Source organism: Curvibacter sp. GW821-FHT01G03, assembly GCF_059422285.1.
The window spans coordinates 223,534-279,570 of sequence record NZ_JBWKWP010000008.1 but is presented as its reverse complement, the minus strand read 5'-3'; the positions used below and the strand labels follow the sequence as shown (position 1 = coordinate 279,570).

Below are 56,037 nucleotides of genomic sequence, written 5' to 3'. Positions count from 1 at the left end.
GCCCGCCTTGGCCTGGTTCTCGATGAAGAATTGGGCTGCAGCACCCTGCGCCGCCATCAACTGGCCGGGCTGCAAGTCCGACTGCAGCCGAAAGGGTTCAAGCGACCGCGCATAGGCCGCAGCCATGGGCGCTGCGTCCTGGGGCGTACCCAGTTCCAGGCCCAGGGGGGCACTCATCATGATGGCGCGCTGTATCGGCAACTGGGGGTAGGCACACAACAGCAGGGCGATGGATAGCCCGCCAGCCGATTGACCCATCAGCGTCAGATGTTCGGGGTCTCCGCCAAAGGCCGCGATGTTGTCCTTCACCCACGACACCGCCAGGGCCTGGTCCATCAAGCCCAGGTTGCCGGGTGAGACGCCGGGGCCGCACAGAAAGCCCAGGGCGCCCAGGCGGTAGTTCACACCCACCACCACGATGTCGCCTTCGCGGGCCAGACGGGCCCCGTCGTACCAGGGCAGGTCGCCTGCCCCCGTCATGAAGGCGCCGCCATGCAGCCAGATCATCACTGGGCGCCGTTTGCCATCGGCCGCCGGGGTCCACACGCTCAGGCGCAGGCAGTCTTCGGAGGCCGGGCTCTGAAAGTCACCCATGACCCGGCTGAGGCGGGAGGGCGCTTGCAGCGAGATGGCGCCCGCGGCGCAGGCCTGTGCGGGCAGGGTGCCTGCAGGCCGCGGTGCCGGCGGCTGAAAGCGCAGTGCGCCCACAGGGGCTTGGGCGTAGGGCAGGCCGCGGAAGGCCTGAACGCCCTCCAGGGCCAAGCCTTCAAAGGTACCGCAAGGGGCGTGGGCAAGGGGATGGTCAACAGTAGACATGGGTGCAGGGCGGTGATGTGTGATGGAGAAACCGGCCGGCCCGCAAGGGCCGGACGCAGGGAGATCAGAAGGTGTGCCGCATGCCGATCAGCACCGAGGTGCCGGGGTTGATGCCTGTGACCCGGTCACGCAGCAGCGCCACATAGACGTCGGTGCGTTTCGACAGCCACTGGTCGTAGCCCAACGACACCGTGGTGCGGTCTTGGCTGGCTTTGGCGCTTTGTGTCTGGGCGGTGCGTGCCACGGAGAACAGCAGCCGCCCGGGGCCTGCGAGCACGGAGGTTCCGAGCTGCGAGGTGTTCAAACGGGCCTCGGCCCCACTGGCGGCGTCGATGCGTGATTTCAGGTTCTGGGCATACAGCTTGGCCGGCCCCAGGTCGTAGCTGGCCCCGGTCTGGAGGTTCTGCACGCTGCTGGCTGTGATCAACGGACGGGCCGCTGTGGCCAGCGGTGCCACAGGGGCACCCCAGTTCATGCTCATCTGGTCCATCTTCTCGTAGACCACCCCACCATAGAACGCACCGTGGGTGTAGCTCAGGCCCGCCGTGTTGCGCTTTCCTGTGGTGCCACCCTGGGCCAGGGCGCTTTGAACGGTGAAGCGCCAGCCGCGCATGTCACTGCTGGTGAAGGCCACGCTGTTGGACCAGGCCGAATCGCTGGCGCCTTCACTGGTCATGAAGGGCTGGGTCACGCTCGGCAGGTAGGTGTGCATGATGAAAGGACCCAGACCCGACGCCGAACCAAAGGGGTTCAGTCGGATGGCCATCAGAAAGCCCGGCGTCACGGCACGCCCCAACTGGAGCACACCCCAAGGGTTGGAGAGCCCCACCCAGGCGGTGCGGGCCCAGTAAGGGTCTGCGCTGCTGCGACCCGCCGAGCCGTTGTTCACCTGCATGAACGACTCCATCTGCGAGAGGGCGCCCCAGCCGCCGCCCAGATCCTCCTGGGTCTTGATGCCCCAGAACGAGGTGGTCATCGATCCATTGAACACACCGGCCGTCTTGGCGGCCCCCGCCAATTGCGTGCTGCCTGCGCTGACATCCAGCAAGCCATATATTTGAGCCTGCGATTGCGCCTGGGCGGGGCTGAATAATCCACCAAGAGCCGTGCCAGTAATGATTCCCAGAGTCAGTTTCTTCAGAGGGTATTGCATGGTTTGTTTTGTGATTGGGGGTGACGGCTGAATATAGTTTCAGTATTTGTCGAGCGTCGATGGGGTTTCGTGGAACGCTCCGTCCCAAAGCAAACTTGTCATTTTCTTGTGATGTCGGGCCGTTTATCTGGCATGAAAGCGCCGCACTGGGTTGGGGCTTTGTATTGGGGTTTTCACGGACTGAGCTGCCCTTGAAGTCTTTTTCTGGTCAGTCTGGTGTACGCTCACCAACGGCTCCAAAAGCCGCGCCAGCTTTGAGGATGGCCGTGGTCGGCCTGTAAATCAGGCCTTTGCCGGGTTCCCAATCCGGGTAATCCCCAGCTTTTTGGGGCCGCAGTGTTTCAATTCCCTGATGGGGCAGTGGTTAACCGGCTTCTGATCATTGCGAGTGAGCCGGGTCTGTCCGCTGGTGAATGCCACACCTTGGGGCGTGAGATGCACGATTTTGGAGTCCGCTGCCATTCAAATATAAATACTGCGCTGAATTGGTGCGGTAATCGAGTGCTTTTTGGCGATTTTCGAATGCTTGGGTTGATTTTCAGATGGCACGAATTTGGCTCGGTGTCTTTGAATAGGGCGGGATAGGCCTGTTGACATCAGAAACCCGATTTTGAAAATGCTCTTACTGGAATTGAACGTACATGAATGAGCAAAATTCCGTGTTGCACCACCGCCTGTGTGGCGCATTCACCGATGTGTCCGGCGCTCAGGATTGGATGCGGCGGGTCTGTGGCCCGCATGATCTGATGGTGCAGCCAGGGCGTTCCCTGCGTTTTGTCCATGCGGGCGACCGCCTGGGCGCCCTGTCCACGGCCATTGGCTGCATCGAATACGGGGCCGATGTGCGCATCGGCATCAATGACAGCCGCCCCCTGGACAGCTACAGCATCAGCCTGCCTCTGATGGGCGACCAGGAGCTGCGCATTGGCAGCGCGGTGTTCGGCTCCGACCCCGAACGCGGCCTGATCATCGACCCCTCCGCCTACCAGGAGCTTTCGATCAGCGGCGATTGCCGCAAGCTGCTGGTGGCCATCGATCGCGGCGCCATGCGCACGGCCCTGGAGCAGATGCTGGGCCGGCCGGTGCAGTCACCGATCACCTTTGAGCCCAGCATGGCGCTCGACCAGGGGGCGGCGCTGACCTGGTGGCGCTGGGTGCGATTGCTGTGGGAGGACATGGGCCACAACGGGAACCTCCTGCACTACAACGGTCTGGCCCAAGGGGTTGAGACCTCTTTGATCCGCGGTCTGCTGAGCTTTCAGCCGCACAACTACTCGGCCGAACTGGCCCATCAGGGCTCGCCAGTGCTGCCCCGGCATGTCGACAACCTGAAGAACGCTCTGATGGAGCGCGCCCGCGAGGCGGTGGACGTCGACGCCCTGGTATCTGCCCAGGGCCTCAGCCCACGGCGCATGGTGGCCGACTTCCGCACCCACCTGGGCCTGACGCCAATGCAGTTCCTGCGCCAACACCGTCTGCAGCAAGCCCGCCTCGACATTGTCCGCAACGCTTCCACGCGTTACATCTCTGAAATTGCATTGGCCTGGGGCTTCAGCCACCTGGGCCGCTTCGCCGAGGCTTACCGCGAGACGTTTGGAGAGTCACCATCGGCCACGGCGGAACGGCACCGGGCCAAAACCTGAGGCCTGACCCAGCTCAACTCTGGGATTCCGTGCGGCCGTCCACCAGCGCCTGCAAGGCCGGTTTGGCCCACTTCAGGAACTCCTGTCCTGCCAGGCTGAGCCGACGTCGCGAAGGGTACAGCGCATAGATGGTCATGGGCGCCAGTGACCACCGCGGCAGCACCTGGCGCAGGCTGCCTTCTGCCACGCTGACCGCCGCGAGTGCCGTCGGCAGCCGGGTGATGCCCAGGCCCGCGACAGCTGCCTCCTTGACGGCCAGCAGGTTGTCGGTCACGAAGCGCACGGACAGGCGCAGTTCCTCGGTGCGGCCTTGCGGGTCTTGCACGGTCCAGCAAGTCTGGGATTCGCCCGAGTTCCAGCCGATCGACTCCAGCCCGGCCAAGGCCGAGGGTTCGTCACTTGTTTCCCGGCCCTGCAGCAGCTGAGGCGATGCATACAGGCCATAGGGCGCCTGGATCAATTGCTGGGCTACCACGTCCGAGTCGGGTAGCCCCTGGGCGCTGGGGTGGATCACGATGTCGAAGTTCTGCGCCAAGGCCTCAGGCGTGCCCCGGGTGGTGCTCAGGAACAGGCGCACGCGTGGGTACTGGCACCCGAACTTGACGGCCACCGAGCACACCAGCAGCGTCGACAGCGCCATGGGGCAGGCAATGCGCAGATCCCCGGCCGGCTCCTTGGCGTTGTCCTGCGCCACCGAGACCGCCGCATGGGCCGCCTCGCGGATCTTGAGGCCCTGCTCAAACAGCTGGCGACCGATGTCGGTCACTTCGAAGCGCCGCGAATTGCGCATGATCACGCACACGCCCAGGCGATCTTCGAGTGCCGCCACGCGCCGGCTCATGCTGGACAGCGGGATGCCGGTGCGCTCGCTGGCGGCCCGGTAACCCCCGGACTCCACCACTTCGACCAGCAGCAGCAACTCCTCGACCGTGGCCATCAGGCCGGGCGCGTTCTTGGCCAGGTCGGTGCCGCCGGATTTTTCTTTTGCAGCCATGGGGTTCATGCAGAACATACCGGTTGACGGACCGTCCGCGCCCAGCGTTGCCAGGCGCTTTCACTATAGGGGGCAAACAGGCCTTGGTGCAATGCAGGGCAGCAGGGCTTCTGGGGGTCAGGCACCCGGCGTGAAGCGCTCGATGTGAAAACCGGCTGGTTGGCACGGTGCGGTGGCCAGCCAGTCGTTCAGGGCCTGCACCATTGGTGGCGGACCGCAGACATACATGTCCACATCGCCCTGGTTCAGCAGGGTCGGCTGCAGATGCGTGACCAGATGCCCGCGCAAGCCCTGCGTGGATTGCGGATCCGACACGCACACAGTGAGCGTCAGTTGCGGCAATCGCGCTTTCAAGGGGGTCAGCAGGTCCAGCACGGGCAGGTCCTTGTCGTCGGCCAGGCCCAGCACCAGGTGGCAGGGCGGCACCTTGTCCGGCGCCTGGGCCAGCAGCTCCAGCATGGCCAGCATCGGGCCCAGGCCCGTGCCACCGGCCAGCATCAGCAAGGGCCGCTGCGGGGGGCGCAGGTAGAAGCTGCCATAGGGGGCCGTCAGCTTCAGGGGGTCGCCCACCTGCGCCGTATCGCTCAACCACTGGCTCATGCGCCCGTCCGGCAACAGGCGCACCAGCAAGTCGACCTGGCCGGGTTCGCGCACCAGCGAGCTGAAGGAGTATGCGCGGCTGGCGCTGCCGTCGGGCAGCCACAGGCGCAGGTACTGGCCGGGCAGAAAGCGCAAGGCCATCAGATCCGGGTGCTCCAGCGTCAACGAGACCATGCGCGGGCCCAGGCGCCTCAGTGCGCCGATTCGCACGGTCTGCTCAAGCGGCTTGTGCAGGCAGGCCGATGCGTCGACGGGCACGTGCACGACACCGCTGGAACGGGGGCGCATCTGGCAACCCAGGGCCCAGCCGAGTCGGGCGTCTGCGGTGGTCAACGCATCTTCGGCGCAGTCCCCCGGGTCGTAGCTGCCAGATTCCACCTTGCAACGGCAGGTGCCGCAGGCACCCTCGCGGCAATCCACCGGGAAGCGCACCCCCTGGCGGATGGAGGCGTCCGCCAAGGTCTCGCCCGAGCGCACCTGGATGAAGCGTGTGGCACCGTCGTCAAAGCGAAGGCCAATCTGATGTTCCATGGTCTCGCCCTTGATCACAGGTGGTAGAAGTCCAGCACCGCATTGATCCGATCATTGAGCAGCAGCACATGCTTGCGCAGGATGCTGAAGCCGGCGTCAAGCTGGCGCAGCTCGTAGCTCACTTCGCCGAAGTAGCAGTCGGCCTGGCCGTGGCGGGTGTAATGCGTGTTCCATTTGGCACCGACCTGAAGCAGCCCCTGACCGCGGTCCTGGATGCGCACATTGCTGATCTGGTGAAGCGTGCGCGGCATGGGTTGGCTGGCGGCCGATTTGCCGGTGCGCAGACGGAAGATGCGGTCTTCCAGGCCGCCCCGGGTGGCGTAGTAGATCATCGACATCTCGCGCTTCGGATCGGTGGTCGCCACGTGCTCCGAGTCCCATTGCGGCACATGGAATTCGGCTGTCGGGTCGAAGCAGGCCAGGTACTCATCCCACTGCTGGCGATCGCACAGCTCAGCCTGGGCATACAGGAATTGTTCGACAGCGTGTTGCAGCTCGAGGGTGTTCATGCTTGCACCTCCTTCTGGGCGGATGCCTGCTGGGACAGTCCATCCAGCATCAGCTGGCGCCAGGCGCTGTGCTGGTTCACGAACAGGCCCTCGTGGGTGATCTCGGTGCCGGTGAGCACAGGCTGGATGCCCAGGCTCCTGGCATTGCCGGTCTGTTCGCGCGTCCAGGCCTGGCAGCCCCGTGAAATGTCGTTCCAGGGCTCGGCACGGCCCTGGAAGCCGCGTTGCGCTTCGCGGAACTCGACCAGGTCGTCAGGCGTGCCCATGCCGCTGACATTGAAGAAGTCTTCGAACTGGCGGATGCGGTTTTCGCGATCCGCGGCCGACTCGCCCTTCACGCCAATGCACTGGCTGATGATTTCGGTCTTGTTCCAGGCCACCGGGCGGATGATGCGCAGTTGCGAACTGATCTGGTCCATGAAGAACAGGCTGGGGTACAGGTTGAGGTTGCGCAGGCGGTGCATCATCCAGTGCGCTCTTTCGGTGCCGTATTCGGCCTGCGCCCGGGGCATCACGCTGGCATAGCCGGGGCGCACTTCGGGGTTGGGCATTTCGCTGAAGAGCACCGAGTGCCCGTGCTTGAACGAGAACCAGCCGTCGTCGGTGGTGGCGTCGCCGGCACCGAGCTTGCGGTAGTCCAGGGTCTTGAAGTCGGTGTTGCCCTGAGCGCTGTCAAGCTCGTGCCGGTGCACCACCGTGGCCACGTAGTTGTAATGCACGGTGCTGACGTGGTAGCCGTCCAGGCCGTTCTCGGTCTGCAGCTTCCAGTTACCGTCAAAGGTGTAGGTGGAGCGCCCGGGCAGCACTTCGAGCTCGCCGGTCGGAGACTGCTCCACCATCAGGTCCAGAAACACCTTGGCGTCGCCCAGGTAGTCTTCCAGGCTCAGGCGAGTGTTCAGATCGAGGTTGACGAACACAAAGCCCTTGTAGCTCGCGACCTGGGCCTTCTTCAAGCCATGCTGATGCAGGTCGAAGCCCGGGCCGTATTCGCCGGGGGCCTTTACCTTGATCAGGCGCCCGTCGGGCTTGTAGGTCCAGGCGTGGAAGGGGCAGGTGAAGGCGGCCTGCCGCCCCTTGCAAACCCGTGTCAGCGTGGTGCCCCGATGGGCGCAGGCGTTGACCAGGGCGTGCAGCTCGCCCTGCGCATCGCGGGTCACGATCAGGGGTTGGCGACCCGCGTTCAGGGTGATGAAGTCGTTGGGCTGACGGATCTCGCTTTCGTGGCAGGCATAGATCCAGGTCTTCTCGAAGATCAACTCCATTTCGAGATCGAACAGCTCGGGCTCGGTGAACATCGAGCGACGGACTCGGTAGACCTCGTCTTCGGGTCTGAAGTCCAGACAGCCGTCGATGAAGTCGCGCCATTGCTGGGGGCTGCGTGAGGTATTCATGGGCAATTCCTGTGGGGTGGATCGATGAACTCGATTAGGCCCAGCCCGCCCGGAATCAGCTATCCACATTTCGCGCGTTCTTTATCCAGTTGCCGCGCGCAGGCGACCGGCCCGGCGATCAGATGGACGCGCGCAACAGCCCATCAGCGTGTCAGCGCCTCAGCTTGCCCGCAGCTGCGGCAGGCCGCCGATCAGGCGTTCAAGCTCGGCGTGCCCCAGGCACGGCACCGCATCGATCAGCCACCGGCACTGGGGCGTGCCAAATGGAAAAGGGCGGCCCGCAGTCATTGCGTGGCCGCCCTGGTGTGGGGGTGTTTGATGGGTTCTGCCCCGGAAGGGCCCGAGATCAGGCCCCCGAGTTCAGGCCCCGACGGCGCGCGCGATCCGGGTGCGCGGATCGGTGTCGCGTTCCGTGACGGCTTGCTGCATCACGAAGTCGAATCGGGCGCGCTCAAACGGAGCCCCCACGCCCAGGGATTCGTAGCCGGCCGGGGCAACGTCGTGTTCGATCTTCAGCACCAGGCCGTCGCGGGTGGCAAAGGCAAAGTCGTCATCGATGTAGGTGTCGCCCGGGATGTTGATCTGGGTCGTCAGGGTGCGATGCCCTTCCTTGACGATGTGGAAGTGGATGTGGGCCGGGCGGTGGCCATGGCGGCCCAGCACTTCGAACAGCTCGGAGGTCGGGCTGTTCGGTGGGATCGCATAGCCCGGCGGCAGCGTGGTGCGGAAGCGGTAGTTGCCTTGGGCATCGGTTTCGATCTTGCGACGCAGTTCGAACTCTTTGAGGCCCGGGAAGAAGTGCGAGTAGCCGCCGCTCTTGTTGGCATGCCAGGCATCCATGATGGCGTGGGCCACAGGCTGACCGGCGTGGTCCAGCACCCGGCCCTCCATGACCAGCACCTTGCCGGTGCCACGGGTGTCGCTGTCGTCGTCGAGCACGGCCTCGCCTTGGAACAGCGGGGCGCCTGCGACGTACAGCGGCCCTTCGATGGCGCGCGGCGTGCCGGCCGCGATGCCGGCTTTGGCATCGGCCTCATCCATGCGGATGTCCAGCAGGCGATCAAAGCCCAGGCCGGCGGTGATCAGACCGATCTGGCCCGAGGCCCCCAGGCGGCTCAGCCAATCGGCGGCGGCCCAGAACTCGTCAGGCGACACGTCCAGCTCGTCAATCGTCTTGAACAGGTCGCTCACGATGCGGGCCACGATGGCGCGGGCGCGCGGGTTGCCCTCGGCCATCTTCACGCTGTTGACGCGCTCCAGCAGACTTTGCTGGGTGAATTCATTTTTTGAGGTGCTCATTTTTGTCTCCGTAGGTTGGGGGAAGGGGTAGAGGCCAGGGCTCAGGCGATGGCCGAAGGGTGTTGCGCCAGCGGGGTGACCGAGATCTTCATGTACGGGAACAGCGGCAGTTGCGACAGCAGGGTGTGCAGCTCGTCGTTGGACGCCACGTCAAAGACGCTGTAGTTCGCATACTCGCCCACCACGCGCCAGAGATGACGCCAGCGCCCATCGCGCTGCAGCTCTTGCGAGTAGGCCTTCTCTCGGGTCTTGATGGCGTCGGCCTGCGCAGGGGGCAGGTCGGCGGGCAGGTTCACGTCCATGCGGACCAGGTACAGCATGTTTTGTCTCCTCAGGGGTGGGGGCGTTGGCCCAGGTCGATGTGCACGGCATTCAGGCCCGTGCGTGCACGGTCGAATCGTTCAAGTTGGCCCAGGTCGACTTCGACACCGAAGCCGGGCCCATCGGGCAGTTGCAGTTCAAAGTCGATGATGGGCATGCGTTCAGTCACGATGTCGTCCACCAGCAATTGAGGGCCGAAGAGCTCGCAGCCATGGTGCTGGTCGCCGAGGGTGGCAAAGACATGGGCGGAGGCGGCGCTGCCGATCGAGGTCTCCAGCATGGTGCCGCCATACCAGCCGATGTCGGCGGCTTCTGCGACCGCGGCCACCTGAAGCGTGCGCAACAGGCCGCCATGCTTGGCCACCTTCAGAGAAAACACCTGGCTGGCCTGATCGCGTGCCAGTGCCATCGCATCCTGGGGGGTGCACACCGACTCGTCGGCCATGATGCAGGCCCGCGAACCCAGCGAAGCGCTCAGCACCTTGAGGGCTTCCCGATTCCACTTGGCCACCGGCTGCTCGATCAGGGTCACACCGGCGTCGATCAGTTGCGGCAGGAAGCGCCTGGCCGTGCTGCCGTCCCAGGCCTGATTGACGTCCACCGTCAGCGTGGCCTGGCCTTCCAGGCCGCGGGCGATCTGGCTGACGTGGGCCACATCTTCCGCCGGGCTGCGTGCCCCGATCTTCATCTTGAAGATGCGGTGACGCCGTTGTTCCAGGCGCCGTTGGGCCTCTTCGAGGTCCTTGCGCACATCCCCGCTGGCCAGGGTCCAGGCCAGCGGCAGGCTGGCGTGGCGTTTGCCTCCCAGCAATTGGTAGGCCGGCAGGGCCAGGGTGCGACTGACGGCGTCGATCAACGCCATCTCGATCGCGCTCTTGGCAAAAGCATTGCCACGGCAGAAGGTGTCCATGCGGGCCAGCGCCTGGCCGAAGGCGGCGCCGTCCTGCCCCAGCAGGCAGGGCGCCAGGTAGGCTTCGATGGCGTGTCGGATGCTTTCCGGAGATTCTTCGTTCCACGACGGCCCGCCAATGGTGGCGGCCTCGCCGAACCCGCAGGCGCCGTTGCGCAGCCACAGTTGCACCACCACCGGACTCTGGCGGTTGATGGCACCGAATGCCAGCTTGTGTGGCCGGATGGTGGGGATGTCCAGAATCCTCGCCTCAATGCGCTCAACCACGAAACGACTCGACATGAATGACCTTTGATCTGTGCTTTTGTGCGATAGGTGGGCCAAGGTTACGAGGAGGCTTCAAAGCATTCCAATGAAGTATTTATGTTCAAATGTTCGATTTCATCGAATGATTGACCTGGGGCACGCGCATGGAAATCCGGCAGCTTCGCTACTTTCTCGACATCGCTCAGACCGAACACCTGACGCAGTCGGCGCAGAACCTGTTTGTCACCCAGTCCACGCTGTCGCACGGCTTGAGGCAGCTTGAGGAAGAGCTGGATACCGCCTTGTTCGACCGGCTTGGGCGGGGCCTGAAGCTGTCGCAGGCGGGGGCGGAATTCAGGGCTTATGCCACGCGAGCCCTCAAGGAGATCGAGGCCGGCCGCATGGCCCTGGCCGACCTGAGCGGCCTGCAGTCGGGCCGCCTGACCATTGGCGCCATCCCCACCTTCCTCAATACCGTGCTGCCTGCCACCGTGGCCGCCTTCTGCGAGAGCTACCCCAAGGTGCAGCTCGAGGTCCGGGATTTGCGCGCCGGCCCGATCGAGGACCAGTTGATGAGCGGTGCGCTGGATCTGGGCATCGCTTTTCACCCCACCCGCCATGGTGAGATCGAAACCGAGCCGCTGTTCGAGGAACGCATGATGGTGGTGCTGCGCAAGAACGCCCCGCAAGCCCATGGCCAGCAGATCACCCTGCAGCGGGCGGCCCAATTGCCCATGGCCCTGCTGCCGCGCAGTTTTGCCACGCGGCGCATGCTCGACGAGAAATTCAGGCAGGCCGGTGCCGAACCCCTGGTGCGGGTCGAGATGGAGTCGGTCGAGGCCTTGCTCGGCGTGTGCCGGCACGGCCCCCTGGCCACGATCGTGCCCGAGCGGGCCGCCCTGCAGATGCCTGATCTGCATGCGATGGCACTCACCGCGCCAGAGGTGGTGCGCCATGCCGGCCTGCTGTGGCGGCGCTCCGCCTCGCGAAGCGTGGCCGCGCGCGAGTTTGCCGCCCGGTTGCGCGCCACCCTGGTCACCTGAGTTGGCGGCCCGCGCCGTGCCGGCGGGGGTGGCCCACCTTGGCGGCGGGCTGCGACACCTTCAAGGGGGGGCGGCATCAAGCGACCGTTTCGAACAGTGGATCAAAGATATTTCATTGGTGTCAGCGCCCCGGGGGCGCTATGGTCGTCTTCGTTCACTGATGCCTTTCCCGATTTTTCTTCAGTCACTCCTTGATGCCATCCATTCACTTTGTCCGCCAGGGCCGCGGCCCCGAAATTGTGCTGAGCCATGCGCTGGGTTGCGACCTGACGATGTGGGACGAACTCGCCCAATGCCTGCAACAACGCTTCACCGTGCTGCGCTATGACCACCGCGGGCACGGTCGGTCGCCCGCCCTGGCGGGGCCCTTCAGCATGGACGACCTGGCCGACGATGCGGCGCAGTTCATCGCGCAGAACGCCAGTGGGCCGGTGCATTTTGTCGGCCTTTCGATGGGCGGTATGACGGCCCAGGCCCTGGCGGCGCGGCACCCTGGCGCGGTGCGCTCGGTCTGCATTGCGAACTCGGCCAGCCACTACGGCGAGGCGGCCAGAGCCCTGTGGCAGACCCGGGTCGACACCGTGCGGGCCTGCGGCATGGAAGCGATTGCCGACGGCGCTCTGCAGCGCTGGTTCACGTCCGAGTTCCGTGCCGACAGCCTGGGGCGCGAAAGGGTGGCGGCCCTGCGTCAGGTCTTGGTCGGCACCGAGCCTGGCCCGTATGCCGAAGCCTGTCTGGCCGTCGCCGACATCGCCTTGGATGAAGGCAATCGCACCATCACCTGCCCCACCCTCGTCATCGCGGGCGAGCGCGATGAGGCCACGCCTCCGGCCTTGTCCGAGGCGATCGCGCAAGCCATTCCGGGTGCGCAGCTGAAAAGCCTGAATGCCGCCCATTTGAGTGCGGTGGAGCAGCCACAGGCCTTTGCCGCGCTGTTGGAGGGCTTTGTGCCGGGTTGATCAGAGCGGGGGCTTCAGAGCGGCGGGGCGGTGGCCGCGCCCTGTTGCTGCCCAATCACTGCCCCGGTGCGGCCTCAGTGCAGCCTCAGTGCGGCCCCAGTGCCGCGCCATGGCGGCCGCCGTGCTGCACGCCGGGCAAGCCTGTACGGCAGGCCCGCCACCCCGTGGTCCACTGGTGCGTCAGCGGTATGTGGCGCGGGATTTGGCGCTGGACGCGTTGGTACCCGTCTACGCACCTCGCTGCCAGCGCGCCATCCAGCGTGCCAGGCGCCCCCAAGGGGGCCCCAGGGTTTCGAAGGGGTTGATGGGCCCCACCCGGTGCACACCGCGGGCATGGCTGAAGCGCAAAAAGCCGGCATGGCCGTGGTACGCACCGGTGCCGCTGGGGCCGATGCCGCCAAATGGCAGGCTGTGCTGGGCAATGTGCAACAAGGTGCCATTGAGGGTGACACCGCCCGAGGGGGCTGCCGCCAGCACCTGTTGACGGGTGCTGCGCTGGTGGCTGAACAGGTACAGGGCCAGCGGGCGTTCATGGCGGGCCACCAGGGCCAGCGCCTCGTCCAGGTTCTGGTAGGGCACGATGGGCAGGATGGGGCCGAAGATCTCCTCTTGCATCAGCCTGAGGTGGCGCCCGGGGGCCAGCACCACGGTGGGGGCCACATGGGGGTCGTCGCGCGGCAACTCGGCGCTGCTCAGCACGCGGGCCCCGCTGGCCCGGGCTTCGTCCAGCAGGGCGTGCAGACGGGCCCGGTGGGCGGGGCTGACGATGGCGCTGTAGTCGGGGTTGCGGCCCGGGTCGGGCAGGGTGCGTCGGGCCTGCTGCAGCACGGCCTCGGCAAAGGCCTCCAGTTGCTGGGCGGGGACGAGCGCGTAGTCGGGTGCGATGCAGGTCTGCCCGGCGTTGACGAACTTGCCGAAGGCGATCGAGCGGGCTGCGGCCGCCGCGGGGTAGTCCGGGGCGACGATGGCCGGCGATTTTCCACCCAGCTCCAGGGTCACGGGTGTCAGGTTGGCGGCGGCGGCCAGCATCACCTTGCGTCCCACGGCGGTCGAGCCGGTGAACACCAGGTGGTCGAATGGCAGGCTGGCAAAAGCCTGGCCCACGTCGACCCCGCCGGTCACCACCGCCACCTGCGCCGGGTCAAAGGCCTCGGCGATCAGGCGCTGCAGCAGATCTGAAAACGCCGGCGTCAGCTCAGAGGGCTTGAGCAAGGCCCGGTTGCCCGCGGCCAGGGCGTCGCACAGCGGCCCCAGCGTCAGCAGCAGGGGGTAGTTCCAGGGCGCCATGATGCCAATCACGCCCAGCGGCTCGTGGCGCAACTGGTTGTGGCCGGGGCGGAACAACCACTCCACCGGCTGGCGCCGAGGGCGCATCCAGCGGCCCACATGGGCCCGTGCATGCCGCAGTGCGCGCAGGGTGGGCAGCATCTCCAGCAGCTCGGTCTCGGTGCGCGAGCGGCCGCCAAAATCGGCATCGATGGCGCTGATCAGCGCCTCGGCATGGCGGCTCACCAACTGCTCCAGGCGCAGCAAGGCGGCTTGCCGTGTCGGGGCATCGGGGGGCGCCTCGCGCCGCGAGGCCTCGTGCTGGCGCATGAACAAGGCGTCGAGGGTCATGCACGGTCTTTCAGGATCAGGTCGGCCGCGCGCTCGCCGATCATGGCGCTCGGGGCCTGGGTGTTGCCGCTGACCAGCGTAGGCATGATGGACGCGTCGGCCACGCGCAGGCCGCTCACGCCGCGCACCCGCAAGGCCGGGTCCAGCACCGAGCCGGAGTCGGATCCCATGCGGCAGGTGCCTACCGGGTGGTAGATGGTGTCTGACTGGGCCCGGATCAGCGCGGCCAGCCGGTCGTCGCTTTCGTCCTCCAGCGTGCCGTAGAGGGGCCGCCCGCCCAGCTTGGCAAAGGGCTCGCTGCGCAGAATGCGCCGCGCCAGGCGCACGCCCTGCACCAGCAGCGGCAGGTCGTCGGGGTGCGACAAAAAGGCCGGGTCGATCCGCGGCATGCGGGCGGGGTCGGTGCTGGCCAGGCGCACCGAGCCACGGCTGTGCGGGCGCAGCGCACACACATGCAGCGCCACCCCGGTGGCCAGGTGTTTGCGGCGGCCGTGGTCATCCACGTTGCTCACGCAGAAATGCAGTTGCAGGTCCGGTCGGTCCAACCCGGGTGCGCTGCGCACAAAGCCGCCGGCTTCGGCCCCGTTGGTGGTCAGAAACCCATGCCCCTGGCGGTAGGCCGGCAGGGCCGCCAGCGAGCGCAGCGTGCCGCGTGGCCCCCAGCCAAACAGGCCCGGGCCGTTGAGCCGCAGGTTCAGCGAGTAGTCGAGGTGGTCTTGCAGGTTCTGCCCCACCTGCGGTGCGTCGGCCACCAGGGGGATGCCCAGGCGGGCCAGCTCATCGGCCGGCCCGATGCCCGACAGGCACAGCAACTGGGGCGAGGCAATCGCCCCGGCACACAGGATCACCTCACGCCGAGCGGCCAGCGTGCGCACACCCTCGCGGTCAGCCACCTCCACCCCGGTGGCCCGGCGCCCCTCGAAGCACACGCGGTTCACGCGCACCCCGGCCAGCACCTGCAGGTTGGCGCAGGGCGCCTGCCCCCGGTAGGCCCGCGAAGCGTCCAGCCGGCGGCCGTTCTTCTGGAACACCTGGTAAAGCCCCACCCCCTCTTGTTGGGGCCCATTGAAGTCGGCATTGGCCGGCAGGCCGCAGGCCTGGGCCGCGGCCACAAAGGCCTGGCTCACGGGGCTGGGCGAGGCCAGGTCGCTCACCGCCAGCGGGCCCTGGCGGCCGTGCAAGGTCTCGTCCAGGGCGCCTTGGCGCTGGTTGCCCTCGCTGCGGCGAAAGTACGGCAGCACATCGGACCAGGCCCAGCCCGGGCAGCCCAGGGCGGCCCAGCCGTCGTAGTCTTCGCGTTGGCCGCGCACGTAGATCATGGCGTTGATCAGGCTGGAGCCGCCCAGGCCGCGCCCGCGCGGCACATAGCCCGTGCGCCCGCCCAGGCCCGGCTGCGGCACGGTCTGAAGCGCGTAGTTGTGCTGGTTGCGGCTGGGCACCAGCAGGGCCAGGCCGGCGGGCATCACCGACAGAAACGAGGGCTTGGCCGGCCCGGCCTCGATCAGCAGCACCAGGGCGCCGGGGTCGCCTTCGGCCAGTCGGGTGGCCAGCGCGCTGCCGGCGGGGCCTGCGCCCACCACGATGTAGTCAGCCTGAAGCGATGTTGTTGGGGGGGTGGTCTGCGCCATGTTTGTCTCCGTGTCGGAGTGCGCAGTTTAGGATATTTGACGAATTCGTCAAATATTTGTTCGGCAGCCCGGCCACTGGCTGGCACCGTGGGCAATCAAGGTGGCCACGCCTTGGCACAGCCCCTCCAGGTCGACCGAATCGCCCCGGCTCATCAGCATCAGCGCCTCCAGGCCAATGGCCACCACCACCGAGGCCAGCAGGGCCAGCTCGCCATCGCTCAGGCCCTTGCCCGGCAGGGCGCGGCGCAGGTCGGTGCGCAGATCGTCCAGCAGGCCGCTGGTGTCGGCAAAGCCGTGCAGGTAGGCGCGGATGTGGTGCTGGTTGCGCAGGCAGAAATCGGTGGCCCCAGGGCGCTGCAGCACCAGCTCAAAAAAGGCCCGGAACGACTGCACCATCATCCCCACCAGCTCGGGTTCGCGCTGCCGTGCGTCGCGCGTGGCGCCGCGGATCTCGCCCAGCAGTTCGCCCAGCAATTCAGCAAACACGGCCTGCTGGGTGCCAAAGTAGTTGTAGAAGGTGCCGTTCGAGGCCCCACTGCCGGCCACGATGGCCGCCACCGTGGCGCCATCCAGCCCCACTTCGGCGAACACCTGCCAGGCATTGGCCTTGAGTTTGTCGCGCAGCTCGGCGCGCAAGGCGTCGCGCTTGGCCGAGGGCTTGTATTTGCGGGTATCCGGGAGGGCGGGGGAGGGCGTTCGGGGCACGGCGCGCAGCAGGCTGAAAACAGAGTGAGCCCCAGCGGGTCAGGGTGGGGCGGGGGCTTTGAGGGTACCTGAAATCGATGCGTTCGCACCGCTTCAACCAACCCGGGCCACTGCTGGCTGCGCGCTATATTCGCAGCCGTGCCGGCGGCCTGACCGGCAGGCCAGAACGAAAGACACAACATGGAATTGAGACAGCTGCGCTACTTTGTCCGCGTGGTGGAGCTGGGCTCGATGGGGCGCGCTGCGCTCGATCTGAACCTGGTGCAGTCGGCCCTCAGCCAGCAGATCAGCCGGCTGGAGGGCGAGCTCAGCACCCGCCTGCTGCAGCGCAGCCCGCGCGGTGTGCAGGCAACCGAGGCGGGCCTGGCCTTCTTTCGCGAGGCCCAACTGACCCTGCGCCATGCCGACCAGGCCGTGCGCGTGGCCCAGCAGGCAAGGCTGTCGGGCACGGTCAGCGTGGGCCTGGCACCCACCACGGCGGCCTTGCTGGGCCTGCCATTGATGCGCGCCATGCGCGAGCGCTACCCCGATGTGCGCCTGCACATGGTCGAGAGCCTGTCGGGCCATCTGGCCGGCATGCTCAATGCCCGCCAGCTCGACCTGGCCGTGCTGTTCGATTCGCGCCTGGTCGCCCATGGAGATGGCTCTGGCGCGCGCCGCTGGCAGATCCAGCCCCTGATCGAAGAGGCCCTGTTCTTGATCCGTGGCGGCCCCCGCGCCGGCCGCCCACCCCTGCCCGCCGAGATGAGCCTGGCCGAGCTGGGCGACCTGGGCCTGATCCTGCCCACCGGCCCGCACGGCCTGCGCAGCACGCTGGACACCGCTTTTGCCCAGGCCCGCGTCACCCCGAACGTGGTGCTGGAGGTGGATTCGCTCTCGATGCTGATGGCCGCGGTAGACGCCGGCCTGGGCGCCACCCTGCAGCCCTGGGCCGCGGTGGGGCGCTTTGCCGACGCGGCCGAGCGCTTTGAGCTGGCGCGCATCACGGGCCCGGCCGTGAACCGCGTCAACCTGTTGTGCAGCCTGGCCGAAGACGAGCTGTCGCCCGTGGCGCTGGCCACCCGCGTGGTGCTGGCCGACTGCGTGCGCGAGCTGCTGCGCCAGGGCCTGTGGGTGGGGGCCACGCTGGGGTTTTGAGCCGCGCCAGGGCCTGTGAACAGGCCCTGGTCAAAGGCCCTGGTCATCACAAAAACTGATGACCCCATGCGCCCAGGGGCCTGCACGGCAGGGCGCTGTCTTCCTAAAGTGGCAACTCATCGCGCAAGCGAACGTTTTGCAAGGAGACAGCCATGGACCTGGACGTCCTGGTCATCGGCGGCGGCAACGCTGCCCTGTGTGCCGCCCTGATGGCACGCGAAGCAGGGGCCAGTGTGCTTCTGCTCGAAGCCGCACCGCGCGCCTGGCGCGGCGGCAACTCGGGCCATACCCGCAACCTGCGCTGCATGCACGATGCCCCGCAAGATGTGCTGGTCGACGCCTACCCCGAAGAGGAGTACTGGCAAGACCTGCTCAAGGTCACCGGCGGCATCACCAACGAGAAGCTGGCGCGCCTCACCATCCGCGCCTCTTCCAACTGCCGCGACTGGATGCGCTCGCACGGCGTGCATTTTCAGCCGCCGCTGTCGGGGGCGCTGCATGTGGCCCGCACCAATGCCTTCTTCATGGGGGGCGGCAAGGCCCTGGTCAATGCCTACTACCGCAGCGCCGAGAAGCTGGGCGTGCAGATCCGCTACGAAGCCCCGGTAGACCGGCTGGAGCTGGAGGACGGCCGCTTTGTGGCGGCCTGGCAGGGCGGCCAGCGCATCACCGCCCGGGCCTGCGTGCTGGCCGCCGGCGGCTTTGAATCGAACCGCGAGTGGCTGCGCGAGGCCTGGGGCCAAAACCCCGACGGCAGCTGGCCGGCCGACAACTTTCTGATCCGCGGCACGCGCTTCAACCGCGGCGTGCTGCTCAAGCACCTGCAAGACGAGCAGGGCGCCGACATGGTGGGCGACCCCTCTCAGTCGCACTGCGTGGCCATCGACGCCCGCGCCCCCCTGTACGACGGCGGCATCTGCACCCGCATCGATTGCGTGAGTTTGGGTGTGGTGGTCAATCAGCAAGGCCGCCGCTTTTACGACGAGGGCGAAGACTTCTGGCCCAAGCGCTACGCCATCTGGGGGCGCCTGGTGGCCCAGCAGCCGGCCCAGATCGGCTACTCGATCATCGACGCCAAGGCCGTGGGCCGCTTCATGCCGCCGGTGTTCCCGGGCGTGCAGGCCAACACCCTCGAAGACCTGGCCCGCCAGCTGGGCCTGGACCCGGCCACCTTCTTGCAGACCCTGGGCGACTACAACGCCGCCTGCCGCCCAGGCCATTTTGACCACACCGCGCTCGACGACTGCCGCACCGAGGGCGTGACCCCGGCCAAAACCCACTGGGCCCGGCCCATCGACACGCCGCCCTTCTATGGCTATGCGCTGCGCCCCGGCATCACCTTCACCTACCTGGGCCTGAAGGTGGACGAGCAGGCCCGCGCCCATTTCGGGGGGCAGCCCAGCAGCAACCTGTATGTGGCCGGCGAGATGATGGCCGGCAACGTGCTCGGCAAGGGCTACACCGCCGGCGTGGGCATGTCGATCGGCACCGCCTTCGGGCGCATCGCCGGCCACCAGGCTGCCCTGGGCGCCCTGGCCCACAAGCAAAACCAGAAAGGCGCCGCCCATGCAAACGCTTGACGAACTCACCCGCCAGGCGCGCGCACTGGCCAACGGCGAGCCCACGCCGGCCGAGGCCGAGGTGGCCCGCCAGATGCAGATCTGCAACGCCTGCCGCTACTGCGAAGGCTTTTGTGCCGTGTTTCCGGCCATGACACGCCGCCTCAGCTTCGAGCCCGTGGACGTGCACTTTCTCGCCAACCTGTGCCACAACTGCGGCGCCTGCCTGCATGCCTGCCAGTACGCACCGCCGCATGAGTTTGCCGTCAACGTGCCGCAGGCCATGGCCGTGGTGCGCGGCCAGACCTATGTCGACTACGCCTGGCCCCCAGCACTGGGGCGGCTGTATCAGCGCAACGGCCTGACGTTGGCGGTGGCACTGGCCCTGGGGCTGGCCTTGTTCATGGCGCTGGCGCTGGCCGCCCGGGGCACCCTGTGGATGGTGCCCGAGCAGGGCTTTTATGGCTTGTTTCCGCACAACCTGCTGGTGTCCTTGTTTGCCCCGGTGTTCTGCTTTGCCGCTCTGGCCCTGGGGCTGGGGGTGCGGCGTTTTTTGGGCGAGTTGCGGCCCGGCACCAGCAACGCCCCGGCCAGCGTCGGCCCCGGGCTGGAGGCGGCCCAACAGGCCCTCACCCTGCGCTACCTGGATGGCGGCCATGGCGACGGCTGCCACAACGAAGACGACGCCCACACCCATTGGCGTCGGCGCTTTCACCACCTGACCTTCTACGGCTTCATGGCCTGTTTTGCGGCCACCTCGCTGGCCACGCTGTACCACTACGGGCTGGGCCAGGCCGCACCCTATGGCTGGTTCAGCCTGCCCAAGCTGTTTGGCGTGAGCGGCGGGCTGGCCCTGCTGGCCGGCACCACGGGCCTGGGCTGGCTGCGCCTGCGCCGCCACCCGCTGCACGGCGACGCCGCGCAAAAGCCCATGGACATGGCTTTCATCGCCCTGCTGTGGCTGGTGGCGCTCACCGGCTTGGGCTTGCTGGCGGCCCGTGCCACCCCCGCCTTGCCCAGCGTGCTGGTGCTGCACCTGGGCGCCGTGATGGCCTTGTTTGCCACCTTGCCCTACGGCAAGTTTGCCCACGGCGTGTTCCGCAGCGCGGCCCTGCTGCGCAACGCGGTCGAAAAGCGGCAACCCAGCCGCCTGCAACTGGGTTCGGACTGATCCCTGTCGCCCGGGGCTGCCCCAGCCTGCCCCGATGCCCAAAGCGGCGTCAGGGGGGCCGATCACTTTCAATCAACGGAGACCTGACCATGAACAAAACACCCACGTCGCGGCGTTGCCTGCTGCAAACCGGCCTGCTTGCCACGCTGGCCGCCCTGGCCCCTCTGGCCCCCTCTGGCGCCGCCCAGGCGGCCGACTGGCCCACCCGCCCCATCACCCTGGTGGTGCCCTTTGCCGCCGGTGGCACCACCGACATCCTGGCCCGCGTCATCGGCCAAAAGCTGTCTGAGAACCTGGGCCAGCCCGTGGTGGTCGACAACCGCGCCGGTGCAGGCGGCACCCTGGGCGCCGCCGCCGTGGCCCGCGCCCCGGCCGATGGCCAAACCCTGTTTTTGGCCACCGTGGCCCACGCCATGGCCCCGGGCCTGTACAAAAGCCTGTCGTACGACTTCATCAAAGATTTCGAGCCCATCGGCCTGGTCGCCACCACACCCAATGTGCTGCTGGTGCACCCCTCCATGCCTGTGAAGACGGTGCCCGAGTTGCTGGCCTACATCAAGGCCCACCCCGGCGAGGTCAACTACGGCTCGGCCGGTCCCGGCAGCACCGAGCACCTGTCGGGCGCCCTGTTCAGCGCCCGCATCGGGGTGGCAATGACGCATGTACCCTACAAAGGGGGGGCGCCAATGATGGGCGACCTCATGGCCGGCCAGATCCAGATGGCCATCGAAACCAGCCCCTCCGCCTCGCAACCCGTGCGCTCAGGCAAGGTGCGGGCCCTGGCCGTTACCTCGCTCAAGCGCTCGGCCCTGTACCCCGGCGTGCCCACGCTCGACGAGGCCGGCGTCAAAGGCTACGAGGTCAACACCTGGTTCGCCCTGATGGCCCCCCGCGCCACCCTGCAGCCCATCACCAAGCGCCTGCGCGAGGCCCTGCAGCGCGTGCTGGCCCTGCCCGACGTGACCCACCGATTTGAAGAGCTGGGTGTGAGCGCGGGGGAGCTGGAGGGGGAACGGTTGGGGGCCTTTATCCGCAGTGAGACGACGAAGTGGGGGCAGGTGGCTAAGGAGTCGGGGGCTCGGGTGGATTGAGGCCCCTGTGCGATGCTTGGTGGCCTTGCAGGAAATGCAGGCGCTCGGTGAGCAGGATGCGCTCACGTTCGTTGTTGGTCCATGCGATTGCCTGACCTAAGGCGTGGCAGGCTTCCTTGGTTCGATTCAGGCGCTGGAGCATTTCGGCCCGGGCACTGGCCCACCATGGGTAGCCGGCCAGCGGAAGGCCATCCATGATGGCCAGGGCTTGTGCGGGCCCGACCGAGTGGCTTAGCGCCACTGCGCGGTTTAGCGCAACCACGGGACTCGGTTGCAATGCAAGCAACTGGTCGTAGAGCTGAACCAACTGGGGCCAGTTGGTGTCTTCGGCCCGCCTGGCGCGGGCATGGACGGCAGCCAACTCGGCCTGCAAAGCCAGCGGTCTGGTCCCTCTTGAATCCAGCGCGCTCAGTTTGCGGCATCGGTTCAAGGCCTCCAGGCCGCGCCGCAGCAGCAGGCGGTCCCAGCGGCTCCGATCCTGGTCCAGCAGCAGCACTGGGCGCCCCAGGGCGTCGGTGCGTGCCGGCAGGCGCGAGGCCTGCAACTCCATCAGGGCTTGCAGCGCCTGGGCGTCTGACTCCGTCGGAAGCAAGGCGGCCAGGTGCCGTGTCAGGCGCAGGGCTTCGTGGCATAGAGGCGGTCGTGTCCATTCCGCGCCGCTGCTGGCGACATAGCCCTCGTTGAACATCAGGTACAGCACTGTGCAGACGGCGTCCAGACGGGCAGCGCGCTCGGAGGGCGGTGGCAATTCGAAGGGCTCGCCGGCGAGCTGCGCCTTGGCGCGAGTGATGCGCTGCGCGATGGTGGCTTCTTTGGCGAATAGGGCGCGGGCAATCTCTGCAACCGACAGTCCGGCGATCAGGCGGAGGGTGAGGGCACACTGCGCCTCGCGCGGCAATTTGGGGTGACAGGCAATGAACATCAACCGCAGGTCATCGTCCCCCATTGGATCGGCCTCGTCGGCGAGCAACAAGTCCAGCGGGTCGGGCGCAAGGTGGGCCTCAATGGCATCGACGTCATGGCCTAGCGCTTGCTGTTGTTGTGTGGCCATGCGGGTGTGCCGCACCTGATCCAGCAGTCGGTTCTTAGCCACCGTCATCAGCCAGGCTCCTGGACGCTCAGGCCAGCCATTGGCTGGCCAGTGCACCATTGCAGCCACCAGTGCGTCCTGCACGCAGTCCTCGGCCTGTGCCAAATCAGCACCAGCTCGCATCAATGCCCCATTCAGGCGCGACGCTTCCAGGCGCCAAATGGCCTCAATCGATGGCGTCATTCGCCATTTTTGATGGCGGCCAGCTGCTCTCGGATGATCCTCTCGGCATCTTCTGGGGGCAGGTCGATGCCCCCCATCAGCGGTCGTACCTCGATGCAGCAAGGTTGTCCTGGGAAAGGTGCTGGAAACCGCCGTGCCCATGCCAGCGCTTCGTCCGCGGATCGAACTTCGATCAGTGTGTAGCCCGCAATCAGTTCCTTGGTCTCGGCAAAGGGGCCGTCGACGATGCCTGCCTGGCCGGTGGCGTCGTAGTGCACGCGAAAGCCCTGACTGCTTGGCTGCAAGCCAGCACCATCGAGCAGAACACCAGCTTTGGCCATCTCGTCGTGAAACGCCATCATGCGTGGGACGAGCGTGGGGTCGTCGGGAAAGTCACCGGCTTCGCTCATGGGGGTAGCGCGAACCTGAATCATGTAACGGGGCATGTTTGTCTCCAAAAGAGCTATTGACCTTATACGACGAACGGCATTGGCGTATTTCGACAGCCCTTCTGGCTTCGGGGTGTGGGGCCGGGGTGGCTTTAGGTTTTGATTGTTACCAGGTCGGCTTGGGCTTCCCCCTGTTTCCCGGACACTTTGCCTAGCCCCCTAAGCGCGGCCGTTCCTCAAAGTGAATCGGGCTGAGGTGGTCCAATTTTGAGTGTTTCCTGAACGCGTTGTAGAACCGCTAGATGTAGTCGAAGACATCGGCCCTGGCCTGCTCCCTTGTACGGTAGACGGTACGAGCGCAGCGCTCGCCTTTCAACGTCGAGAAGAAGCTCTCCATGGCTGCGTTGTCCCAGCGTTCGCCGCGACGGCTCATGCTGCAGGTGATGTTCTGGCTCTTGAGTAGTTGCTGGAACTCGTCACTGGTGTACTGCGGCGATGACATCCAGCGGACACTCGCGCAGTGGGGCATTCGCAGCTCAATGAGTCGCAAGGGAAATTGCTGGGATAACGCCCCAACCGAGAGCCTGTTGGGGCACTTGAAAACGGCATGTGTCCACTGTCAGAAATTCGCTACGAGAGACCAAGCACGGCAGGCGATTTTGGATTGGATCGGGTTCTACAACCATTCCCGGCCCAATTCGACATTGGTCTACATGAGCCCCATGCAGTACGAGAATCGCTGGTTAGCTGCGCAGCGCAGATCTGCCGCTTGAAGACCGGGTTATGCACTCCGGTTTTCTGGGGCAACCTCAGTTTCACGATTGACTTTGAACTTGGCGCACCACTTTTGATGGGTAGGCCTTCGGGGGCAGGCAATCCGGACGATCACTGCAATTGACCTCGGAATGATCGGCCGCGCTGATCGGGAGTTAGTTCAGTTCGACGTGTTGAGCACCAGGTAGGGGCTGTCCTTCTCCTGATCGAGCGCTTCAATGTATTCACCGCCGTCTATTCTTCTTGTGCGCAGATAGTCGATCAGGTAGGGCTTACTGGAGGCAGCATCGCTCGCGTCACGAAGTACCCTGACTGCAGACAAGCCCTTGGTGACATCCGGACCAAACGACATCGGCGTCAGGTGTGTGAAGAGGCTTTCGTAATCGGAGGCAACGGACTCGGAAACGGCCAACGCATGCTTCAGTTCATTGGTGCGTATCCGGCAATCGATGCGAACACTGTTGCATAGTGTCAGCATTTGAGCCATCTGCTGGAACGCATCCAGGTCGATGGGTCCATTGGCTTTGACAATGAATGCGATTTCACCCTCGAAGTAGGCTGCCTGATCTGCAAGTCCAGCGGCGACTTCCGAGTACTCCGGCCTTGGATCAGAAAGGGTCGGTGCCTGTTTTGCACGCTGCAGAAGGCTTTTGGTGAAGTGCAGTTGCTTCCGCAAGTCCCGATGACCGAGTCTCTCGAAACCAACCTTGATCGTCTCTGAGAGTTCATCCATGCGGTCCTCCACCGAGTTGAACCGCTTGTGCATGTAATAGAAACCCGCGACGCTGACCCCGACGCCGGCTAGAGAAACGCCCAATGTCGCCACTTGCAGGGTTTGCAGCGTTTCTATCATGGCCTTGAGTTGATTTATCTTGACTCCCGCGTAAATGTTCGAACCAGCATTGACTAGGTTAGCCAGTGCCGAAACGGTGGCGAAAGGGCCTGAGGACAGGTTTGACAAGACGGCCTGAGCCACGCCGGTCTCCTGAAGGTGTTTGACGATTTGGCCGGTCCCTGCGTCTTTCAAGATCGTGCCGTATCGGATCAGTTCACCGGACGCAACGCGGCCCATGAGCTTTGCCGGAATTTCGAAGGGTATGGTGCTGATCATGATGCTCGGGTATCCATCAGTTTTCTGGAGAGTTGAAGGCCCTGGTCGCGAAATACGGCCGCTAGGCCCGCAGACCCCAGGACCAGTTCTTGGCAGCGGGAAATGATCTGGTCTTTGTTGGATGGCTTGAATCCGATGTCGTGGAGGCTGGCGCACTCTGCGTTCAATGCCGAAATGTCAAAAGACATGTCTGCTTTCACAAATGCCCCCCACTTGATTGCGCAGGTATTCAGCTTTCCTTCTTCATTGCGCAGCGTCGCAATCAGTGGCAATCGCACCAGTTGCGTGAAGCTGTCCTGTAAGACTTGGTCAGACTCTCGGGTTACCAATGTTCTGAAGAGACTGGTATTTGCTAACTCAGCGTGCACCTCTTGCGCAAAGGTGTCGTACAGCGATGACAAGGTGAGCGTTAAGTTGACGTGAAAGTTGTCTCGCCAGTCGAGTGCGTCACGCCGAAATGCCATTCCGGTCAGTTTGCTTTCATCGACAAGAGATTCGATGCTGGTCCCGGTCGGATCGGTACCCGTTGTCTTTGAATCCTTGGAGGCAGCCCCACCTTGCTCAGTCGACTCCCCTTCTTTGTCGCTGCTTGGAAAAAATGATTTGATGTCGCGCTTCAAGAAGGCGACGGTGGAGCGCAACAGGTTGTCAGGCTTGGGCGCCCTATCGGGATTCAGTGCGAGCCCTGGCTCGTATCGGGGTTCGTTCATGATGATGGAAGTTGAGCACCTCTTGCGCCAAGAGGGCCGCCAACGTTCAAGTAGTCGGAAAGTTGGTTGATCAATTCGTCGTTCCAGGCAGCAGGGGACACAATTCGCACACTGGGAATCCAGTAGCGAACGATTGGCAGTATCTGGTTCTGATGTCCCACAGTTGTCTCAATCGTGAGCGTACCGTCCATCGACTCAGCAAGGATTTTCTGGTGTGGGATCAGTTGTCGACGTTTGAAGTAGTCGGCTACCGCTGGCGAGACGCTAAGCAGCACCTGCTGAGGCTGTGATGAGTGCCAGATACCTTCTTCGGTCTGGACAGATGCATCGACGTTTGCATCAGGGGTAAAGGTCTCCGCGTGGGTCTGAACGGAGCGAATCTTGCCAACGCCAAATGTCTTGAGTTTGCCGTCATGCACCGCAGCCAGATACCAGATGCCTTTTGTGTTGATCAGACGGTAGGGGTTGACGGCCTTGTATGTCTTGATCCGCCCGTCCTTGAGCATGTCCAGGGTCAGCACACGCTTGTGGATGACGGCGGCCTCCAACTGATCGAACGCGTTTTGCAGGGCAGAGAGGTCTTCGTAGTGGTGACCGCGAACCAGCCACGGTGCTTGCACCTGTTCGCTCAGCAGTTCTTTCAGAAAACCCCTGTTCAACGAAGGGAACAAACCCTTGATGCCTGTCTTGGTTGCAAAGCGCTCAATGTCCTTGAAATTCAGTTTGCCAAGATAAGCCGGATCCAGGTGGTACCGGCCTTTTGTTTTGAGCAGCGGTAGAAAAGCCAATCGGACGTTGAGGTCCCGCTGGATGGTCCTGAGATGCGTACCAAACTCCTCGGCCAATGCCGCAGGGTCGAGGTGATCGCCTTGATTCAGTTTGAGGAGTACCTGTGACAGTCGGTACGCAATGGTGTCGTGTTGGCCTTGCGCCATAAAGTCGTTTGGTGCCTGAATGCTTGGCGAGGTCTTGTTTTTGATGTGACCTCGAGTTTGACGGTGTGAGTGCACCATACACGATGCCGACTCACTGCTTATTCTCAGAAATTGAAGTTTTTTTGCCGAGCCACAAAATCATGGCCATGACAGACCCGATCACCAAGATGATCAGCAACACTTTGATCACCAGAGTCAGTATTCCGACCTTTGCAGACAGGAACCCGAGTTTGACCAAAAACCACGACAGCGACATACCGAGAAGCGCAATCCAGAACATCTGAATCCTCCAATGAGTGAATGAGGAGGTCAGTGTGATCAGTTGCTTGGACAGGAGGTGTCGTTTTGGAATGGCAGTTGTCGCCGACGGGGAATCATTTGTGAGCGCTATTTTTTCGATTGGAAAACTCGCGTGTGATGGGCCAATGGCTGATCACCCAGACCCGCAGTTGCAAGACACTGGGCAAACAGCTCAATTTTGACATCTGACATGTCACCAGACCTGGCGTGCATCTGCAGGGGCAAGCGTCTCAACCCCTTCGAATTGGCTACGCGCCCGCGCTGAAGGCGCGGCGGTGCTGTATGCAGCTGGGCCTGCAGACAGATCTGCCTCAAGATCCGCAAAGATATCTGCAAAGACAGCGATATCTATTTAAAAGTCATGGACTTATGTTGACCTGAACATCGGCAAATGCCTCCGCAATTCATTGGTGATCCTGTCCACCTCGAGTCCCTTCTGCCCTGCGACGGCGTGTCTGATCTGTGGACTGCAGGCACGGCGTCCGTGCTCCATCGGCGCGGACCAGAAAGGATGGGTAGGTGGCTGATCCTCCAGCACTCGGTATCACCAAACAATACCGACGGGCTCATGGCCGCAGACCGGCGAAAGCCAAAGCAGCCATCGGTCTCACCGGCCGCTGAAATCGGCCGGTCCCAACTCACTTTGCACCAAGGTATGAGAAAACGTTCAAGCTTTGCCGCCTGGCTCACGCCAGGAAGGGCCTTCACCTGCAGCCTGCTGTTGGCGATGGGATCTGTGCTTGTGCCAGCGGCCTGGTCTGGTGCCGTGCAGGCGAGAGCCATGGCACGGATCGCGCCCCACCGCTTGTCAGATCGTGTCGGGGTCACCAGCCAACTCCAGGTCGAAGACATGGTGGCGGTGGGGCGCCGCTACCGCATGGTGGTTGACCTTCGGCCCGATGGCGAAGCGCTCGATCAGCCCTCCTCGCAGGCGATGGAACATGCAGCCAGGATGGCAGGCCTTGGGTTTGCCTATGTGCCGGTGCCGCATGGAGACATCCCCGAAGATGCAGCCGCTCGCCTGCAGTCCGTGCTCTCGGAGCAGGGAGATGTGCTCCTGTATTGCCGCAGCGGCAAACGCGCAGCCCGCACCTGGGCGCTGGCCGAAGCAAGGCGACCCGGTGGGCTGTCGGCTGAACAGATCCAGGCCTCGGTTCAAGGCGCGGGTCAGGATGCGGCTGATTTGCGCGATCGCATTGACTTGGCGATCAACGCTCGCCCAAAGGTGAATCCATGAGTGCCACGTCAAATCTCACGGGGACTTCGAAGTGCGCAACACCCGCGCAGCCGCACACCAGCTCTGCCGCGTGCCACTGGACGCTGGTCGTTGTGAATGTGTTCCTGGGTGCTGGCATGGGTCTGATCCTCGGGTTGATCGTGGGGGTGGTGACGGGCTTGATTCCTTTTCCATGCTGAGTCAGCCCGAATGCACGCGGGCCTGAAGCCTGGCGTACCGCCTGTGGCTGGGTTCAGTGTGAGACCTCAAGTGTCCTGTGTCGCCCCTCTTGACACCTCTTGCACACGGCCACCGCCCCCCAGCCATGCCCGCCGGGCGATGGCTGATTTCTCCGATTGACCGCTACCGGGATGCGTCTGCCGAACCTAGAGTCTGTCGGTCTGGCCCGCTTCATTGAAATGCGGTGCAGGCGGCGCAAGCCCTGCATCAGGCCGGAGAACCTCAAAAAAGACTGGAGACAAAATTGAAAAGATTCGCAATCCCGATGGCGCTGTGCGGGCTGGCGCTCAATGCGGCCGCGCAGAGCTCGGTCACACTGTATGGCGTTCTGGACACCACCGTGCAGCGGGCCTCGCAAGGCAGTGCCAGCATCACCAGGGTTTATGGAACGGGCGGAAACCAGTACAGCCGCCTTGGCGTTCGCGGTACGGAAGACCTCGGGGGCGGCCTGTCGGCTGGGTTTGTGCTGGATGCCGGGCTCAATATCGCCAGCGGCATGGGCGGTGCGGCCAGCACCGACAACACCACGGCGGGCACGGCCGGCGGGCTGGTGTTCAATCGCCGGGCCTCGCTCAGCCTGATCTCGCGCGACTGGGGTGAAGTGCGGTTGGGGCGCGGCTTTGTGCCCAGCTATTGGAACCTGATCGTGTTCGACCCCTTCGGCACCGCAGGGGCGGGCGGCATCATCAACACCGCCCAGAGCGCGCTGACCCAGGTGGCGACGGTGCAGACAGCGGTGCGGGCCTCCAACTCGGTGGGCTACTTTCTGCCAGAACTCCATGGCGTCTACGGCGAGTTGATGAAGGCGGTGAACAACACGCCCTCGACTTCGACCACACCCGACAACGGCAACTACCAAGGCATCCGCCTGGGCTATGCCCGCGATGGCCTCAATGTGGCCGTGGCCTCGGGGCGTACGGCGCTGGCCAATGGGGCGGTCAGTGCCAGCAATGTGGGGGCCAGCTATGTGATCGGGCCGGTCACGGCGTCGGCCCTCTATTTCGCAGACCGCAAGAATGCCGTGGCGGGGCCCAACCGGTCCAACGGCTGGATGCTGGGGGCCCAGGTCAAGGTGGCCACGGGCTACATCCCGCTATCGCTTTCGAAGATCTCCGACAACTCGGCCTCCGGGCGTTCGGCCCAGCAACTGGCGGTGGGCTATGTGCATGAGCTTTCCAAGCGCACGGCTGTGTATGGCACCTATTCGCAGATTCGCAACCGCAATGGGGCCGCGCTCAGCGGAGGGGGCGTGACACGGGTGGCCAACGCGACCTGGACCGGCATGGACTTCGGTATTCGCCATTCTTTCTGAGGGGCGCAGCCACCCAGGTTTCAATGCGAGTGGCTATTGGCATGGCGTTCCGCCCGCTTGGCCCGTTTTGGCCCGACCTTCATGAGGTTGGGCCTTTTTTCATGCCAAGGCGCGGCCACACCACAGCCCTTGAAAGATCGAGCAGCGTCATCCAACCGCGTTTGAAGCGTTCTGGTTGTAGCCCAGCACGGCGCCCTTTTCCTTGATGATCTTCGAGACCGCACGCAGGGCCTGCGTCAGCTGCCCCTGTTTGGGCAGGGCCAGGGTGACATAGCGCTTGAGTTCGGGGTCGATGATCTTGGCTGCCTGCAATTTGCCGCAGCGCAGTTCCTCCTGCACCGCAAACGGCCCGAGCAGGGCGTACAGGTCATTGTTCTCGGCCAGGATTTCCTTTTGCATGCGCAACGAGTCGGCCTCGATCTCGGCTTGCAAAGAGAAGCCCTGGCTGCGCGCCGATTCATCGAGGATGGACCGCCAGTGAGAGGGGCGCCTGGGAAGCACCAGCGGCAGGCCATTGAGTTGCTGGAACGAGACCGTGCCGGCCTGGGTGAGGGGCAGACCGGGGCGTGACACCAGGTAGGTGTCTGCCGTGGCCAGGTGAATCTCTTCCTGGCCGCGGGGCGGCTCGTAGCGGAACAGGATGGCCATGTCCACGGCGCCGGTGTCGAGCATGGCGTCCAGCTCGCCGCCCTGACCCTCGCGCACGTTCAGGCGGATCTGCGGGAAGGAGCGGCGCAGTTCGCTGAACACCTGGGTCATCAGCGGATGGGCCGCCGAAGGCAGGATGCCGATCTTGACGTCGCCCATCGGCACCCGGGACAGCTGCTGGAAGTCGGCAAACATCTCCTCACTGTCGCGGATCCAGATGCGCACCCGGCGCTCCACCGATTCGCCAAACTCGGTCAGCACCACCCCCCGCCCGGTGCGGCGGAACAAGGCGCCGCCGCATTGCTTTTCCAGCTCGCTGACCTGGCGGCTGATGTACGACTGGGCGGTGTGGCGCTGCGCCGCCACCTTGGTCAGGCTGCCGGCCTCGACCACTTCAAGGAAGAGGCGAAAGTCCTGGATGTTCATCGGTGGGTCCCTTGCCAGCCCCTTGGGGCCAGGCGCAATGCCATGGGTTGGACAGGTGAAGCTCGGGCGTGCGCCGCCCGGCAGCCCTGCCTGCCTCGTGGGTGGCTTCAGTTCAGGGCGCCCGGCGTGCCTCTGCCGAACAGTTCAACGGCCCGATTCTGGCGGCATGGAGGCGCTTTTAGGTATGACTATATAGAGATATCTGAAAGACATAAATTGCATCTATCTGGATTTCATGGTGAAACCTACAGTCTGCCGTCATCGATGTACCGCAAGGAGACCCCGTGAAACTCGTGAGCTTTATTCAAGACGGCCAAGCCCGTTATGGGCTGATTCAAGGCGAGGCCTATGTGGCCCCTTCGGCCGGCTTTCTGGCCCGCTTCCCTGATCTGAAGGCCGTGCTGGCAGCGAACGCCTTGGCCGAACTGCAGGCGGATGTTCAGCAGGGTGGCCAGCGTGTCGCCCCGGCCCAGGTCCAGGCCCAAGCCGTGATCCCGGCGCCGGGCAAGGTCATCTGCGTTGGCCTCAACTACAAGACCCACGTGGCAGAAACCAAGCGCCCCGACAGCGAGCACCCCTCGCTGTTCCTGCGCTTTGCCGATTCCCTCGCGGCCCACGGCGACAAGGTGCTGCGCCCCGAGTTCTCGGAGCGCTTTGACTGGGAGGGTGAGCTGGCCTTCGTGATCGGCAAGGGCGGGCGCCACATCGCCGCAGCCGATGCGTTCGACCACATTGCCGGCTACACCTGCTTCAACGACGTGAGCGTGCGGGACTGGCAGCGCCACACCCACCAATTCACGCCGGGCAAGAACTTTCCGGGCACCGGCCCGTTGGGCCCCTTCCTGCTGACGCGCGATGAAGTGCCCGACGTAGCCCAACTCAACCTGCAGACCCGGCTCAATGGGCAGGTGGTGCAGCACGCCAGCCTGGCCGACCTGATTTTCGACATTCCCACCATCGTGGCCTACGTGTCGCGTTTCACCCCGCTGTCGCCCGGCGACGTGATCGCCACCGGCACGCCGGGGGGGGTGGGGGATCGGCGCGAACCCCCGCTGTACATGAAGGAGGGCGATGTGGTCGAGGTGGAGATCACCGGCCTTGGCGTGCTGCGCAACCGAATCGGCACTGACCGCTCTGCCGGCTGAACTGGAGACCCCATGACATCCAAACCCCAATTGCGCATTGCTGTCGACATCGGCGGCACCTTCACCGACATGGCGGCCTTTGACGAAGCCAGTGGCCGCCTGCTGTTCGGCAAGGCCTTGTCCACCCACGGCGAGCTGGTCACCGGCATTCAGGCCACGATCGACAGCGCCAAGATCGATTGGCGTGACGGCCACCTGTTTCTGCATGGTTCCACCATTGCCATCAACACGCTGCTGGAGCGCAACGGTGCCAAGACGGCGCTGCTGATCACCGAGGGCTTCCGTGACATCTACGAGATCGGGCGCGTCAATCGCCCGGACGCCTACAACCTGTTCTTCAACAAGCATCAGCCCCTGGTCAAGCGCTCGCTGCGCTTTGAGGTGGCCGAGCGCCTGCGTGCCGACGGCAGCATCCACAAACCGCTGGACGAGGCGGCCGTGCGTGAACTGGCGCGTGAGCTCAAGGGCGAAGGCATCGAGGCCGTGGCCGTGCTGTTGCTGCACAGCTACCGCAACCCGGCGCATGAGCAGCGCGTGAAGCAGATCCTTCAAGAGGAACTGCCAGGCTCCTTTGTCTGCGCCTCGCATGAGCTGAGCCAGGAATACCGCGAGTTCGAGCGGGTCTCGACCGCCGTGGCCAATGCCTATGTCGGCCCCCGGGTGTCAGAGTACCTGGGCCAGCTCGAAAGCCACCTGGGCGAGCAAGGCTTCGAGGGCGATTTCTACATCGTGCAATCCACTGGTGGGCTGTTCCCGGTGGAGCACGCCAAGGTGGGCTGTGTGCGCATGCTCGAATCGGGGCCGGCTGCCGGGGTGATTGGTGCCCAGGCCATCTGTGCCCAGCTGGGCATGGGCGATGCCATTGCCTTCGACATGGGCGGCACCACGGCCAAGGCCGGCGTCATCAGCGAAGGCCGTCCTTTGACCACGGGCTCGGCCCTGATCGGTGGTTACGAGCGTGCCCTGCCGATCCAGATCCCGATGATGGACATCCATGAGGTGGGCACGGGCGGCGGTTCGATCGCTCGGATTGAAACGGGTAACGCCCTGCGCGTGGGCCCGCAAAGCGCCGGCTCCATCCCCGGGCCGGTGGCCTATGGGCGTGGGGGCACCGAGCCCACGGTGACCGATGCCAATCTGGTGCTGGGCCGTCTCGACGCCGACAACTTCCTCGGTGGTGAACTCAAGCTCGATCTGGAAGGCTGCCAGCGCCAGATGCGCGAGCGCATCGCCACGCCGCTGGGGCTGGATGCCACCAAGGCGGCCGACGGCATTCTGCAGATCGCCGTGACCCAGATGTCGCATGCCGTGAAGGCCGTCACGACCGAGCGCGGCCTGGACGCGGGCAGCTTCACCATGGTGGTCTACGGTGGCGCGGGCCCCTTGCATGCCTCGGCGATTGCGCGCGAGATTGGCATTCGCAAGGTACTCATTCCGTATGCCCCGGGCTATTTCTCGGCCTACGGCATGTTGTTCTCAGACCTGCGCTACGACTACGTGCGCTCGGTGTTCCGCAAGCTCAACGACGTCTCCTTTGACGAGATCGAGGCGGCCTACCAGAAGATGGAAGACGAGGGGCGCGCCGCGCTGGCCCAGTCCGGGGTGCAGGCCGATGGCGTGGTGATCGAACGGGCCGCCGACATGCGCTACGTGGGGCAGGAGCATGCCGTGACGGTGGATCTGCCCCTGGCCTTTTTCGAGGGCAAGGACCGGGCCGCCATCAAACAGCAGTTCGATCAGCTCCACCAGGTGCGCTACGGCACCTCGGCCCCCCAGGAGCCTGCTGACCTGGTGAGTTTGCGCGTGACCGTGCTGGGCACGATGAAGAAGCCGCCCAAGCACAGCGTGGCGCAAGGCGCTGCGAGGCCCGAGCCCGCGGCCGTGCGGTCCATCAAGCCGGTTTACTTCCGATCCTCGGGTTGGGCCGACACACCGGTGTACCTGCGCGATCGCCTGCTGGCAGGCAACGAGATCGTGGGCCCGGCCCTGATCGAGGAGCACGCCTCCACCACCGTGGTGCAGCCGGGCGACTCGCTGCGCGTCGACGAACTTGGCAACCTGCAAATCGAGATTGGGAGTGACCGGACATGAACACCAGCGCTGAGCTCAAGACCGTGGACCCGGTCACTGTAGAGATCATCCGCAATGGCTTGTATGCCGTGACGGAAGAGATGAAGACCAACCTGACCCGCACCGCCTACAACCTCATCATCTATGAGGCTCTGGATTTCACGGTCGGGCTGTTCACCAAGGAGGGCGACACCGTCTCGATCGGGCTGGGGCTGCCGATGTTCATCCGCGGGATGTCCGAGACCGTGAAGGCGAAAATCAGGCACTTCGGGTACGAGAACATTCGCCCCGGTGACATCCTGGTGACCAATGATGCCTACACCACGGGCAGTCACCTGAACCACTTCACGTTCACGATGCCGGTGTTCCATGAAGGCCGTCTGGAAGGCTTCACCTGCTGCATGGCGCACTGGCTGGATGTGGGCGGCACGCTGGGCAATGTCACCACCGACATTTTCAGCGAGGGGATCCAGATCCCCATCATGAAGTACCAGCGAGAAGGTGTCGTCAACCAGGATCTGGTGGACATCATCGCCATGAACGTTCGGCTCGCCGAGCGGGCGCTGGGCGATCTGCGGGCCCAGATCACGGCCATCACCACGGGTGAGCGCCGCTATGTCGAACTGCTGCAGCGCTATGGACCCCAAGCCGTGAACGGGGCCATCGCACAGATCATGGACTCGAGCGAGGCCGTGGCCCGTCAGAACACCTTGTCGATTCCCGATGGCGTCTACGAGGCTGAATCGTTCATGGACGACGATGGCCTGGAGATCGGCAAGCGCATTCCGATCCGCGTCAAGGTGACGGTGTCCGGCGACGAGATGACGGTGGACCTGTCGGACGTCAGCAAGCAGGTGCGTGGCTTCTACAACTCAGGTTTTACCACCGGCATCGCCTGCGCCCAGGTGGCCTACAAGTGCCTGACCACGCCCACGGATTACCCGGTGAACGATGGCTCGTTCCGACCGCTCAAGGTCATCATGCCGATGGGCACGGTCATCAGCGCGGAGCGCCCGTATCCGATGCGGGTTTGGATGACCTTCCCGATGACGGTGATCGACACCATCTTCAAGGCGCTGGCACCGGCCATTCCTGATCGTTCGATTGCCGGCCACCATGCCGATCTGGTGTTCCCCAACATCCATGGCATCAGCCCGGAGGATGGGCGCCTGTTCATTGTGGGCATTGGCCCGCTGGGCGGCGGCTGGGGCGCCAAGAGCAAGGAGGACGGCGTATCGGTCACCGTCTGCATCAACGATGGCGACACCCACAACAGCCCCACCGAGCAGCTGGAGGCCAAGTACCCGGTGCTGGTCGAAAAGTACGAGATCCGCCGTGACTCAGCCGGTGCTGGCCAGTACCGGGGGGGCCTGGGGGCCGAGATGGTGGTGCAGGCGCTGTCGCCCTTCACCGTCACCACCCGGATCGACCGCGTGCATTGCAAGCCCTGGGGCCTGGACGGGGGCGGTGACGCCATGGGCAACGGGCTGGCCGTGCGCCACAAGGGCGAGTGGAAGACCGACCACCCCAACGCCAAGATCTTCAACGTGCGCCTTGAACGTGGCGACGCCTACAAGATGCTGTCGGGTGGCGGGGGTGGCTTCGGCAACCCGCTGGCGCGCGATCTGGAGAGCGTGGCCGAGGATGTGCGCGAAGGCTATGTGAGTGCCGAGGTGGCGCGCCAGGTCTATCGTGTGGCATTGGATGCACGGGGCCAGGTCGATGCCGAGGCCACCCGGGCCTTGCGCGCGCAGCCTCCCGGCGAGGTGGCGACCACCGACCCCGTGGCCTGGGCCGGCCAGTGAGCCTCGCCATGGCCGAAGAGCAGCGGATGCAGGCGGCCAGGCTGGTGAGCCTGTGGAGCGAGCTGGCGATCCGTCACGTGGCCCTGGGCATGTCCTGTGGCTGCGGGGCGGGGGGCATCAGCCTGCGCCTGGAGGACTTCGAGCTCGACATCGTCGACTACCTCGAGGATGCCGCGTTGCGCAGTGATCTGCCCGCGGTGGCCGCGTACTTCCGCAGCCATCAGGTTGCGGGCTGGCCGCCTTCACCCCTGCTGGTGCTGTTGCAGCAAGCCAGCGAGGGCGAGCTGCCTGCGCCGGTGTGCGACTGGGTGCTGCCCCGCATCGACAAGACCCTGACCTCGTTCAAGGCGCTGCATGGCGGGGGGACCGGAACATGAACGGGCACTTCTCTGCCCTGCTGCAGGCCCAGGCACAGCCTTTGGGGTCTCGGGTGCCGGTCAGCGTGCTCACCGGCTTTCTGGGCAGCGGCAAGACCACGCTGCTGAACCGACTGCTGTCGTCTGCCGACCTGGTGGGAACCGCCGTCATCGTCAATGAGTTTGGTGAAACCGGCCTGGACCATGAACTGCTCACGGCTGCCTCAGCCGACGACGTGGTGCTGCTGCCCAACGGTTGCCTGTGTTGCGCTGTTCGGGGTGACTTGTTGAAGGCACTCGGAGCCCTGCTGGACCGCCCTGGCCACACGATCCAGCGGGTGGTGATCGAGACCAGTGGGCTGGCGGAGCCGGGCCCGATACTGCGCACCCTGATGATGGACCCTGTGCTGTCGCAGCGCTACCGATTGGGCACGGTGCTCTGCACCGTCGATGCCGTGCTGGGCATGCAAAGCCTCGAACAGCATCCCGAGGCCCTGGCCCAACTGGCGGCCGCCGATGAGGTGTGGCTCACCAAGCTGGACCTGCTGCCAGACCCGAGCGCTACAGCGCCCTTGCTGCAGTGCCTGGCACAACTCAACCCGGCAGCCCGCGTGCGGCAGGCTGACCGAAGTGATATGGAGTACCTGCTGGCGCTCTTGTGCCGGCAGCTGCTGGTGCCCGGGCCCGATTCCGCCGAACCCGGCAGTCCTCACTTCTACCACCCGGTAGCGGCAGAGAGCGACCCGCCTGCGCACCTGTCGGATGTGCAGAGCTTTGTGTTGGTGCGCCATGAGCCGCTCGATCTGGAGGGCTTTGCCCAATGGCTGGATCTGGTAGTGGCGTCGCAGGGCGAGAAGCTGTTGCGCTTCAAGGGCCTGGTGCAGACGGCGCAGTCGCCTGGTACGCCGATGGTGGTCCATGCCGTGCAGCACCTGTTCCACCCCCCCGAATACCTGCCGGCCTGGCCTTCTGAAGACCACAGCACCCGCCTGGTGTTCATCACACGAGGCATGGACCGCGAGGTGCTCGAAAGCACCCTCGACGTGATGGCCCGACGCCGCAGCCGGCGCAGACCGGTGTGAACAACCGGCTTGACCTGATAGCGTGACAACCCTGGAGACAAGAATGAAGACATCAAGAAGACAGATGCTGGGCGCCTTGGCGGGCCTGGCCAGCCCGATCCTGGCCCAGGCGGCCACTTTTCCCGAGCCCGACCGCCTGTTGCGCATCGTCGTGCCGTTTGCTGCCGGTGGCGGTGTGGATTCCGCAGCCCGCCTTCTGGCCCACCAACTGGGCAAGCAATTGGGCTTGCCGGTGATTGTTGAGAACCGTGCCGGCGCCAGCGGCACCCTGGGGGGCAAGTATGTCCAAACTGCCGCTGCCGACGGATACACCCTGTTGTTCTCAGCGGCCACCCACATCTACGCGCGCCAGGTGCTGAAAAACCCGCCTTACGATCCGCAGGCCGACTTCGTGCCGATTGGCCGCGTCGGCGAAGCGCCCCTGATGCTGGTGATCGCCCCCGACCTGGAGGCCAGAAAGCTGTCAGACGTGCTGGCGGCTGCTCGCGCCAAACCGGAGGGGTGGACAGCCGGCATACCCGCAGCGGGCGCGCCCAGCCATCTGGCCACCCTGCTCATGGCACGCATGGGGCAGCTCAAATTAACCTACGTGGCCTACAAGGGCACGCAACCGGCTCTGGTGGATGTGGCCGGGGGCCATGTGGACATGCTGTTGGATTCCATGATCTCTTTGCTGCCTTTGGCCAAGTCGGGAAAGGTCAGGCCCATTGCGGTCACGTCGAGCAAGCGCAGTGCACTGGCCCCTGAGGTTCCCACCCTGGCTGAGAGCGGGCTGGGCCAGTATGCCTATGCCTCCTGGTATGGCGTCTGGGCACCTCGCGGTACGCTGCCTGAGCGGGTGATGAGCTTGAACAAGGCCATCAATGCGGCGGTGGCCGAGATTGGCCGATCAGGCGGCTACAGCGCCTTGGGCATTGAGCCCGTCAGCGAGACGCCGGAGCAATTCAAGCGCTTCATCGCCTCAGAAGTGCTGCAAGGAAGCGAGCTGCTCAAGGCCGCGGGTTTCAAGCCTGAGTGAGCGCGCGGCCTGGCGCAGCTGGGTGGCTTGGCGCCCAGGGCGCAAGCCGAGTGTTGGCTGGTGTGGCCCCGGGGGCACAACGCGGGCCCTGGGACGGCCTCACCTGACCTTCACCACCACCTTCCCTTTCGCCCGCCCCTGCGCAAGGTAGTCCAAGGCCTCCTTGGCCTGGTCAAAGGCAAACACCTTGTCGATCACGGGCCGGATGTGCCCGGCTTCGAGGAGCGCGCCGATGTCTGCAAGCTGGTGGCCGTCAGGGCGCACGAACAGAAAGCCGTAATCCACGCCCTGCTTTTTGGCCAGCTTCCGGATCTTGCGGCTCATCAGGCTGAACACGAAGCTCAGGATGAAGTTCAACTTCTTGGCCTTGGCAAAGGCCACATCCAGGGGCCCGATGAGCGAGACGATCCGCCCCCCGGGCTTCAGGATGTTCAGTGATTTTTCGATGGCGTCGCCCCTGATGGTGCCCAGCACCGCGTTGTAGCCGCTCAGCACCTGGTCGAACGCCTGCTTCTTGTAGTCGATGATCTCGTCGGCCCCCAGGTGGCGAACCAGTTCGACGTTGCCCGTGCTGACGGTGGTACCCACCTTGGCGCCCCAATGGTGGGCCAACTGGATGGCCAGGGTGCCGATGCCGCCAGAGCCTGCGGGGATGAACACTTTCTGGCCGGCTTGCAGGTTCATGCGCTCTTTCATGGCTTGCCACGAGGTGAGCGCCACCATGGGGATGGAGGCCGCCTGAACGAAGTCGAGGTTGGCTGGCTTCAGCGCAGCGGCGCTCTCGGGCACGGCGGCCCACTCGGCGAGGCTGCCCTTGCCCGTGTCGAACAGGCTGGCATAGACCTCGTCACCCGGTTTGAAGCGGGTCACGCGGCCGCCGACCTCGACCACCACGCCCGCCAGATCGCTGCCCAGGGTGGCCGGCAGCTTGAAATGCAGCACGGGCTTGAAGGTGCCGGCAGGCACCATGTTGTCGATGGGGTTCAGGCCGGCGGCGTGAACCTGCACCAGGATCTCGTCGGGCTGCAGCGCAGGTTGCGCCACATGCGAGAACCCGATGTCGGGCGATTTGCCATAGCGTTTGAAGGTGAGTGCTTTCATGTTGGCTGGGGCCGCCGTGAGGGCGGGCCGTGTTCCGGTGATGCTTGTGGTGAGGGGCAGGTGACTGGGTGGTGGGGGGCGAAGCCTGCGGCCTCAGTTCGCCAGAAAGGCCAGTGCCTGGGTCACGAAGTCTTCGTGGTACTGAAAAATTCCACCGTGCCCCGCATCCGGGTAGATGATCAACTGCGCATGGGGCAAGCGCTTGGCCAGGTCGTAGGTGTTGCGGGTGGGCACCATGCGGTCGTCGTCACCGTTGACCACCAGCACTGGTTGCTGGATGGCCGAGAGGTCGGCCGGCCGCTTCTGGCCCCAGGTGGCCAGGGCCTGCAACTGGGCCACATAGGCCCCGATGGCGATGTCGGCGTCACGCTGCTGGCTGCGCTCTTGCAGGCGGGCCAGAAAGGCCTGGCCTGCCTCGATGCCTTTGGCGCTGCGCGTGAAGAACAGGTATTGCTTCGGATCCTGGCCGGTGAGGGTGGCCCGGATCAGGTCGTAGTTGGCCACCCCGGCCACGGCACTGATGCCCTGGCCCCCGGCCGGGCCTGTGCCCGCCAGAATCATCTTGCGAACCCGCTGCGGCACTTTCAGCACGATTTCTTGCGAGATCATGCCGCCCATCGAGAAGCCGAGCAGATCGACCTGCTGGAGGCCCTTGGCCTCGATGAAGCGGATGGCGTCGTCGGCCATCTGCTCGATGGTGTTGGCCGGGGCGCCGGTGGAGGCGCCCACGCCCCGGTTGTCAAAGGCAATGACGTGGTGCCTGGCGGCCAGCCCATCGACGATGCGCGGGTCCCAGTTGTCGAGCACGGCCGCCAGGTGGGTGAGCAGCAGCACGGGCGTGCCGCCGTTTTGCTGGCCGAGTTCACGGTAGGCAAAGCGCACGTCGCCGGCCGTGAGGGTTTGCGTGGGCACGGTCTTCCAGGTGGGCTGCTGCAGCTGCCGGGCTGCGGCTGGCGTCGCGGGGCTGGGCTGCGCTGGTAATGATGCGGGTGCGGCCATCACGCTGGTGGCAGCCAGCACGGCCGACAGCGCCAGTGCCTGGAGGGGTGATTTCAATCGCTGGTTGGACATGACGCTGTTCCTGGTGGCCAAGGCTGGTGTGCTCAGGCCTGGGGCTGGTAGCGGTCGGCCGCGCGGGCCTGCCGGATGTCGGACAGCAGCCCTTGACGGGCGCCTTCCAGCGCGGTCCAGCGTTCGGCCACATGCAGCGGCGGGATGGTGATCAGCTCGCGGCGGTCGTAGCCGATCAGGGCGGCGGTCACCAGCTCGTCCACCTCCATGACCTCGGGCAGGGTGTTGACGTCGATGCCGGAGCGCTGCCAGATCTCGGTGCGCGTGGCGGCCGGCAGCACGGCTTGCACATACACCCCCTTGGGCGACAGCTCCAGGTGCAGGCCTTGCGACAGGAACTGCACAAAGGCCTTGGTGGCGCCATAGAGCGTCATGCCGAACTCGGGGGCCAGGCCCACCACCGAGCCGATGTTCACGATGGCGCCGGTGCCAGCCTGCGCCAGGCGCGGGGCGATGGCGGCGGCCAGCCGGGTCAGGGCGGTGGTGTTGAGGGTGATCAGGCGCTCGATGTCTGGCGCGGTTTGCTGCAGAAAGTGGCCCGTCTGGGCCATGCCCGCGTTGTTGATCAGGATGCCGATGTGGCTGTCGTCGCGCAGGCGGGATTCGACCGCAGCGAGATCGCTCTGCTGGGTGAGGTCGGCCTGGATCACGTCCACCGCCACCTGGTGCGCCGCGCTGAGCTTGGCCGCCAGCGCATCGAGCCGGGCTTTGTCACGGGCGACCAGAATCAGCGGGTGCCCACGCTGGGCAAAGCGTTCGGCGTAGACCGCGCCGATGCCGCTGGAGGCACCGGTGACGAGGACGGTGGGCAGTGTGGTGGAGAGTGCGTTGCTCATGTTCGAAGGCTCCTGGCAAAGAAGGCCGGGGGTTCACGAATCCCGGCGGGGTTGGGTTGGCAGTCATGGTTCAGTGCCTGTTTTGGCGCTGCCATGCATCAATGATGACGGTCGTAATCTAAAAAGTCAATATTTTGATGATGTTCGACATCAATATAGAATTGCCGCCATGCAGTACCTCAAGGCAGGCCCACGATGAAAGTCTCCAAAGCACAGGCGCAGGCGAATCGGGCGCGGGTGGTTGAAACCGCGTCTCAGCTGTTTCGTGAGCGCGGTTATGACGGTGTGGGGGTGGCCGATCTGATGGCCGCGGCGGGGTTGACCCACGGCGGCTTCTACAAGCAGTTCGCCTCGAAGGCCGAGCTGATTGCCGAATCGACGGCTTGTGGCATCGCGCGCACCGTGGCCTTGACCGAGGGCGGTGTGGATCCCGCGGACTTCGTCCGCTCCTACGTGTCACGTGAGCATCGCGACGGCCGAGGCGCCGGCTGCACCATGGCCGCCTTGGGGGGTGATGCGGCACGTCAGCCTGACGCCGTTCGGGCCGCCTTTGCAAGCGGGATAGAAAGCCTGGTGGCGGCGTTGAACGGCGGCCATGGCGCCACGGCAGAAGCCCACGACGACGCGGTCGCCCCCACACCAGCGTCACGGGCCAAGACCTTGAACCTGCTCTCGCAAGCGGTGGGCGCCCTCATCATGTCGCGCGCCTGTCCGGACGATTCAGCGCTGGCCGAAGAAATCCTGAGCGCCAGCCGAGACGCGCTGCTGGCATCGCTGGCCGCCACACCGCTGGCTAAGGCGCCGCACCCTTCGGCCTGACGGCCGGCCCGGCATCGGTGGCTGCGCCGGCAGGTTTGCGGCTCAGCTCACTTGCAGCAGCGGCGCCACCAAGCGCGGATCGCGCAGCTTTTCAACCCACCATTGCAGAGCGGGCCCGGCCCGGCTCGAATGCCAGCCCACAAACAGCTGGTTGGGCTCGCGTGGGTCTTGCGTGCTCAGTGCGACCAGCGTGCCTTGTTCAAGGTGGGGCCGTACCTTTTCAAGGGGCAGCCAACCCACGCCCAAGCCCGCCACCTGGGCCGCGATCTTGGCGCGCATGCTGGGCAGGGCGAGCCGATCCTGGCTGGCTTGCACGCCGTAGCTGCGGGCGATGGCCAGGCGGGAGGTATCTGCCACCACCACGTGTCGATGGGCGCCAATGGCCTCTGTGGAGAGGGGCTGTTGTTCGTCAGCCAGGGGGTGCCGTGGCGAGACCGCGAACACCCACTCCAACTGAGCCAATTCAAACCACTGCAAATGCGCCATCGCCGGGGGCTCGTTGGTGGCGGCCACCACCAGATCGGCTCGGTGGTCCGGCAGTGCTTCCCAGGTGCCGCCCAACACCTCGTGGGTGATGCGCAGGGCCACGCCGCTGTTCAGTGCGTCGAAACCACTCACCAGCGGCAGCAGCGCCTCGATGTTGGCCAGCTCATCGGTCACGATGCGCAGCTCGGACTCCCAGCCCCGCGCCACCTGCTTGACGCGATCGGTGAGGCGACGCGCCTGCGCATGCAATTGCGCACCTTGCTCTACCAGCAGCAGGCCGGCGGGTGTCAGGGCAATTCGGTAGCCGGCCCGGTCAAACAGCAAGGCATCCAGCCGTTCCTCAAGTTGGCGCGCGGCATAGGACACGGTGGACGCCGCCTTGCCGAGTCGGTCAGCGGCACGCGACAGGCTGCCGGTGACTCGCACCGCCTCAAGCAACTGAAGATCTTCCAGGCTCAACATGTTCGAAATTTCCGCATGAGTTCATCGAACTGGTACAGCCTGTCGTCATTCTCTTGGCGAGACAATGGCTCTGCCAATCGCGAAGGGGTGCTAAAGCCCTCTGAAACATCAACGAACCATCTGAAGGAACCCCCCGGGGCGATTCAAGGACGCTTTGACCTCGGCGGCTATGTGGTGGACTACTCAGTTGTTCAACACGAGGGCAGCAGTTACGCGGATTTGTTGGTCATCGGCGCGGACGGACAAATTCGCTACTGACATACCCGGGCCGCATGTGCATCCTCGGAATGTTGCGTCAATTTGGCGTCGTGTTATTCATGGCAACGCTCGAGCTGCCACGGTACTGATCGCGGTGCACCATGAATCGGTGGTAGGACATGCGCAAGTGCAGTCGCATGACTTGTCGAGCCAACTCGCCATCGCCAGCTTCTGCGGCCACCGTCAGATCTTGGTGGTGGTGCAAGCTTTGCTCCAACTCGCTGCGCGTGGACAGATAGAAGGATCTCACGATGATCGGCATGTCGATCATTGTCTCCAAAATGGTCTGCAGCCGTGGAGCCGCACAGGCATCCAGCAAAGCTCGGTGAAAGCTTCTGTTTGCATCCTGGATTTGAGCTATGGATTCGTCTCCGTTTGCTGCGATTGCGGCAGCCATCTGCTCATTGCTTGCTTTGAGCTTTGCCACCAACGCGGTACCTCCTCGCTCGGCTGCCAGGCAAGCGGCGTAGGGCTCCAGCAGCATGCGCAGTTGAAAGGTCTCTTCGATGTCCCAGTCGCTCCATTGAGCGACATGAATGCCTTGCCCGGCATCCGCTGTAGCCAGTCCGTCGACAACCAGGCGCTTCAGTGCGGCTCGGACAGGGGTCCTGCTCAACCCAAACTCTCGGGCCAGCGGCTCTTCCTTGAGTTGTGTTCCTGGCTTGTAGTGCCCACCAACCAGTCGTTGGCGTAGCACTTCATATGCCTTGTCTGAGCCTTGTTTCATCGTCGCCTTTTCTTTCGTGAGCGTGTTCGGAGTCCATTTTAGAAGGCCACAGATCAGCGTCGTTTGGTGTCAGAAATGTATAAATAATGTTCTTAGATCGGGATTTATAGGTGTAAACACTGGCGAATGTGGACTACTTTGTACTTTTTTTGTATTCTTGCGCCATGAATCAGAAACGTACTCGAATGGCCATCATTGGCTTGGGTGAAGTGGGCCGCTGCTATGCCAAGCCTCTGCACGAAGCGGGCTTTGAACTTCTGCTGTGCGAGGCAAGACCCTCAGCCGCTGCTCATGACCTTTCCACTCAATTGGGTTTGTCCTTGCACCCCGAGATTGGGGAATGGCTGAGTTCCGCTGACTGGGTTCTTTCGTGCGTCACCGGAGCGCAAGCTTTGAATGTCACGTCACAGGTTGTGAAGTTCGCCCGCCCAGCTGCGGGATTGGCAGACCTCACTACCGCAAGTCCAGAGGTCAAGCGCAATGCGGCAAATCTTGCCTCTCGGCATGGCTTGCGTTATGTCGACACAGCCATCATGGGGGCCATCAGTTTGAATTGGGTGCGCACGCCACTGTTGGCAGCAGGCCATGGCGCTGTAGAGCTCAAGGCCTTGCTAGAGGCCGCTGGGGCACGCGTGCAAGTCATCCAAGACGGCCGTGCAGGCGATGCGATCTCTCTCAAGATTTTGCGCAGTGTCTTCACCAAGGGGATGGAGGCTTTGAGTGTGGAGTTGCTAACCAGCGCCGAGAAGCAGGGGGTGCGCGAGCAACTGTATGCACAGCTCAGCGACATCGATCAAACCCCCTTGCGAAGTTTCATAGACATGCTGGTTCGTACACATGTCATTCATGCCAAGCGCCGCGCCCATGAGGTTCACGACGCCAACAACGAGTTGAACGCACAGGGCCTGACGTCCCTTGTTCTTCCTGGGGTGGAGCAGCGATTCCTGGATACCGCCCAAAAGCTCGAGGCCCATCCTTTGGAGATGCCTGATCCCAATATCGACCAGGCACTTCAATGGCTCTTGACACACAACAAAGCTCAAGCCTGAACCCCATTCACCTACTTACCGACATCAAGGACAGACATGATTTCCAAAGACAAGCTCACCCAACTGCGTGACCTGGGCACCGCCACCATTTACGAAGCACAAGGAGCCAAAGGGGCTCTCGATCACGGTATGAAGCCCATCGATCCGACCGTGCGCATGGCAGGCCCCGCGCTGACCGTCGATGTGCGTCCCGCAGACAACCTGATGCTGCATTACGCGGTCCTTCAGGCCAAGCCCGGTGATGTGTTGGTGGTCGACGCCAAAGGCTTCATGGAGGCTGGTCCATGGGGCGACGTCCTGACTTTGCAGGCCATCAAGCTGGGTATTGCCGGATTGGTCATCAACGGTTGTGTACGTGATGCCAATCTCATCATCGATTTGGGCTTCCCCGTTTTCTGCCGCGGGCTCTCCATCAAGGGCACTGGCAAGAATCAGCCTGGCAAGGTGAATGTCCCGATCAGCATCGGTGATGTCGTGATCCGCCCGGGCGACATCATCGTCGGTGACCGCGATGGCTTGGTCGTGGTGGCCCAAGATGAAGTCGACTCGGCCATTGCCAGCAGCCTGGCCCGAGAAGAGAAGGAGGTCAAGCAACGAGAGGCCATCGAAGCTGGGGCATCCAACACTCTGGAGTTACTCAATTTGGGCGAAACCCTCAAGCGATTTGGCATCGTCTGATAGGCACACCAAATACAACACGGAGACAAATATGCTCAATCTCTCGAAAGTCGCAGTGGCGTTCGGCCTCTCGCTACTCGCGGCACTACATGTCACGCATGCGGCGGAGCCGAGCTATCCCAATAAGCCGATCAGGATGGTCGTGGCGTTCCCACCCGGTGGCTCCGCTGATATCAATGCACGCTCTGTAGCTCAGCAACTTGGGAAAGAGTTGGGCGGGACGGTCATCATTGAGAACAAGGGGGGGGCCGGCGGGAACATTGGTGCGATTGAGGTCAAGAAGTCTGCGCCAGATGGCTACACGGTGTTCTATGCGACGTCGGCAGTGGTGCTGGCCCCGTCGTTGTATGCCAATCCCGGATTCGACCCCTACACGGATTTCGTTCCAATTTCTCTGACCGCAACCATCCCCCTGGTCCTGGTCGTGAACAACGCTGTTCCAGCGAAGACGCTCGCGGAGTTCATCACTTGGGGCAAAGGCCGCGAGGGACGAGCGAATTACGGGTCATCCGGAACTGGGGCTCTGCTTCACTTGGCAGGCGCCTTGTTCCTCAAAGAAGTGGGCGTCAGCGCAACACACATTTCATACAAGGGCAGCGCACCAGCGATCACGGATTTGATCGGTGGTGCGACTGACTTCATGTTCTTGCCTGTCAATGAGGTAACGCCTCACATCAAGAGTGGAGTGCTTCGTCCGCTGGCTGTGACCAGCGAGAAACGTTCGTTGCTGCTACCCGAGGTACCAACAATGCGTGAAGCCTCTGGCAAAAGCTCCATGGAGATGGGCGCTTGGCAAGGGTTGATGGTGCCGAAGGGGACCCCGGCAGACGTGGTCGGCAAGCTGCAAAACGCACTGCAAAAGTCGTTGGCTGACCCTGGTCTCCGTGCCCGCCTGACCGAGAAAGGGTCTGTGATCCTGGGCGGCACCCAGAAGCAATACGTTGACTACATGAAATCCGAAGGTACCCGTTGGGCAACAGTGGTTCGCGAGACCGGTGCCAAGGTTGAGTGAGCTCAGTTCAGACAACCCGACAAGGAGACAAGCATGAAAAAAATAATGATCGCACTATTCGCCGGACTGGCGATTGGAACCAATGCCTGGGCACAAGAGTTCAAGAGCCCCATCAAGATCGTGGTGCCGTTCGCCCCGGGCGGTGCAACTGACGTGGTGGCTCGTTTGTTGGTTCCCGGATTGTCAAAGCAATTGGGGCAACCTGTTCTGGTGGAGAACAAGCCGGGGGCAAGTGGTCAACTGGGCACGGCTTACGTCAAGACTGCACCCGCGGATGGAACTACGTTTTTGCTGGCACTGGATCATTCTGTGGTGGTGGTGCCACTCATGACGCCGTCTGCTAACTACGACGCCCTCAAGGACTTTGTTGCAGTAGGGCAGGTGGCCCGATTCCAGTGGACCTTTGCAGTGCCTCTCAGCAGCCAAGCCAAGACCTTGAATGAATTCGTTGAGCTGGTCAGAAGGGATTCAACTCAAGGCAACTATGGTGTTCCTCTGCAAGGTGGTGTGCCCGACATCATTGGCTCTGCCCTATCCAAAAGGGCCAACATCAAGATGGCCTCCGCCGCGTTCGGCGGCTCTGCAGCTCTGATGCCGCAACTGATCGGAGGACATCTCGCCGCCGGGGTCACGGGCGAACCCGAAGGCCTGCAAATGCTCAAGGGCGGAAAAGTTCGCATCCTTGCCATCTCTGGCGGCAAGCGCTCGGCATTCATGCCTCAGGTACCGACTTTCGAGGAGCAAGGCTTCCCTGGAGTGAGTGTCAACAGCTTCAACGCTTTCTTCGCTCCGAAAGGCTTGCCTAAGCCTTTGGCGGAAAAGTTCAACGCAGCGTTGCGTGCAACATTGGCGGACAAAGACGTCCAGATCAAGGTGGCGGATATGTCGCTCGAAATCGCTCCAGCTGATCTGGATGAGTCAGCCAAGGAAGTGGCTGCGTCCTATGAGTTTTGGCATCGCGCCGGAGTAGTTCCCAAGTAACTGAAACGAGCAGGCCATGTCTCATTCTGTTCCCTATTCAGCTGGCACCGACAGGCCTGCATTCACACCCCCAGAGAATGCATGTGACTGCCACATGCACTTGTTCGACAACCGGTTTCCGTTTATCTCGCCCGATGCACTAACCCATCCGGACGCCACCGTCGAGGACTATCGGAAGCTTCAGGCACGACTCGGATTGCAGCGATGCGTGTTGGTCCAGCCTTCTAGCTATGGTCTTGATCACCGTGTGCTTTTCAGTGGTTTGGACCAAATGGGGCAAGCTGCGCGCGGGGTTGCGGTTGTTGACGCGACTTTCAAAGCTGAGACCCTAGCTGAAATGAGTGCACGAGGTGTGGTAGGCACCAGGTTCAACCTTGTTCAAAAAGGCGCGACGCACGACGAAATGCTGGAGTCAGTAGCGCAGCAGATCAAGGATTTTGGTTGGCATATTCAGTTGCACATGAGCGCTGACGTCTTCTTGGGATTGGTGGATCGCCTTGCCGCGTTGCCTGTTCCTATCGTGATAGACCACTTGGCCAGGATCAACACGGCGCCGTTTATTTCCCAAGACGTTGAGAAACAGCTTTTGAGATTATTGGATCGAGGCCAAGCCTGGATCAAGCTTTCAGGCGCTTACATCGCATCCAACGATCACCCTCTGTACCGTGATTTGGATGCGTTTGTGCAGCGCCTACTCAAGACTCATCCAGAGCGTGTGGTGTGGGGATCAGACTGGCCTCATGTGACCGAGTCAGATAAGCCCAACGACGCAGCCCTGTTCGACCTGATGGCGCGTTGGGCACCGGAAGAAGGTCTCAGACGCCGGATATTGGTGGACAACCCGACATCCCTGTACAAATTTTGAGGCTCATGGCGTTGGAAGATGCCACTTTGTTCCCGATACAACCCGGGCATTTGCCTTAGGCGAATTCCAGTCAGAGTTTTTGGTGGCGCCGCAGAACGCTGGTGCCATTGCGACGGTTTTTAAACTCTGAGTGTCTTCTTTCATGAAACAACGAACCCTCCGGTCCATCCTGATTGCCAACCGAGGAGAGATCGCCATTCGCGTCATGCGCGCCGCCACAGAGATGGGTATGCGCACGGTCGCGATCTACTCCCATGAAGATCGATTTGCTTTGCATCGCTTCAAGGCCGACGAGGCTTATCTGGTTGGTGAGGGGCAAAAGCCGATTGCCGCGTATCTCGACATTGCTGAGGTGATCCGCGCAGCCACACTAGCGGGTGTGGACGCTATCCATCCGGGCTATTGCTTTCTCTCCGAAAACCCCGACTTTGCTGACGCATGCGAGGCCGCTGGCATCGCCTTCATTGGCCCCAAGGGCGATGTGATGCGAACTCTGGGTAACAAGGTGGCAGCGCGCAACTTGGCACAGTCGGTAGGCGTACCGGTGATGCCAGCCACGCCGCCACTTCCCTTCGATGCCGTTGAGGCATGCGCAATGGCGGCCCAAATCGGCTACCCCGTCATGCTCAAAGCCAGTTGGGGTGGGGGCGGTCGCGGCATGCGCATCATCCAGTGCGAGGCTGAATTGCTCACCCAGATGCCGGTGGCTCGGAGCGAGGCAAAGACCGCGTTTGGCAATGACGAGATTTACCTGGAGAAACTGGTCCAGCGGGCTCGCCACGTTGAAGTGCAGATCCTTGGTGACCGCCATGGCAACCTGGTTCATCTGTATGAGCGCGATTGCTCGGTACAGCGCCGCAACCAGAAAGTTGTTGAGCGTGCGCCGGCACCTTACTTGAGCGAATCGACCCGCCACGCTCTGTGCCAGGCGGCTCTCAAGCTGGCCCATGCCGTCAACTACACCCATGCTGGCACGGTTGAGTTCCTGATGGATGCCGACACCGGGGCCTTCTACTTCATTGAGGTCAACCCTCGCATTCAGGTTGAACACACCGTGACCGAGCAGGTCACAGGGATCGACTTGGTCAAGGCTCAGATTGCGGTGACTCAAGGTGCAAAGGTTGGGGTCGACGGTGGGTTCGTGCCTATCCAGGACGACATTCGGTGCAATGGTCATGCTCTGCAATGTCGTGTGACGACTGAAGACCCAGAGAAGAACTTCACACCTGACTATGGTCGCCTCTCGACCTACCGATCCAGTGGCGGATTTGGCCTTCGCCTGGACAGTGGTACTGCGTATTCGGGAGCGGTGATCACTTCGTTCTACGATAGCTTGTTGGTCAAGGTCACATCCTGGGGCAGCAACGCCGACGATGCCATCTCGCGCATGGATCGGGCACTGCGTGAGTTCCGCATTCGGGGTGTGGCTACCAATCTGGCCTTCCTGGAAAACGTCATCGCTCATCCATTGTTCAAGAGCGGCGAGTGCACCACACGCTTCATTGACCAGACACCTGAACTGCTCAAGTTCAAACCACGTCGAGACCGAGCCACCAAGCTGCTCAAATACCTGGGCGAGGTGAGTGTCAACGGCCATCCAGAAATGAAAGGCCGCACTCTACCGACATTGCCCGTATCGATGCCGGTGAAGCCGGTCTGCGATCTGACCGCTATGCCCGCTGAGGGCACTCGTCAGTTGCTGAAGAGCCTGGGGCCCGATACCTTCAGTCAATGGGTACTGGCCCAGCAGCGCGTGCTCTTGACCGACACAACGATGCGTGATGCCCACCAGTCTCTGTTGGCAACTCGGATGCGCAGCAAAGACATGGTGGACATTGCCCCGCATTACGCCCGGTTGATGCCCGACCTGTTCTCGTTGGAATGCTGGGGTGGCGCCACCTTTGACGTGGCACTGCGCTTCCTCAACGAAGACCCCTGGGATCGGCTGGCCCAATTGCGTCAAGCAGTGCCCAATGTATTGCTGCAGATGCTCCTGCGTGCCTCCAACGCGGTCGGTTACACCAACTACCCCGACAACGTGGTGCGCTTCTTTGTGCAGCAGGCGGCCAAGGGGGGGTCGACGTGTTCCGTGTCTTCGACTCACTCAACTCGGTGGACAACATGCGGGTGGCGATGGAGGCGGTGCGTGAGACAAGGGCCTTGTGTGAGGCGGCCATCTGCTACACAGGAGATCTCTTTGATGAGCAGCGCGCGAAGTACAACTTGGCGTACTACGTCCATTTGGCCAAGGAGCTCAAGGCAGCCGGTGCTCACATACTGGCCATCAAAGACATGGCCGGCGTCTGTCGCCCACGTGCGGCAAGCGCGCTGGTACGGGCCCTGAAGGAGGAGGTGGGGCTGCCCATCCACTTCCATACCCATGACACCAGCGGGCTGTCAGGTGCCAGTGTTCTGGCTGCGATTGAGGCGGGGTGCGACATCGTCGATGGTGCCATGGACGCCATGAGCGGTCTGACCTCCCAGCCCAACCTGGGCAGTATCGTCGCGGCCCTGGAGGGGCATCCCCGCGACCCGGGCGTTAGCCAACAGTCCCTGAGAGGGCTGTCTCATTACTGGGAGGGGGTACGGCGCTACTACCTGCCCTTCGAGAGCGACATCCGCAGCGGCACCTCCGACGTGTATCGCCATGAGATGCCTGGTGGTCAGTACACCAACCTGCGCGAGCAAGCGCGATCCATGGGCATCGAGCACCGCTGGCCAGAGATCGCCGAGGCCTATGCCCAAGTCAACCAGCTGTTCGGCGACATCGTGAAAGTCACCCCGACCTCCAAGGTCGTGGGCGACATGGCCTTGTTCATGGTGGCCAGCGAACTCTCGCCCGAGGACATCCTACATCCGGATAAAGAGATCGCATTCCCCGAATCAGTCGTGCAGCTCATGCGCGGTGAGCTGGGCTTCCCGGCTGATGGCTTCCCTGCTGCCTTGCAGCGCAAGGTGCTCAAGGGTGCCACCCCTCTGGAGGGGCGCCCAGGTGCACACCTGCCTGCGGTGGACCTCGAGGCTGAGCGCGAGAAAGCCCGCAAGCTGGTCGGCCATGCAGTCGATGATCAGCAACTGGCCTCCTATCTCATGTACCCCAAGGTTTACCAGGGCTACGCGAAACACCGAAGCCAGTATGGCGATGTGAGCCGCATTCCGACCCCGGCCTACTTCTATGGCTTGCAGGACCACGAGGAGATTGCCGTCACCATCGACCGGGGCAAGACCCTGCAAGTGCGCGTCGAGGGCAGGGCGCCGGCAGATGACCAGGGGCAGTGCCGCCTGTTCTTTGAACTCAATGGTCAGCCGCGTCTGGTGCGAATCGCCAAGGCCGGTGCATTGGCCAGTGCTAAGGCCTTGCCAGAAGCTGAGGAGGGCAATCCCCATCACGTAGCTGCGCCAATGCCCGGCTCGGTGGCACGCATCGCCGTCAAGCCAGGTCAAAAGGTGTTGAAGGGGGATGTGCTGGCCAGCATCGAGGCCATGAAGATGGAGAGCCAGCTCACGGCCGAGCGCGATGGTACTGTGGCCTCGGTTCACGTGAAGGTCGGAGACACGGTGCCTGCCAAGGCGTTGCTGATGGAGCTCAGCAGCGTTTGAGCCTGTGCGCCATAGACATGAGGCTTGTCACATGAACCAGCAGAAAAATTAGACCCCTGTTTTTGCTTCTAGCGAACCTGATGTCTGGGGTTGTTGACTTTTTCGGAGTGCATTTCATTGGGTAGTTAGGCCCAGCGCACGCTTTGTCAGAAAGCTTCTCAAGCCATGGCGAAGAGTTTTCTTGCGCATCACCAGTGCTTCAATGGCGATAGGCGCTTGAGTCAGGCATCTGTAGCCGTGTTCGGTTACGAGAACGGTATCTGAGTGCCTGTAGCCGCCGACGCCCGTTGTGTAAATCCCAGGCTCGACTGAGATCAACATGTTCTTTTTGAGCACGTGCGGGCTCCCCACTGCAATCCATGGCGGTTCATGATTTCCCAGCCCGAAGCCGTGCCCACAACGATGGAGTCGTGTGCGCCAGTCACCAAAGCCCTCGGCTTTCAAGAACACGTTGACCGAAGCGTCGATTTCCTGGCAAGGCACGCCGGGCTGGATCATCTGGAACGCAAGTTCCCGAGCACGTGTCATGATCGCAAACACCTCTCGCTCCTCGGCAGTTGGCCCGGTAGTGAAAAAGGTGCGTTCGCATTCTGCAGCGTACCCATTGACGCGCGTCAGTACCATCGCCACATGGGGGCCCGCACCCAGACGGTCATCCATGCGCGGAATGGAGTGTGGTTCGGCGCTGAGCGGTGCTGGCCATGCGGCTGCAATCGCCTTGGTTGCAAGTGCATCCCAGTCTGGGACCTCTCTGATGATCTTTCGCATCAAGGCCTGGGTGGGCGCGTATGTTTCCGCCACGGAGCCGCCGTTCCAAGCGGCACGCATGACCTGCAGAACACCCCAATCGGCATAGCGTGCAGCCCGCTCGATCTGTTCAATCTCCCACTCCGACTTCACCATTCGAATGTCAGCCAGAAGGTCTGATGGGTGACCTCCTGCTTTGCGCAGTACCTCACCGATCATGAATGGCGTGCCGTCATCGAACGAGAACGAACCTGAGAACAGCTGGCCCTCCAACAGTCGCTCCGACCATCCCTCACCTGGCGGCGCCGGATACTCCCTGTAGAAATGGATGTCTTCGCGAGTCAGGCCCCAGGCTTTGTGCATGTGATCCACTTCGAGCATGGGCACCAGCATTGCGCGCGATCCATTCGCGCCAACGATGAGAAAAAACGGTCTCTCTAAAGGGTCGAAGGTTGCTCCTGTGAGGTAAAAAATGTTTTCTGAACCGGTGACGACGTGGTGCTCGAATCCGGCTGTGCGAATGGCGTCGACAAGGGTCCTGTGGCGGCGGCTGTATTCAGCCTGCTCGCGGGCATCAAATTGGCGCTCCATGGTCGGGTCCCTTACTGCGCAATGCCCAGGCGCTCAATGATCGGCCCCCAGGCGGCAGAGTCACGCTTGGTCATGATGAGAACGTCTGCGGGCTTGGATTTGACGGCTGTCAGCATCTGACCACTCAAACGGTCCTTCATTTCGCCACTGTCGAGCGCTTTGTTGACCTCTGCGTTCAGCCGGTCGATGGCCTCTGATGGAGCCCCTGCCCGAGCTACCAAGGAATACCATCCTGGCACATCCATCTCGATGCCCAGTTCCTTGAATGTGGGGACGTCAGGCAACTGTGGAAGGCGCTTTTCGCCCGTCACAGCGAGGGCAACCAGCTTGCCGGCTTTGACCTGGGGGACCAGCCCCACCGGAACAGTGGTGATGACGGGCGTGTCACCGGCCATCACGCTGGTCAATGCATTGGGTCCGCCTGCGCCACTGATCGGAACATGCTGCAGTTGGATGCCCGTACGAGACTTCAGCAACTCTGTGGCAAGGTGGGTTGAGTTGCCGATACCCGCAGAGGCATAGCTCAATCGACTCGGCTCGGCCTTGGCCATTTTGATCAGGTCAGCCAGGGTCTTGACTCCGAGGCTTGAGTTGACCGCAGTGATGAACGGTGTGTTGGCGATGACGGCGACACCGGCGAAGTCGCGTGCCGGTTGATAGGGCAGCGCCTTGTAAAGATGCGGGTTCCAAGACAAATTGGACACGCCTGCTAGAAACAGGGTGTATCCATCAGCTGGTTGCGAGAGCACGTAGTTGGCCGCCAGCGACCCATTTGCACCTGGACGGTTCTCGATCATGACCGGTTGCCCCATGTTTTTTGAGAGCACGTCGCCAAGCGTTCTGGCCAGCGTATCGGGTCCCGATCCCGAGGGTTGAGGGACCACGATCCTGATGGGCTTGTTCGGAAATCCCTGGGCATACCCGGTTACCGAAGACAAAAGCGTTGATGCGCAGAACCCGAGCAGGGCGATTCGACGAGACAGCATGTTGATGCCTTTGTGTTGCATGATGAAGGGGCCCTCGCTTTAGCCAACGATGGCGTATTCGAGTGATTTAGGCGTGTTCGTGAGCACGCGAGGCGTGGCGCCGACGACGACCGTGTCATCCAAGCGGAAGCCCCCGACGCCGTACACGTACAGACCGGGTTCTGCTGAATAGACCTCGTTGTCCAACAAAGGACGTTGGCTGAACGCCATGTCTTCGGGGTATTCGTGGTGCACGATCCCGATCGCGTGACCGGTGCGATGGCGAATGCAGGCGGCGTATCCAGCCCGCTCGATGACCGCCTGGGCGGCTGCATCGATACAACACACGGGGTTACCCGTGACGGCTGCGTCAATGGCGGCCGCAGTGGCGTCACTTGCGGCCTTCCAGAGTGCCTTCTTTTGTTCATCCGGAGCACCACAAAACCAAGTGCGCTCGTTTTCGATCGTCAGGCCGTTCAAGCGAGGGATCACGATGTTGACCAGGATGTCACCTTCCTGGATGCGGGCACCGCATGACGCTCCATCGCCGTGCGGTGACGCAGACGCTGGTCCGCTCAGGGTCCAGCAGCGCACCACTTCAAACTGCTCGCCAGGAAAGCGTTCAGCGGCCTCCTGCACCAACAGACTTGCCATGGCACAGTCAAGCTCCTGCACCAGACGCCCCGGCCTGATGTTTTCTCGGTAGCGGTCCTGGATCCAGTCAGACAAGCCAGCGATGGCTTGCATCACCGCCAGCTCTTCGGCATGCTTTTGCCAACGCAGGCTGCGGCACTCCAGCGTTGCAACGCGGATGTGCAACTCGGGCAGCAAGCGCTGGGTCGCGGCCAACACTCCGCTTGCGCCATCCGTTGCAATGCGTGCGCGGTGAAGGCCGGCCTGCTTCAGCCGGTCCGCCAAAACTTCCGGGAGCTGGGAGATCAGCGGTAGCCGGTTTTGCACCATGGGGTGCTCGGCGTAGAACGTCACGTCGGTGACCCACACCTTTTCCGCCTCCTTAGAGAAGCGCATGTGGTGAGTCGACAGCTCGTTCATGATCAAGAAGCCATCGCCGTGCCGGGGAATGACGGCAAAGATCGGGCGCTCCCACGGCTGGACGTCTGTGTGGAAATTGGTCGCGTATTGAAAGAAGTCTGCTGTGGTGAACATCAGCGCATCCACAGCCAGTTCGTCCATGAGTCGAAGCATCTTCTCGCGTCGGTGGCGCCACACGGCTTGGGTCAATTGAGGCATTTGGATTCCATTGATCGAGGGGTTTCGGATGCCTGGTACGGCTTCCAGGTTGCCATTCTACAAACCGACCAGACGGTTTGTAAATGTGTGAGGAAAATTCCATGTCAGCGCTGGGAACGCCTGAGACAAAGATGACAATTCGACTGATGGACAGGAACCTCACGGAATCAGCGGAATTGAAGGCCAAGCAGAGCAAGCCCCCTCGACGCAGTCACGCGGAGCGCAGTGGAGAGACCCGCCAAAAGCTGTGCGAGTCGGCTTTGCAGCTCCTGTCGGAAGTGGGTTATGAGCGTGTCACGACAGCTTCAATCGCACAGCACGCCCAGGTCTCGAAGGGCGCGCAAACCCATCATTTCCCAACCAAGGTCGACATCTTGGCCGCTGCGTTCGAATACTTGCTCGACGGCTGGAGAGAGCGTCGGCTGC

General features: G+C 63.3%; 50 protein-coding genes and 3 pseudogenes (2 of these 53 cut by a window edge). 25 read left to right on the top strand and 28 right to left on the bottom strand.

From position 1 onward, the window contains the following. Together AC07VS_RS13930 and AC07VS_RS13925 are read right to left on the bottom strand one after the other, a co-directional pair. Positions 1 to 816: the 5' portion of a carboxylesterase family protein gene (locus AC07VS_RS13930; RefSeq protein WP_494751247.1), read on the bottom strand. 540 nt of this gene lie to the left of the window's left edge; only the first 816 of its 1,356 coding nucleotides appear in the window; the start codon lies at positions 814 to 816; its stop codon lies off the left edge, out of view. 64 nt (positions 817 to 880) lie between these two features. Beyond that, positions 881 to 1,969 (bottom strand): porin, encoded by a 1,089-nt coding sequence (locus AC07VS_RS13925; RefSeq protein WP_494751246.1) that lies wholly within the window; start codon positions 1,967 to 1,969, stop codon positions 881 to 883. Between the two features lie 641 nt (positions 1,970 to 2,610). Here AC07VS_RS13925 and AC07VS_RS13920 point away from each other — a divergent pair. Beyond that, entirely contained in the window at positions 2,611 to 3,612 is a 1,002-nt protein-coding gene (locus AC07VS_RS13920; RefSeq protein ID WP_494657954.1) for an AraC family transcriptional regulator, read from the top strand. A gap of 13 nt (positions 3,613 to 3,625) precedes the next feature. Here the strand turns inward: AC07VS_RS13920 and AC07VS_RS13915 are convergent, their stop codons facing one another. The 7 genes from AC07VS_RS13915 to AC07VS_RS13885 form a co-directional block, all read right to left on the bottom strand. Next, entirely contained in the window at positions 3,626 to 4,606 is a 981-nt protein-coding gene (locus tag AC07VS_RS13915) for a LysR substrate-binding domain-containing protein (RefSeq protein WP_494657953.1), read from the bottom strand. A 117-nt stretch (positions 4,607 to 4,723) separates the two neighbouring features. Beyond that, positions 4,724 to 5,737 carry a 2Fe-2S iron-sulfur cluster-binding protein gene (locus AC07VS_RS13910; RefSeq protein WP_492347504.1) on the bottom strand — a complete coding sequence of 338 codons (1,014 nt, stop codon included), beginning with the start codon at positions 5,735 to 5,737 and terminating at the stop codon, positions 4,724 to 4,726. Between the two features lie 14 nt (positions 5,738 to 5,751). Continuing rightward, complete coding sequence (antB, locus tag AC07VS_RS13905) at positions 5,752 to 6,246, bottom strand: anthranilate 1,2-dioxygenase small subunit (RefSeq protein ID WP_279215175.1); 495 nt, start codon at positions 6,244 to 6,246, stop codon at positions 5,752 to 5,754. After that, on the bottom strand, positions 6,243 to 7,637 hold the full coding sequence (antA, locus tag AC07VS_RS13900) for an anthranilate 1,2-dioxygenase large subunit (RefSeq protein WP_494751245.1): 1,395 nt from the start codon (positions 7,635 to 7,637) through the stop codon (positions 6,243 to 6,245). Before antA ends, antB begins: the two co-directional genes overlap by 4 nt. A 360-nt stretch (positions 7,638 to 7,997) precedes the next feature. After that, positions 7,998 to 8,936 carry a dioxygenase family protein gene (locus tag AC07VS_RS13895; protein ID WP_279215171.1) on the bottom strand — a complete coding sequence of 313 codons (939 nt, stop codon included), beginning with the start codon at positions 8,934 to 8,936 and terminating at the stop codon, positions 7,998 to 8,000. Positions 8,937 to 8,977: 41 nt separating this feature from the next. Then, positions 8,978 to 9,256, bottom strand: a complete 279-nt coding sequence (gene catC / locus AC07VS_RS13890; RefSeq protein WP_279215169.1) for a muconolactone Delta-isomerase — start codon at positions 9,254 to 9,256, stop codon at positions 8,978 to 8,980. A gap of 11 nt (positions 9,257 to 9,267) precedes the next feature. Then, positions 9,268 to 10,449, bottom strand: a complete 1,182-nt coding sequence (locus AC07VS_RS13885; protein ID WP_494751244.1) for a muconate cycloisomerase family protein — start codon at positions 10,447 to 10,449, stop codon at positions 9,268 to 9,270. 128 nt (positions 10,450 to 10,577) lie between these two features. Here AC07VS_RS13885 and AC07VS_RS13880 point away from each other — a divergent pair, with 128 nt between their 5' ends. Both AC07VS_RS13880 and AC07VS_RS13875 read left to right on the top strand, forming a co-directional pair. After that, a complete protein-coding gene (locus AC07VS_RS13880; protein ID WP_279215167.1) occupies positions 10,578 to 11,456 on the top strand; it encodes a LysR substrate-binding domain-containing protein in 879 nt (292 codons plus the stop codon). A gap of 194 nt (positions 11,457 to 11,650) precedes the next feature. Beyond that, positions 11,651 to 12,415 (top strand): alpha/beta fold hydrolase, encoded by a 765-nt coding sequence (locus AC07VS_RS13875; protein ID WP_494751243.1) that lies wholly within the window; start codon positions 11,651 to 11,653, stop codon positions 12,413 to 12,415. 228 nt (positions 12,416 to 12,643) lie between these two features. On the opposite strand, the gene AC07VS_RS13870 is transcribed toward AC07VS_RS13875, so the two are convergent. The 3 genes from AC07VS_RS13870 to AC07VS_RS13860 are packed head-to-tail and all read right to left on the bottom strand — an operon-like array spanning position 12,644 to position 16,365. Continuing rightward, positions 12,644 to 14,032 carry a coniferyl aldehyde dehydrogenase gene (locus AC07VS_RS13870; RefSeq protein WP_494751242.1) on the bottom strand — a complete coding sequence of 463 codons (1,389 nt, stop codon included), beginning with the start codon at positions 14,030 to 14,032 and terminating at the stop codon, positions 12,644 to 12,646. Further along, positions 14,029 to 15,660, bottom strand: a complete 1,632-nt coding sequence (locus AC07VS_RS13865; protein WP_494751241.1) for a GMC family oxidoreductase — start codon at positions 15,658 to 15,660, stop codon at positions 14,029 to 14,031. Before AC07VS_RS13865 ends, AC07VS_RS13870 begins: the two co-directional genes overlap by 4 nt. A gap of 48 nt (positions 15,661 to 15,708) precedes the next feature. After that, entirely contained in the window at positions 15,709 to 16,365 is a 657-nt protein-coding gene (locus AC07VS_RS13860) for a TetR/AcrR family transcriptional regulator (protein ID WP_492347509.1), read from the bottom strand. Between the two features lie 180 nt (positions 16,366 to 16,545). On the opposite strand from AC07VS_RS13860, the gene AC07VS_RS13855 reads away from it, so the two are divergent. The 4 genes from AC07VS_RS13855 to AC07VS_RS13840 all read left to right on the top strand — a co-directional run bounded on the left by AC07VS_RS13855 (position 16,546) and on the right by AC07VS_RS13840 (position 21,323). Then, positions 16,546 to 17,502, top strand: a complete 957-nt coding sequence (locus AC07VS_RS13855) for a LysR substrate-binding domain-containing protein (RefSeq protein ID WP_494657945.1) — start codon at positions 16,546 to 16,548, stop codon at positions 17,500 to 17,502. Between the two features lie 152 nt (positions 17,503 to 17,654). Continuing rightward, positions 17,655 to 19,082: an FAD-dependent tricarballylate dehydrogenase TcuA gene (tcuA, locus tag AC07VS_RS13850; protein WP_494657944.1), complete on the top strand. Its 1,428-nt coding sequence runs from the start codon at positions 17,655 to 17,657 to the stop codon at positions 19,080 to 19,082. Next, positions 19,069 to 20,232, top strand: coding sequence for a tricarballylate utilization 4Fe-4S protein TcuB (gene tcuB, locus AC07VS_RS13845; protein ID WP_494657943.1), 1,164 nt, complete (start codon positions 19,069 to 19,071; stop codon positions 20,230 to 20,232). Before tcuA ends, tcuB begins: the two co-directional genes overlap by 14 nt. An 89-nt stretch (positions 20,233 to 20,321) precedes the next feature. Next, positions 20,322 to 21,323 (top strand): Bug family tripartite tricarboxylate transporter substrate binding protein, encoded by a 1,002-nt coding sequence (locus tag AC07VS_RS13840; protein ID WP_494751240.1) that lies wholly within the window; start codon positions 20,322 to 20,324, stop codon positions 21,321 to 21,323. Here AC07VS_RS13840 and AC07VS_RS13835 read toward each other — a convergent pair. From AC07VS_RS13835 to AC07VS_RS13825, 3 genes and pseudogenes are all read right to left on the bottom strand, one after another. Next, positions 21,295 to 22,596 (bottom strand): RNA polymerase sigma factor, encoded by a 1,302-nt coding sequence (locus AC07VS_RS13835; protein WP_492347514.1) that lies wholly within the window; start codon positions 22,594 to 22,596, stop codon positions 21,295 to 21,297. The two genes, AC07VS_RS13840 and AC07VS_RS13835, sit on opposite strands and share 29 nt — an antisense overlap. Then, entirely contained in the window at positions 22,593 to 23,021 is a 429-nt protein-coding gene (locus tag AC07VS_RS13830) for a YciI family protein (RefSeq protein ID WP_494751239.1), read from the bottom strand. Before AC07VS_RS13830 ends, AC07VS_RS13835 begins: the two co-directional genes overlap by 4 nt. 154 nt (positions 23,022 to 23,175) lie before the next feature. Then, positions 23,176 to 23,454 (bottom strand): annotated as a pseudogene (locus tag AC07VS_RS13825) (integrase core domain-containing protein); the annotation flags it as partial. Between AC07VS_RS13825 and AC07VS_RS13820 the strand changes: the two are divergent. Next, a pseudogene (locus AC07VS_RS13820) lies at positions 23,450 to 23,737 on the top strand (IS3 family transposase); the annotation flags it as partial. The pseudogenes AC07VS_RS13825 and AC07VS_RS13820 overlap by 5 nt on opposite strands. Before the next feature lie 161 nt (positions 23,738 to 23,898). On the opposite strand, the gene AC07VS_RS13815 reads toward AC07VS_RS13820, so the two are convergent. The 4 genes from AC07VS_RS13815 to AC07VS_RS13800 are packed head-to-tail and all read right to left on the bottom strand — an operon-like array spanning position 23,899 to position 26,774. Further along, positions 23,899 to 24,849: a hypothetical protein gene (locus AC07VS_RS13815; protein ID WP_492347516.1), complete on the bottom strand. Its 951-nt coding sequence runs from the start codon at positions 24,847 to 24,849 to the stop codon at positions 23,899 to 23,901. Then, positions 24,846 to 25,559, bottom strand: coding sequence for a hypothetical protein (locus tag AC07VS_RS13810; protein ID WP_492347517.1), 714 nt, complete (start codon positions 25,557 to 25,559; stop codon positions 24,846 to 24,848). Before AC07VS_RS13810 ends, AC07VS_RS13815 begins: the two co-directional genes overlap by 4 nt. After that, the gene (locus AC07VS_RS13805; RefSeq protein WP_494751238.1) at positions 25,556 to 26,572 is read right to left on the bottom strand and encodes a helix-turn-helix transcriptional regulator; all 1,017 of its coding nucleotides are present in this window, start codon (positions 26,570 to 26,572) and stop codon (positions 25,556 to 25,558) included. Before AC07VS_RS13805 ends, AC07VS_RS13810 begins: the two co-directional genes overlap by 4 nt. A 13-nt stretch (positions 26,573 to 26,585) precedes the next feature. Next, positions 26,586 to 26,774: a hypothetical protein gene (locus AC07VS_RS13800; protein WP_492347519.1), complete on the bottom strand. Its 189-nt coding sequence runs from the start codon at positions 26,772 to 26,774 to the stop codon at positions 26,586 to 26,588. Positions 26,775 to 27,362: 588 nt separating this feature from the next. On the opposite strand from AC07VS_RS13800, the gene AC07VS_RS13795 reads away from it, so the two are divergent. Together AC07VS_RS13795 and AC07VS_RS13790 are read left to right on the top strand one after the other, a co-directional pair. Continuing rightward, positions 27,363 to 28,031, top strand: coding sequence for a protein tyrosine phosphatase family protein (locus AC07VS_RS13795; protein ID WP_494751237.1), 669 nt, complete (start codon positions 27,363 to 27,365; stop codon positions 28,029 to 28,031). Between the two features lie 463 nt (positions 28,032 to 28,494). Further along, on the top strand, positions 28,495 to 29,562 hold the full coding sequence (locus AC07VS_RS13790; RefSeq protein ID WP_494751236.1) for a porin: 1,068 nt from the start codon (positions 28,495 to 28,497) through the stop codon (positions 29,560 to 29,562). A 147-nt stretch (positions 29,563 to 29,709) separates the two neighbouring features. Here AC07VS_RS13790 and AC07VS_RS13785 read toward each other — a convergent pair whose 3' ends face one another. Beyond that, positions 29,710 to 30,636: a LysR family transcriptional regulator gene (locus AC07VS_RS13785; RefSeq protein WP_492347523.1), complete on the bottom strand. Its 927-nt coding sequence runs from the start codon at positions 30,634 to 30,636 to the stop codon at positions 29,710 to 29,712. A 284-nt stretch (positions 30,637 to 30,920) separates the two neighbouring features. On the opposite strand from AC07VS_RS13785, the gene AC07VS_RS13780 reads away from it, so the two are divergent. Genes AC07VS_RS13780 through AC07VS_RS13755 form a run of 6 tightly spaced genes read left to right on the top strand, consistent with a single transcriptional unit; the run spans position 30,921 to position 38,112 of the window. After that, positions 30,921 to 31,781 (top strand): fumarylacetoacetate hydrolase family protein, encoded by an 861-nt coding sequence (locus tag AC07VS_RS13780; protein WP_494751235.1) that lies wholly within the window; start codon positions 30,921 to 30,923, stop codon positions 31,779 to 31,781. 12 nt (positions 31,782 to 31,793) lie between these two features. Further along, positions 31,794 to 33,872: a hydantoinase/oxoprolinase family protein gene (locus AC07VS_RS13775; protein ID WP_494751234.1), complete on the top strand. Its 2,079-nt coding sequence runs from the start codon at positions 31,794 to 31,796 to the stop codon at positions 33,870 to 33,872. Further along, positions 33,869 to 35,656 carry a hydantoinase B/oxoprolinase family protein gene (locus AC07VS_RS13770; protein WP_492347526.1) on the top strand — a complete coding sequence of 596 codons (1,788 nt, stop codon included), beginning with the start codon at positions 33,869 to 33,871 and terminating at the stop codon, positions 35,654 to 35,656. Before AC07VS_RS13775 ends, AC07VS_RS13770 begins: the two co-directional genes overlap by 4 nt. An 8-nt stretch (positions 35,657 to 35,664) precedes the next feature. Further along, positions 35,665 to 36,033: a hypothetical protein gene (locus AC07VS_RS13765; protein ID WP_494751233.1), complete on the top strand. Its 369-nt coding sequence runs from the start codon at positions 35,665 to 35,667 to the stop codon at positions 36,031 to 36,033. Continuing rightward, complete coding sequence (locus AC07VS_RS13760; RefSeq protein WP_494751232.1) at positions 36,030 to 37,094, top strand: CobW family GTP-binding protein; 1,065 nt, start codon at positions 36,030 to 36,032, stop codon at positions 37,092 to 37,094. The genes AC07VS_RS13765 and AC07VS_RS13760 overlap by 4 nt, the downstream gene beginning before the upstream one ends. Before the next feature lie 43 nt (positions 37,095 to 37,137). Further along, entirely contained in the window at positions 37,138 to 38,112 is a 975-nt protein-coding gene (locus AC07VS_RS13755) for a Bug family tripartite tricarboxylate transporter substrate binding protein (RefSeq protein WP_494751231.1), read from the top strand. A 99-nt stretch (positions 38,113 to 38,211) separates the two neighbouring features. On the opposite strand, the gene AC07VS_RS13750 is transcribed toward AC07VS_RS13755, so the two are convergent. From AC07VS_RS13750 to AC07VS_RS13740, 3 genes are all read right to left on the bottom strand, one after another. After that, positions 38,212 to 39,213: an NADP-dependent oxidoreductase gene (locus AC07VS_RS13750; protein WP_494751230.1), complete on the bottom strand. Its 1,002-nt coding sequence runs from the start codon at positions 39,211 to 39,213 to the stop codon at positions 38,212 to 38,214. A gap of 93 nt (positions 39,214 to 39,306) precedes the next feature. After that, positions 39,307 to 40,284 (bottom strand): alpha/beta fold hydrolase, encoded by a 978-nt coding sequence (locus AC07VS_RS13745; RefSeq protein ID WP_494751229.1) that lies wholly within the window; start codon positions 40,282 to 40,284, stop codon positions 39,307 to 39,309. A gap of 32 nt (positions 40,285 to 40,316) precedes the next feature. Then, entirely contained in the window at positions 40,317 to 41,120 is an 804-nt protein-coding gene (locus AC07VS_RS13740) for an SDR family NAD(P)-dependent oxidoreductase (RefSeq protein ID WP_494751228.1), read from the bottom strand. A 195-nt stretch (positions 41,121 to 41,315) separates the two neighbouring features. Here AC07VS_RS13740 and AC07VS_RS13735 point away from each other — a divergent pair, with 195 nt between their 5' ends. Next, positions 41,316 to 41,939, top strand: a complete 624-nt coding sequence (locus tag AC07VS_RS13735) for a TetR/AcrR family transcriptional regulator (protein WP_492347533.1) — start codon at positions 41,316 to 41,318, stop codon at positions 41,937 to 41,939. Positions 41,940 to 41,981: 42 nt separating this feature from the next. On the opposite strand, the gene AC07VS_RS13730 is transcribed toward AC07VS_RS13735, so the two are convergent. Next, positions 41,982 to 42,887, bottom strand: a complete 906-nt coding sequence (locus AC07VS_RS13730) for a LysR family transcriptional regulator (protein WP_494751227.1) — start codon at positions 42,885 to 42,887, stop codon at positions 41,982 to 41,984. Positions 42,888 to 42,902: 15 nt separating this feature from the next. Between AC07VS_RS13730 and AC07VS_RS13725 the strand changes: the two genes are divergently transcribed. Continuing rightward, the gene (locus tag AC07VS_RS13725) at positions 42,903 to 43,145 is read left to right on the top strand and encodes a hypothetical protein (RefSeq protein WP_492347535.1); all 243 of its coding nucleotides are present in this window, start codon (positions 42,903 to 42,905) and stop codon (positions 43,143 to 43,145) included. A gap of 37 nt (positions 43,146 to 43,182) precedes the next feature. Here the strand turns inward: AC07VS_RS13725 and AC07VS_RS13720 are convergent, their stop codons facing one another. Beyond that, a complete protein-coding gene (locus AC07VS_RS13720) occupies positions 43,183 to 43,872 on the bottom strand; it encodes a GntR family transcriptional regulator (RefSeq protein WP_494751226.1) in 690 nt (229 codons plus the stop codon). 185 nt (positions 43,873 to 44,057) lie between these two features. Here AC07VS_RS13720 and AC07VS_RS13715 point away from each other — a divergent pair, with 185 nt between their 5' ends. The 6 genes and pseudogenes from AC07VS_RS13715 to AC07VS_RS13690 all read left to right on the top strand — a co-directional run bounded on the left by AC07VS_RS13715 (position 44,058) and on the right by AC07VS_RS13690 (position 52,057). Continuing rightward, entirely contained in the window at positions 44,058 to 44,921 is an 864-nt protein-coding gene (locus tag AC07VS_RS13715; RefSeq protein WP_494751225.1) for an NAD(P)-dependent oxidoreductase, read from the top strand. A 36-nt stretch (positions 44,922 to 44,957) separates the two neighbouring features. Beyond that, positions 44,958 to 45,599, top strand: coding sequence for a 4-carboxy-4-hydroxy-2-oxoadipate aldolase/oxaloacetate decarboxylase (locus AC07VS_RS13710; protein ID WP_494657934.1), 642 nt, complete (start codon positions 44,958 to 44,960; stop codon positions 45,597 to 45,599). Between the two features lie 31 nt (positions 45,600 to 45,630). Continuing rightward, on the top strand, positions 45,631 to 46,611 hold the full coding sequence (locus AC07VS_RS13705) for a Bug family tripartite tricarboxylate transporter substrate binding protein (RefSeq protein WP_494751224.1): 981 nt from the start codon (positions 45,631 to 45,633) through the stop codon (positions 46,609 to 46,611). Between the two features lie 33 nt (positions 46,612 to 46,644). Next, the gene (locus AC07VS_RS13700) at positions 46,645 to 47,592 is read left to right on the top strand and encodes a tripartite tricarboxylate transporter substrate-binding protein (protein WP_494751223.1); all 948 of its coding nucleotides are present in this window, start codon (positions 46,645 to 46,647) and stop codon (positions 47,590 to 47,592) included. Between the two features lie 94 nt (positions 47,593 to 47,686). Further along, a complete protein-coding gene (locus tag AC07VS_RS13695) occupies positions 47,687 to 48,457 on the top strand; it encodes an amidohydrolase family protein (protein ID WP_494751222.1) in 771 nt (256 codons plus the stop codon). 142 nt (positions 48,458 to 48,599) lie between these two features. Then, positions 48,600 to 52,057, top strand: a pseudogene (locus tag AC07VS_RS13690) (pyruvate carboxylase). A 114-nt stretch (positions 52,058 to 52,171) separates the two neighbouring features. On the opposite strand, the gene AC07VS_RS13685 reads toward AC07VS_RS13690, so the two are convergent. From AC07VS_RS13685 to AC07VS_RS13675, 3 genes are read right to left on the bottom strand one after another with little or no spacing between them, the layout of a single operon-like run. Beyond that, positions 52,172 to 53,395, bottom strand: a complete 1,224-nt coding sequence (locus AC07VS_RS13685) for a M24 family metallopeptidase (RefSeq protein WP_494751221.1) — start codon at positions 53,393 to 53,395, stop codon at positions 52,172 to 52,174. 11 nt (positions 53,396 to 53,406) lie between these two features. After that, the gene (locus AC07VS_RS13680) at positions 53,407 to 54,402 is read right to left on the bottom strand and encodes a Bug family tripartite tricarboxylate transporter substrate binding protein (protein WP_494751220.1); all 996 of its coding nucleotides are present in this window, start codon (positions 54,400 to 54,402) and stop codon (positions 53,407 to 53,409) included. 18 nt (positions 54,403 to 54,420) lie between these two features. Further along, positions 54,421 to 55,611 carry a M24 family metallopeptidase gene (locus tag AC07VS_RS13675; RefSeq protein ID WP_494751219.1) on the bottom strand — a complete coding sequence of 397 codons (1,191 nt, stop codon included), beginning with the start codon at positions 55,609 to 55,611 and terminating at the stop codon, positions 54,421 to 54,423. A 131-nt stretch (positions 55,612 to 55,742) separates the two neighbouring features. On the opposite strand from AC07VS_RS13675, the gene AC07VS_RS13670 reads away from it, so the two are divergent. Then, positions 55,743 to 56,037, top strand: partial view of a TetR/AcrR family transcriptional regulator gene (locus tag AC07VS_RS13670; protein ID WP_494657927.1) — the 5' portion only. Its footprint extends 371 nt past the window's final position; 295 of the gene's 666 nt are visible here — the first part of the coding sequence; it begins with the start codon at positions 55,743 to 55,745; the stop codon falls past the right edge of the window.

Coding starts and splice junctions, on each gene's coding strand:
- AC07VS_RS13915 (WP_494657953.1), bottom strand. CDS start 4,606: ATGGCTGCAAAAGAAAAATCCGGCGGCACCGACCTGGCCAAGAACGCG.
- AC07VS_RS13760 (WP_494751232.1), top strand. CDS start 36,030: ATGAACGGGCACTTCTCTGCCCTGCTGCAGGCCCAGGCACAGCCTTTG.
- AC07VS_RS13685 (WP_494751221.1), bottom strand. CDS start 53,395: ATGGAGCGCCAATTTGATGCCCGCGAGCAGGCTGAATACAGCCGCCGC.
- AC07VS_RS13885 (WP_494751244.1), bottom strand. CDS start 10,449: ATGTCGAGTCGTTTCGTGGTTGAGCGCATTGAGGCGAGGATTCTGGAC.
- tcuB (WP_494657943.1), top strand. CDS start 19,069: ATGCAAACGCTTGACGAACTCACCCGCCAGGCGCGCGCACTGGCCAAC.
- tcuA (WP_494657944.1), top strand. CDS start 17,655: ATGGACCTGGACGTCCTGGTCATCGGCGGCGGCAACGCTGCCCTGTGT.
- AC07VS_RS13830 (WP_494751239.1), bottom strand. CDS start 23,021: ATGCCCCGTTACATGATTCAGGTTCGCGCTACCCCCATGAGCGAAGCC.
- AC07VS_RS13800 (WP_492347519.1), bottom strand. CDS start 26,774: ATGTTCTGGATTGCGCTTCTCGGTATGTCGCTGTCGTGGTTTTTGGTC.
- AC07VS_RS13865 (WP_494751241.1), bottom strand. CDS start 15,660: ATGGCGCAGACCACCCCCCCAACAACATCGCTTCAGGCTGACTACATC.
- AC07VS_RS13735 (WP_492347533.1), top strand. CDS start 41,316: ATGAAAGTCTCCAAAGCACAGGCGCAGGCGAATCGGGCGCGGGTGGTT.
- AC07VS_RS13920 (WP_494657954.1), top strand. CDS start 2,611: ATGAATGAGCAAAATTCCGTGTTGCACCACCGCCTGTGTGGCGCATTC.
- AC07VS_RS13720 (WP_494751226.1), bottom strand. CDS start 43,872: ATGAAACAAGGCTCAGACAAGGCATATGAAGTGCTACGCCAACGACTG.
- AC07VS_RS13855 (WP_494657945.1), top strand. CDS start 16,546: ATGGAATTGAGACAGCTGCGCTACTTTGTCCGCGTGGTGGAGCTGGGC.
- antB (WP_279215175.1), bottom strand. CDS start 6,246: ATGAACACCCTCGAGCTGCAACACGCTGTCGAACAATTCCTGTATGCC.
- AC07VS_RS13705 (WP_494751224.1), top strand. CDS start 45,631: ATGCTCAATCTCTCGAAAGTCGCAGTGGCGTTCGGCCTCTCGCTACTC.
- AC07VS_RS13715 (WP_494751225.1), top strand. CDS start 44,058: ATGGCCATCATTGGCTTGGGTGAAGTGGGCCGCTGCTATGCCAAGCCT.
- AC07VS_RS13870 (WP_494751242.1), bottom strand. CDS start 14,032: ATGACCCTCGACGCCTTGTTCATGCGCCAGCACGAGGCCTCGCGGCGC.
- AC07VS_RS13795 (WP_494751237.1), top strand. CDS start 27,363: ATGGCCGCAGACCGGCGAAAGCCAAAGCAGCCATCGGTCTCACCGGCC.
- AC07VS_RS13775 (WP_494751234.1), top strand. CDS start 31,794: ATGACATCCAAACCCCAATTGCGCATTGCTGTCGACATCGGCGGCACC.
- AC07VS_RS13785 (WP_492347523.1), bottom strand. CDS start 30,636: ATGAACATCCAGGACTTTCGCCTCTTCCTTGAAGTGGTCGAGGCCGGC.
- AC07VS_RS13765 (WP_494751233.1), top strand. CDS start 35,665: ATGGCCGAAGAGCAGCGGATGCAGGCGGCCAGGCTGGTGAGCCTGTGG.
- AC07VS_RS13695 (WP_494751222.1), top strand. CDS start 47,687: ATGCACTTGTTCGACAACCGGTTTCCGTTTATCTCGCCCGATGCACTA.
- AC07VS_RS13810 (WP_492347517.1), bottom strand. CDS start 25,559: ATGAACGAACCCCGATACGAGCCAGGGCTCGCACTGAATCCCGATAGG.
- antA (WP_494751245.1), bottom strand. CDS start 7,637: ATGAATACCTCACGCAGCCCCCAGCAATGGCGCGACTTCATCGACGGC.
- AC07VS_RS13700 (WP_494751223.1), top strand. CDS start 46,645: ATGAAAAAAATAATGATCGCACTATTCGCCGGACTGGCGATTGGAACC.
- AC07VS_RS13725 (WP_492347535.1), top strand. CDS start 42,903: ATGAGTTCATCGAACTGGTACAGCCTGTCGTCATTCTCTTGGCGAGAC.
- AC07VS_RS13745 (WP_494751229.1), bottom strand. CDS start 40,284: ATGTCCAACCAGCGATTGAAATCACCCCTCCAGGCACTGGCGCTGTCG.
- AC07VS_RS13730 (WP_494751227.1), bottom strand. CDS start 42,887: ATGTTGAGCCTGGAAGATCTTCAGTTGCTTGAGGCGGTGCGAGTCACC.
- AC07VS_RS13835 (WP_492347514.1), bottom strand. CDS start 22,596: ATGACGCCATCGATTGAGGCCATTTGGCGCCTGGAAGCGTCGCGCCTG.
- AC07VS_RS13740 (WP_494751228.1), bottom strand. CDS start 41,120: ATGAGCAACGCACTCTCCACCACACTGCCCACCGTCCTCGTCACCGGT.
- AC07VS_RS13710 (WP_494657934.1), top strand. CDS start 44,958: ATGATTTCCAAAGACAAGCTCACCCAACTGCGTGACCTGGGCACCGCC.
- AC07VS_RS13755 (WP_494751231.1), top strand. CDS start 37,138: ATGAAGACATCAAGAAGACAGATGCTGGGCGCCTTGGCGGGCCTGGCC.
- AC07VS_RS13875 (WP_494751243.1), top strand. CDS start 11,651: ATGCCATCCATTCACTTTGTCCGCCAGGGCCGCGGCCCCGAAATTGTG.
- AC07VS_RS13680 (WP_494751220.1), bottom strand. CDS start 54,402: ATGCAACACAAAGGCATCAACATGCTGTCTCGTCGAATCGCCCTGCTC.
- AC07VS_RS13895 (WP_279215171.1), bottom strand. CDS start 8,936: ATGAGCACCTCAAAAAATGAATTCACCCAGCAAAGTCTGCTGGAGCGC.
- AC07VS_RS13880 (WP_279215167.1), top strand. CDS start 10,578: ATGGAAATCCGGCAGCTTCGCTACTTTCTCGACATCGCTCAGACCGAA.
- catC (WP_279215169.1), bottom strand. CDS start 9,256: ATGCTGTACCTGGTCCGCATGGACGTGAACCTGCCCGCCGACCTGCCC.
- AC07VS_RS13770 (WP_492347526.1), top strand. CDS start 33,869: ATGAACACCAGCGCTGAGCTCAAGACCGTGGACCCGGTCACTGTAGAG.
- AC07VS_RS13675 (WP_494751219.1), bottom strand. CDS start 55,611: ATGCCTCAATTGACCCAAGCCGTGTGGCGCCACCGACGCGAGAAGATG.
- AC07VS_RS13815 (WP_492347516.1), bottom strand. CDS start 24,849: ATGATCAGCACCATACCCTTCGAAATTCCGGCAAAGCTCATGGGCCGC.
- AC07VS_RS13805 (WP_494751238.1), bottom strand. CDS start 26,572: ATGGTGCACTCACACCGTCAAACTCGAGGTCACATCAAAAACAAGACC.
- AC07VS_RS13840 (WP_494751240.1), top strand. CDS start 20,322: ATGAACAAAACACCCACGTCGCGGCGTTGCCTGCTGCAAACCGGCCTG.
- AC07VS_RS13910 (WP_492347504.1), bottom strand. CDS start 5,737: ATGGAACATCAGATTGGCCTTCGCTTTGACGACGGTGCCACACGCTTC.
- AC07VS_RS13925 (WP_494751246.1), bottom strand. CDS start 1,969: ATGCAATACCCTCTGAAGAAACTGACTCTGGGAATCATTACTGGCACG.
- AC07VS_RS13750 (WP_494751230.1), bottom strand. CDS start 39,213: ATGAAAGCACTCACCTTCAAACGCTATGGCAAATCGCCCGACATCGGG.